This window comes from Actinomycetospora sp. ABD4_176 (genome assembly GCF_056311855.1).
Genome location: NZ_CM149974.1, coordinates 170919 through 225788, shown reverse-complemented (window position 1 = coordinate 225788; position 54870 = coordinate 170919). Strand labels below are relative to the sequence as shown.

The 54870-nt window shown below is 75.1% G+C and carries 62 protein-coding genes and 1 tRNA gene (2 of these 63 running past the window's edge); 26 read left to right on the top strand and 37 right to left on the bottom strand.

The genetic code is table 11. The features are described 5' to 3' along the window. Positions 1–1285, top strand: partial view of an AAA family ATPase gene (locus ACYX4T_RS01050; RefSeq protein WP_476012731.1) — the 3' end only. 1550 nt of this gene lie to the left of the window's left edge; 1285 of the gene's 2835 nt are visible here — the last part of the coding sequence; its start codon lies off the left edge, out of view; its stop codon occupies positions 1283–1285. Between the two features lie 158 nt (positions 1286–1443). Here ACYX4T_RS01050 and ACYX4T_RS01045 read toward each other — a convergent pair whose 3' ends face one another. Genes ACYX4T_RS01045 through ACYX4T_RS01035 form a run of 3 tightly spaced genes read right to left on the bottom strand, consistent with a single transcriptional unit; the run spans position 1444 to position 3545 of the window. Further along, a complete protein-coding gene (locus tag ACYX4T_RS01045; RefSeq protein WP_476012730.1) occupies positions 1444–1944 on the bottom strand; it encodes a DnaJ family domain-containing protein in 501 nt (166 codons plus the stop codon). A gap of 12 nt (positions 1945–1956) precedes the next feature. Continuing rightward, entirely contained in the window at positions 1957–2637 is a 681-nt protein-coding gene (locus ACYX4T_RS01040; RefSeq protein ID WP_476012729.1) for a 4'-phosphopantetheinyl transferase family protein, read from the bottom strand. After that, positions 2634–3545, bottom strand: a complete 912-nt coding sequence (locus ACYX4T_RS01035) for a metallophosphoesterase family protein (protein WP_476012728.1) — start codon at positions 3543–3545, stop codon at positions 2634–2636. The genes ACYX4T_RS01040 and ACYX4T_RS01035 overlap by 4 nt, the downstream gene beginning before the upstream one ends. Positions 3546–3683: 138 nt before the next feature. Between ACYX4T_RS01035 and ACYX4T_RS01030 the strand changes: the two genes are divergently transcribed. The 3 genes from ACYX4T_RS01030 (at position 3684) to ACYX4T_RS01020 (ending at position 5995) form a co-directional block, all read left to right on the top strand. Beyond that, positions 3684–4913, top strand: a complete 1230-nt coding sequence (locus tag ACYX4T_RS01030; RefSeq protein ID WP_476012727.1) for an adenylate/guanylate cyclase domain-containing protein — start codon at positions 3684–3686, stop codon at positions 4911–4913. Between the two features lie 92 nt (positions 4914–5005). Next, a complete protein-coding gene (locus ACYX4T_RS01025; RefSeq protein ID WP_476012726.1) occupies positions 5006–5464 on the top strand; it encodes a hypothetical protein in 459 nt (152 codons plus the stop codon). Continuing rightward, complete coding sequence (locus ACYX4T_RS01020) at positions 5465–5995, top strand: hypothetical protein (RefSeq protein ID WP_476012725.1); 531 nt, start codon at positions 5465–5467, stop codon at positions 5993–5995. On the opposite strand, the gene ACYX4T_RS01015 is transcribed toward ACYX4T_RS01020, so the two are convergent. Further along, entirely contained in the window at positions 5982–6530 is a 549-nt protein-coding gene (locus ACYX4T_RS01015) for a hypothetical protein (RefSeq protein ID WP_476012724.1), read from the bottom strand. The genes ACYX4T_RS01020 and ACYX4T_RS01015 overlap by 14 nt on opposite strands. A gap of 372 nt (positions 6531–6902) precedes the next feature. Here ACYX4T_RS01015 and ACYX4T_RS01010 point away from each other — a divergent pair, with 372 nt between their 5' ends. Beyond that, on the top strand, positions 6903–7652 hold the full coding sequence (locus ACYX4T_RS01010; protein ID WP_476012723.1) for a GAF and ANTAR domain-containing protein: 750 nt from the start codon (positions 6903–6905) through the stop codon (positions 7650–7652). A 48-nt stretch (positions 7653–7700) separates the two neighbouring features. Here the strand turns inward: ACYX4T_RS01010 and ACYX4T_RS01005 are convergent. Next, positions 7701–7773 (bottom strand) — tRNA-Asn (locus tag ACYX4T_RS01005). A gap of 120 nt (positions 7774–7893) precedes the next feature. Between ACYX4T_RS01005 and ACYX4T_RS01000 the strand changes: the two genes are divergently transcribed. Further along, positions 7894–8178 (top strand): hypothetical protein, encoded by a 285-nt coding sequence (locus tag ACYX4T_RS01000; protein WP_476012722.1) that lies wholly within the window; start codon positions 7894–7896, stop codon positions 8176–8178. A 1-nt stretch (position 8179) separates the two neighbouring features. Here ACYX4T_RS01000 and ACYX4T_RS00995 read toward each other — a convergent pair whose 3' ends face one another. Genes ACYX4T_RS00995 through dnaG form a run of 3 tightly spaced genes read right to left on the bottom strand, consistent with a single transcriptional unit; the run spans position 8180 to position 11393 of the window. Then, a complete protein-coding gene (locus ACYX4T_RS00995; RefSeq protein ID WP_476012721.1) occupies positions 8180–8950 on the bottom strand; it encodes a trans-aconitate 2-methyltransferase in 771 nt (256 codons plus the stop codon). Further along, a complete protein-coding gene (locus ACYX4T_RS00990) occupies positions 8947–9507 on the bottom strand; it encodes a hypothetical protein (RefSeq protein ID WP_476012720.1) in 561 nt (186 codons plus the stop codon). Before ACYX4T_RS00990 ends, ACYX4T_RS00995 begins: the two co-directional genes overlap by 4 nt. Then, positions 9504–11393, bottom strand: a complete 1890-nt coding sequence (dnaG, locus tag ACYX4T_RS00985; RefSeq protein WP_476012719.1) for a DNA primase — start codon at positions 11391–11393, stop codon at positions 9504–9506. The genes ACYX4T_RS00990 and dnaG overlap by 4 nt, the downstream gene beginning before the upstream one ends. A 219-nt stretch (positions 11394–11612) precedes the next feature. Here dnaG and ACYX4T_RS00980 point away from each other — a divergent pair, with 219 nt between their 5' ends. Continuing rightward, on the top strand, positions 11613–12404 hold the full coding sequence (locus ACYX4T_RS00980) for an SDR family NAD(P)-dependent oxidoreductase (protein WP_476012718.1): 792 nt from the start codon (positions 11613–11615) through the stop codon (positions 12402–12404). A gap of 8 nt (positions 12405–12412) precedes the next feature. Here the strand turns inward: ACYX4T_RS00980 and ACYX4T_RS00975 are convergent, their stop codons facing one another. The 7 genes from ACYX4T_RS00975 to ACYX4T_RS00945 all read right to left on the bottom strand — a co-directional run bounded on the left by ACYX4T_RS00975 (position 12413) and on the right by ACYX4T_RS00945 (position 18538). Then, entirely contained in the window at positions 12413–12748 is a 336-nt protein-coding gene (locus ACYX4T_RS00975; RefSeq protein ID WP_476012717.1) for a thioesterase family protein, read from the bottom strand. 123 nt (positions 12749–12871) lie between these two features. After that, positions 12872–13432 carry a gamma carbonic anhydrase family protein gene (locus ACYX4T_RS00970; protein ID WP_476012716.1) on the bottom strand — a complete coding sequence of 187 codons (561 nt, stop codon included), beginning with the start codon at positions 13430–13432 and terminating at the stop codon, positions 12872–12874. A 39-nt stretch (positions 13433–13471) separates the two neighbouring features. After that, positions 13472–14731: a deoxyguanosinetriphosphate triphosphohydrolase gene (locus tag ACYX4T_RS00965; protein ID WP_476012715.1), complete on the bottom strand. Its 1260-nt coding sequence runs from the start codon at positions 14729–14731 to the stop codon at positions 13472–13474. A gap of 14 nt (positions 14732–14745) precedes the next feature. Next, the gene (locus tag ACYX4T_RS00960) at positions 14746–15435 is read right to left on the bottom strand and encodes a YdcF family protein (protein WP_476012714.1); all 690 of its coding nucleotides are present in this window, start codon (positions 15433–15435) and stop codon (positions 14746–14748) included. Beyond that, positions 15432–16430, bottom strand: a complete 999-nt coding sequence (locus ACYX4T_RS00955) for an XdhC family protein (protein ID WP_476012713.1) — start codon at positions 16428–16430, stop codon at positions 15432–15434. The genes ACYX4T_RS00960 and ACYX4T_RS00955 overlap by 4 nt, the downstream gene beginning before the upstream one ends. 197 nt (positions 16431–16627) lie before the next feature. Continuing rightward, entirely contained in the window at positions 16628–18055 is a 1428-nt protein-coding gene (locus ACYX4T_RS00950) for a glycine--tRNA ligase (protein ID WP_476012712.1), read from the bottom strand. Positions 18056–18205: 150 nt separating this feature from the next. After that, positions 18206–18538, bottom strand: a complete 333-nt coding sequence (locus ACYX4T_RS00945; RefSeq protein ID WP_476012711.1) for an antibiotic biosynthesis monooxygenase — start codon at positions 18536–18538, stop codon at positions 18206–18208. A 98-nt stretch (positions 18539–18636) separates the two neighbouring features. On the opposite strand from ACYX4T_RS00945, the gene ACYX4T_RS00940 reads away from it, so the two are divergent. The 3 genes from ACYX4T_RS00940 to ACYX4T_RS00930 are packed head-to-tail and all read left to right on the top strand — an operon-like array spanning position 18637 to position 19735. Continuing rightward, on the top strand, positions 18637–18942 hold the full coding sequence (locus ACYX4T_RS00940) for a hypothetical protein (RefSeq protein WP_476012710.1): 306 nt from the start codon (positions 18637–18639) through the stop codon (positions 18940–18942). A 53-nt stretch (positions 18943–18995) separates the two neighbouring features. Continuing rightward, positions 18996–19316: an ArsR/SmtB family transcription factor gene (locus ACYX4T_RS00935; RefSeq protein ID WP_476015155.1), complete on the top strand. Its 321-nt coding sequence runs from the start codon at positions 18996–18998 to the stop codon at positions 19314–19316. Next, positions 19313–19735 (top strand): Fur family transcriptional regulator, encoded by a 423-nt coding sequence (locus tag ACYX4T_RS00930; RefSeq protein ID WP_476012709.1) that lies wholly within the window; start codon positions 19313–19315, stop codon positions 19733–19735. Before ACYX4T_RS00935 ends, ACYX4T_RS00930 begins: the two co-directional genes overlap by 4 nt. Positions 19736–19844: 109 nt before the next feature. On the opposite strand, the gene ACYX4T_RS00925 is transcribed toward ACYX4T_RS00930, so the two are convergent. From ACYX4T_RS00925 to hrcA, 15 genes are all read right to left on the bottom strand, one after another. Next, complete coding sequence (locus ACYX4T_RS00925; protein ID WP_476012708.1) at positions 19845–21674, bottom strand: BCCT family transporter; 1830 nt, start codon at positions 21672–21674, stop codon at positions 19845–19847. 238 nt (positions 21675–21912) lie between these two features. Next, positions 21913–22743, bottom strand: a complete 831-nt coding sequence (locus tag ACYX4T_RS00920; RefSeq protein WP_476012707.1) for a TIGR03943 family putative permease subunit — start codon at positions 22741–22743, stop codon at positions 21913–21915. Continuing rightward, entirely contained in the window at positions 22740–23747 is a 1008-nt protein-coding gene (locus ACYX4T_RS00915) for a permease (protein WP_476012706.1), read from the bottom strand. The genes ACYX4T_RS00920 and ACYX4T_RS00915 overlap by 4 nt, the downstream gene beginning before the upstream one ends. Before the next feature lie 144 nt (positions 23748–23891). Continuing rightward, entirely contained in the window at positions 23892–24302 is a 411-nt protein-coding gene (locus ACYX4T_RS00910) for a hypothetical protein (protein ID WP_476012705.1), read from the bottom strand. Further along, entirely contained in the window at positions 24299–25078 is a 780-nt protein-coding gene (locus tag ACYX4T_RS00905) for an isoprenyl transferase (protein WP_476015154.1), read from the bottom strand. The genes ACYX4T_RS00910 and ACYX4T_RS00905 overlap by 4 nt, the downstream gene beginning before the upstream one ends. A gap of 68 nt (positions 25079–25146) precedes the next feature. Then, the gene (recO, locus tag ACYX4T_RS00900; protein WP_476012704.1) at positions 25147–26067 is read right to left on the bottom strand and encodes a DNA repair protein RecO; all 921 of its coding nucleotides are present in this window, start codon (positions 26065–26067) and stop codon (positions 25147–25149) included. Positions 26068–26166: 99 nt separating this feature from the next. After that, entirely contained in the window at positions 26167–27069 is a 903-nt protein-coding gene (gene era, locus ACYX4T_RS00895; protein ID WP_476015153.1) for a GTPase Era, read from the bottom strand. Between the two features lies 1 nt (position 27070). Beyond that, positions 27071–28339, bottom strand: a complete 1269-nt coding sequence (lhgO, locus tag ACYX4T_RS00890; protein ID WP_476012703.1) for an L-2-hydroxyglutarate oxidase — start codon at positions 28337–28339, stop codon at positions 27071–27073. A gap of 1 nt (position 28340) precedes the next feature. Continuing rightward, positions 28341–29810, bottom strand: coding sequence for a hemolysin family protein (locus ACYX4T_RS00885; protein ID WP_476012702.1), 1470 nt, complete (start codon positions 29808–29810; stop codon positions 28341–28343). Continuing rightward, a complete protein-coding gene (ybeY, locus tag ACYX4T_RS00880; protein WP_476012701.1) occupies positions 29807–30385 on the bottom strand; it encodes an rRNA maturation RNase YbeY in 579 nt (192 codons plus the stop codon). The genes ACYX4T_RS00885 and ybeY overlap by 4 nt, the downstream gene beginning before the upstream one ends. Before the next feature lie 23 nt (positions 30386–30408). Next, entirely contained in the window at positions 30409–31467 is a 1059-nt protein-coding gene (locus tag ACYX4T_RS00875; protein WP_476012700.1) for a PhoH family protein, read from the bottom strand. A gap of 78 nt (positions 31468–31545) precedes the next feature. Beyond that, positions 31546–32439, bottom strand: coding sequence for an alpha/beta hydrolase (locus ACYX4T_RS00870; RefSeq protein ID WP_476012699.1), 894 nt, complete (start codon positions 32437–32439; stop codon positions 31546–31548). A gap of 16 nt (positions 32440–32455) precedes the next feature. Then, complete coding sequence (locus ACYX4T_RS00865) at positions 32456–33211, bottom strand: 16S rRNA (uracil(1498)-N(3))-methyltransferase (RefSeq protein ID WP_476012698.1); 756 nt, start codon at positions 33209–33211, stop codon at positions 32456–32458. Further along, on the bottom strand, positions 33208–34368 hold the full coding sequence (gene dnaJ / locus ACYX4T_RS00860; protein WP_476012697.1) for a molecular chaperone DnaJ: 1161 nt from the start codon (positions 34366–34368) through the stop codon (positions 33208–33210). The genes ACYX4T_RS00865 and dnaJ overlap by 4 nt, the downstream gene beginning before the upstream one ends. 53 nt (positions 34369–34421) lie before the next feature. Beyond that, a complete protein-coding gene (gene hrcA / locus ACYX4T_RS00855) occupies positions 34422–35441 on the bottom strand; it encodes a heat-inducible transcriptional repressor HrcA (protein WP_476012696.1) in 1020 nt (339 codons plus the stop codon). A gap of 289 nt (positions 35442–35730) precedes the next feature. Between hrcA and ACYX4T_RS00850 the strand changes: the two genes are divergently transcribed. Genes ACYX4T_RS00850 through ACYX4T_RS00830 form a run of 5 tightly spaced genes read left to right on the top strand, consistent with a single transcriptional unit; the run spans position 35731 to position 37961 of the window. Continuing rightward, on the top strand, positions 35731–36072 hold the full coding sequence (locus tag ACYX4T_RS00850; RefSeq protein WP_476012695.1) for a type VII secretion target: 342 nt from the start codon (positions 35731–35733) through the stop codon (positions 36070–36072). Continuing rightward, positions 36072–37115, top strand: coding sequence for a WXG100 family type VII secretion target (locus tag ACYX4T_RS00845; RefSeq protein WP_476012694.1), 1044 nt, complete (start codon positions 36072–36074; stop codon positions 37113–37115). The genes ACYX4T_RS00850 and ACYX4T_RS00845 overlap by 1 nt, the downstream gene beginning before the upstream one ends. 11 nt (positions 37116–37126) lie before the next feature. Then, positions 37127–37462: a hypothetical protein gene (locus ACYX4T_RS00840; protein WP_476012693.1), complete on the top strand. Its 336-nt coding sequence runs from the start codon at positions 37127–37129 to the stop codon at positions 37460–37462. Beyond that, entirely contained in the window at positions 37459–37785 is a 327-nt protein-coding gene (locus tag ACYX4T_RS00835; protein WP_476012692.1) for a hypothetical protein, read from the top strand. The genes ACYX4T_RS00840 and ACYX4T_RS00835 overlap by 4 nt, the downstream gene beginning before the upstream one ends. After that, positions 37782–37961 (top strand): hypothetical protein, encoded by a 180-nt coding sequence (locus ACYX4T_RS00830; RefSeq protein WP_476012691.1) that lies wholly within the window; start codon positions 37782–37784, stop codon positions 37959–37961. The genes ACYX4T_RS00835 and ACYX4T_RS00830 overlap by 4 nt, the downstream gene beginning before the upstream one ends. A gap of 170 nt (positions 37962–38131) precedes the next feature. Here ACYX4T_RS00830 and hemW read toward each other — a convergent pair whose 3' ends face one another. Further along, complete coding sequence (gene hemW, locus ACYX4T_RS00825) at positions 38132–39367, bottom strand: radical SAM family heme chaperone HemW (protein WP_476012690.1); 1236 nt, start codon at positions 39365–39367, stop codon at positions 38132–38134. 80 nt (positions 39368–39447) lie between these two features. On the opposite strand from hemW, the gene ACYX4T_RS00820 reads away from it, so the two are divergent. The 9 genes from ACYX4T_RS00820 to ACYX4T_RS00780 all read left to right on the top strand — a co-directional run bounded on the left by ACYX4T_RS00820 (position 39448) and on the right by ACYX4T_RS00780 (position 48618). Continuing rightward, positions 39448–39597, top strand: a complete 150-nt coding sequence (locus ACYX4T_RS00820) for a putative leader peptide (protein ID WP_476012689.1) — start codon at positions 39448–39450, stop codon at positions 39595–39597. A 98-nt stretch (positions 39598–39695) separates the two neighbouring features. Further along, a complete protein-coding gene (locus ACYX4T_RS00815) occupies positions 39696–41477 on the top strand; it encodes a nitrite/sulfite reductase (protein ID WP_476012688.1) in 1782 nt (593 codons plus the stop codon). Continuing rightward, a complete protein-coding gene (locus tag ACYX4T_RS00810; protein ID WP_476012687.1) occupies positions 41474–41620 on the top strand; it encodes an Insertion element protein in 147 nt (48 codons plus the stop codon). The genes ACYX4T_RS00815 and ACYX4T_RS00810 overlap by 4 nt, the downstream gene beginning before the upstream one ends. After that, positions 41617–42360: a phosphoadenylyl-sulfate reductase gene (locus ACYX4T_RS00805; RefSeq protein ID WP_476012686.1), complete on the top strand. Its 744-nt coding sequence runs from the start codon at positions 41617–41619 to the stop codon at positions 42358–42360. The genes ACYX4T_RS00810 and ACYX4T_RS00805 overlap by 4 nt, the downstream gene beginning before the upstream one ends. Further along, positions 42357–43262, top strand: coding sequence for a sulfate adenylyltransferase subunit CysD (cysD, locus tag ACYX4T_RS00800; RefSeq protein ID WP_476012685.1), 906 nt, complete (start codon positions 42357–42359; stop codon positions 43260–43262). Before ACYX4T_RS00805 ends, cysD begins: the two co-directional genes overlap by 4 nt. Then, complete coding sequence (locus ACYX4T_RS00795; RefSeq protein ID WP_476012684.1) at positions 43262–44536, top strand: sulfate adenylyltransferase subunit 1; 1275 nt, start codon at positions 43262–43264, stop codon at positions 44534–44536. Before cysD ends, ACYX4T_RS00795 begins: the two co-directional genes overlap by 1 nt. Before the next feature lie 197 nt (positions 44537–44733). Further along, positions 44734–46032, top strand: coding sequence for an MFS transporter (locus ACYX4T_RS00790; RefSeq protein WP_476012683.1), 1299 nt, complete (start codon positions 44734–44736; stop codon positions 46030–46032). A gap of 10 nt (positions 46033–46042) precedes the next feature. Next, the gene (locus ACYX4T_RS00785; RefSeq protein WP_476012682.1) at positions 46043–47425 is read left to right on the top strand and encodes an LLM class flavin-dependent oxidoreductase; all 1383 of its coding nucleotides are present in this window, start codon (positions 46043–46045) and stop codon (positions 47423–47425) included. After that, positions 47422–48618, top strand: a complete 1197-nt coding sequence (locus tag ACYX4T_RS00780) for an acyl-CoA dehydrogenase family protein (RefSeq protein ID WP_476012681.1) — start codon at positions 47422–47424, stop codon at positions 48616–48618. The genes ACYX4T_RS00785 and ACYX4T_RS00780 overlap by 4 nt, the downstream gene beginning before the upstream one ends. Here the strand turns inward: ACYX4T_RS00780 and ACYX4T_RS00775 are convergent. From ACYX4T_RS00775 to ACYX4T_RS00760, 4 genes are all read right to left on the bottom strand, one after another. Continuing rightward, positions 48609–48962 carry a cupin domain-containing protein gene (locus ACYX4T_RS00775; protein WP_476012680.1) on the bottom strand — a complete coding sequence of 118 codons (354 nt, stop codon included), beginning with the start codon at positions 48960–48962 and terminating at the stop codon, positions 48609–48611. The genes ACYX4T_RS00780 and ACYX4T_RS00775 overlap by 10 nt on opposite strands. Before the next feature lie 81 nt (positions 48963–49043). Beyond that, positions 49044–50006: a fumarylacetoacetate hydrolase family protein gene (locus ACYX4T_RS00770; protein ID WP_476012679.1), complete on the bottom strand. Its 963-nt coding sequence runs from the start codon at positions 50004–50006 to the stop codon at positions 49044–49046. Then, positions 50003–50950, bottom strand: a complete 948-nt coding sequence (locus ACYX4T_RS00765) for an MBL fold metallo-hydrolase (RefSeq protein ID WP_476012678.1) — start codon at positions 50948–50950, stop codon at positions 50003–50005. Before ACYX4T_RS00765 ends, ACYX4T_RS00770 begins: the two co-directional genes overlap by 4 nt. Continuing rightward, on the bottom strand, positions 50947–52149 hold the full coding sequence (locus ACYX4T_RS00760; protein WP_476012677.1) for a cytochrome P450: 1203 nt from the start codon (positions 52147–52149) through the stop codon (positions 50947–50949). Before ACYX4T_RS00760 ends, ACYX4T_RS00765 begins: the two co-directional genes overlap by 4 nt. Before the next feature lie 103 nt (positions 52150–52252). On the opposite strand from ACYX4T_RS00760, the gene ACYX4T_RS00755 reads away from it, so the two are divergent. Beyond that, a complete protein-coding gene (locus tag ACYX4T_RS00755; protein WP_476012676.1) occupies positions 52253–52849 on the top strand; it encodes a TetR/AcrR family transcriptional regulator in 597 nt (198 codons plus the stop codon). Between the two features lie 18 nt (positions 52850–52867). Here ACYX4T_RS00755 and ACYX4T_RS00750 read toward each other — a convergent pair whose 3' ends face one another. Then, on the bottom strand, positions 52868–53884 hold the full coding sequence (locus tag ACYX4T_RS00750) for a hypothetical protein (RefSeq protein WP_476012675.1): 1017 nt from the start codon (positions 53882–53884) through the stop codon (positions 52868–52870). A gap of 50 nt (positions 53885–53934) precedes the next feature. Then, a complete protein-coding gene (locus ACYX4T_RS00745) occupies positions 53935–54588 on the bottom strand; it encodes a nitroreductase family protein (RefSeq protein ID WP_476012674.1) in 654 nt (217 codons plus the stop codon). 125 nt (positions 54589–54713) lie between these two features. On the opposite strand from ACYX4T_RS00745, the gene ACYX4T_RS00740 reads away from it, so the two are divergent. Then, positions 54714–54870, top strand: partial view of a GNAT family N-acetyltransferase gene (locus tag ACYX4T_RS00740; RefSeq protein ID WP_476012673.1) — the 5' end (the start) only. The gene runs 557 nt beyond the window's last position; 157 of the gene's 714 nt are visible here — the first part of the coding sequence; the start codon lies at positions 54714–54716; its stop codon lies beyond the right edge, outside the window.

Sequence of the window (54870 nt, the reverse complement as noted above, 5' to 3'; positions counted from 1 at the left end):
CGAGCACCGCGCGGCGCGCGACCGCGAGCTCGCCGGCCACGGCAGCACCGCCGCCCTGCGCCGGGCCCACGACGCGGTGCGCGGGCGGCTGGACGACGGACACGGGGGCGACCACGGGGACGACCTGTTCTCGGTCGCCGAGGCCGCGCCCGAGCCCGTCGACGCCGCCGACCTCGCGGCGCTGCGGCAGGCGTCCGACGCGGCGCGCGCGGCCGCCGACGACGCCGCGCGCCGGGCCGACGAGGCCGGGGCGGCGTGCCGGGCGGCCGAGGACGCGGTGCGCGGGGCCGAGACCCGCGGGGCGGTGCTCGCCGAGCGGGTGGCCGACGCGCAGCACGCCCACGCGCGCCGGGCCGAGGAGCTGCGGGCCGCCCGCGCCGCGGAGCCGGACGCCGACCTCGCGGCCGCCGAGGAGGACCGCCGGGCCCGGGCGCGGGAGGCCGAGCGGGAGCACGAGTCGCTGGCCGCGGCGCTCGCCGACGACGACCCCGACACGGTCGAGGCGCGGGTGGTCAACGCGCGGGCGGTCGACGAGCGCCTCGCCGCCGAGGCCGCCCGCCTCGAGCGCGAGCACGCCGAGACCACCGGGCGCCTGCAGGCCGCGGGCCTCGAGGGCTGGCACGACCAGCTCGCCGCCGCCGCGACCGAGCTCGAGGCCGCGGTCCGCGACCACGACGCCGTCGCCCGCCGGGCCGCCGCCGCGCGCCGCCTGCACGAGACCCTGGCGCGCCACCGCGACCGGGTCCGGCGCTCCTACGTCGCCCCGTTCCGCACCCAGGTCGAGCGGCTCGCGCGGATCGTGTTCGGGTCGTCGCTGTCGCTGGAGATCGACGAGGACCTCCGCATCACCCACCGCACGCTCCACGGCACCACGGTCGCGTTCGGCGCGCTCTCCAGCGGCGCGCAGGAGCAGCTCGGGCTGTGCGCCCGCCTGGCCTGTGCCGCGCTGGTGGACCCGGCCGACGGGGTGCCGGTGGTCATCGACGACGCCCTCGGCCACACCGACCCCGAGCGCCTCGCCCGCCTCGGCGCCGTGTTCACGGCGGCCACCGCGGCCGAGGGCGCGGCCCAGGTCGTGGTCCTCACCTGTACCCCGGAGCGCTACCACGGCGTCGGCGCCGCCACGGTCGTCCCGCTCGCCCCGTCCCGCCGCCCCGACGACGACCACCGGGACGGGCGGCACGACCACCCCGAGGAGCAGGACGCGGCGCCCGCCGCCGACGACTCCCCCGCCCGCTCGCCGGGCACGGTCGTCGACCTGCCGCGCGCCCCGCGCGCGGGCTGACCTGCCGGGCCGACGTCGGCGTCTGGTCGACCTCCCCGCACGCCGGGCCGACAGGTCTCGGGCCGCTCCCGGCCCGTCCGTCGGCGCGACCAGCCCGCGCGAACGGGGAGTTCGCGCGCCTAGAAGCAGCGAACAGCGCGTTCGCTGCAACCCCCCGCTCAGCCGCGGCCCAGCAGCCCCCGCCACCACGTCCGCCGCGCCACGGTCACCGCCGGCCCCTGCTCCGGCGCGGGTTCCCCCGCCGGCACCGCCCGCCGCCGCGCCCGCTCCTCCCGCCAGCGCGCCACGACCTCGTCCGAGCGCGGCATCGGCACCGCGACCTGCGGGCCGTCGGGGAAGCGCAACCAGGCGGCGACGCGCGCGGCGAGGGCGGCGACGGTGTCGCGGACCTCGCGCTCGGTCTCCATGTCCCGCACGGTCTCGGGCAGGCGGTCGATCTCGCGGCGTAGGCGCAGCGGGGTGGGCAGCAGGACGTCGTTGGGGATGCCCTCGCGCTCGAGGTACGAGCGCAGCCACCAGTTCTCCTCGTAGGGGCGGTTGCGCCCGGGCAGGGGGCGGCCCGCGCCGCGCAGCCCGTCGAACTTGCCCTCGTCCTGGGCGTCGCGGATGCGCTGCTCGACGACGGACTCGTAACGCTCCCAGTACCCCTCGTCCCGCATCGCCACCCGAGGTTACGGAGCACCGGCCGGCAGGGCGATCGCGGTGATCACCAGCCCGTCGCGCACCACCCAGCGCCCGGCGAACCCCGTCACCTCGCGCCCGTCCACCACCGGCCCGGGGACGCGCAGCGCCGCACGGAACGTGCCGTCGGCCGCCGGGACGAGATCGGCCTCCTCGAATCCCAGCCAGCGCCCGGTCAGCGGGAACCACGCCTTGTAGACGCTCTCCTTGGCGCTGAACAGGAGCTTGTCCCACCGCACCCCGGGCACCTCGCGCGCCAGCGCGGCGAGCACCGCCCGTTCGCGCTCGTCGGACACCGCCTCGAGCACGCCCTCGGGCAGCGCGACGTGCGGCTCGGCGTCGAGGCCCACGCTGCGGACCTCGGTCCGCCACGCCACGGCCGCGCCCCGGAACCCGGCGCAGTGGGTGATCGCGCCGACCACGCCCTCGGGCCAGATGGGGGCGCGCTTCTCCCCCACCGGGATCGCGGCGGCCGGGGCGCCGAGCCGGCTCAGGGCGTCGCGCGCGCAGGTCCGGGCCGTCGTGAACTCCGCGCGCCGGGTGGCGACCGCGCGCTCCACGGCGGCCTCCTCCTCCGGCGCGAGCACGGCCGACGGGTCGTCGTCGGCCCGGGCCACCGCGACCACCGAGCCGGGCAGGAGGTCGCCGAGCGCGTCGGTCGGGGCCGTCACGACCGGGCCCAGGTCGCGCGCTGCTCCGCCGCCCAGGCGGTGAACGGGTCGGGCTCGGCGAGCTCCCGGCCCGGCAGGATCTCCCGCAGCGCGCCGCGCACCAGGCCGTGGCGCTGCCACTCGCGCGGGTAGCCGACCGAGACCTCCTCGCAGCGCACGCCGTCCTCCCACGTCGTACGCGGGACGTGGAGGTGGCCGTAGACGACGGCCACCGCGTCGTGGCGCACGTGCCAGTCGGCCGTGGCCGTGGTGCCGCACCACAGCGCGAACTCGGGGTGGCGCAGGATGCGGGTGGGGTGCGGGGTCAGCGGCCAGTGGTTGACCAGCACCGTCGGCATCCCCGCCGGCCGCTGCGCGAGGCGCGCCTCGGTGCGGGCGAGCCGGTCGGCGCACCACGCGGCGGGATCTCCGAAGGGGTCGCTGGACATGAGGATCTCGTCGGTGCACACGACCCCGGCCTCGCGGGCGACCTCGAGCGCCTCCGCGTTCGACGCGGAGGCCGGGATCGACGGCGGGCGCACCGAGTAGTCGTAGAGCAGGAACATCGGGCACACCAACGCCGGGCCGCCCTCCCCGTCCCACACCGGCCACGGGTCCTCCGGCGTGAGCACGCCCAGCCCGCGCGCGGCCTCGACGAGGTGGTCGTAGCGCGCCGGGCCCACGAGGTCGACCTCGTCACCCGGCGGCGTCCAGAGCTCGTGGTTGCCCGGCACCCAGACCACGCGCGCGAAGCGCTCGGCCAGGAGGCCCAGGGCCCAGGTCACGGTGTCGACGCGGTCACCGACGTCCCCGGCGACGATCAGCCAGTCGTCGGGGTGGGTGGGGTGCAGCTCGCGGACCAGGTCCTCGTTCTCCGAGCGGTTGACGTGCAGGTCGCTCGTGGCCAGCAGGCGCGGGCCGCTGCTCATGGGTCCTCCCGATCTCCCCGACCCGTCCACGGTACGGATCCCGCGAGGAGCCGGCCGTGTCGTCGTGAGCGGTCTCCCAGCGGGAACCCAGGTGAGCACGAGATGTCGGGTCCGGGTCGCGCTGGCACCATGAGTCGGGTGCCGCCGCGCCACCGCCCGTCACTGCCGCTGCCGGCGCGGGTCCGTTCGGTCATGGCCGAGGGCGACTACGAGCGGGCCGGGCTCCTCGAGGGCCTGACCGGCGACGAGCGGCGCACGCGCATCTCGGTGCTGGAGTCGCTCGCGGCCGACGGGGTCGCGTTCGACACCATGCGGGACGCCATCGCGCGCGACCGCCTCGGGCTGCTGCTGCTCGAGCGCACGCTGCGCCCCGAGGACGGGCACTCGCTCACCGACGTCTGCCGCCTCGCCGAGGTGGACGCCGATGTCGCTCGGCGCTGGTTCCAGGCCCTGGGCCGCCCGCTCGCGCCCGACCCCGACGACCCCATCTACACCGACGAGGACGTCGAGATCGCCGGACGCATCCACCGCTATCGCGGCCTGGGCTTCAGCGACGAGGAGATGATGCCGGTCGTCCGGGCGATCGGACGGGGCGTGCTCAACATCGCCGACGCCCTCGGCGGGCTGCTCGGCGAGGCCCTGCTGGCCCCCGGCGAGCCCGAGCCGGAGACGGCGCTGCGCTACGCCGCCGAGGCGCGGCGCATCGTCGAGGACGACTCGCTGCACCTCGTCCATCTCGTCGCCGCCGCCCTCGCCGACCGCATCCGCTCGCACGCGCTGGCCGTCGAGGAGTCGAGCGCGGGCCGGCTGCAGGGCGCGCAGGACGTGACGGTCTGCTTCGCCGACCTCGTCGGCTTCACCGACCTCGGCGAGAGCGTCTCCGCTATCGAGCTCAGCGAGGTCGCCGAGATGCTCTCGGCCTGCGCGACGGAGGTGGTCGCCTCGCCGGTGCGGCTGGCGAAGGTCATCGGCGACGCGGTCATGCTCGTCTCCCCCGACCCGACCGCGCTGGTCCACGCCGCCGTCGCGCTCGTCGAGGCGTGGTCGGCCCCCGACGACGGGCGCCCGGCGCTGCGGGTGGGCGTCGCCCGGGGCGTGGGGGTGCCGCGCGCCGGCGACTGGTTCGGGCCGCCGGTCAACCTCGCCAGCCGCGTCACCGAGACCGCACGGCCCGGCGAGGTGACGGTCACGGCGGCCGTCCACGACGCGGTGCTCGCCGCGACACCGGACGGGGTCGAGCCCCTCCGCTTCCGCACGGCCGCGCCGCGCAAGTTCAAGGGTGTACGCGGAGCGCAACGGCTGTACAGGGTGCAACGTCGCCCGAACGGCGCGGGTCGGCACGGCACGCGCACCGATCCGGTGAAATAGGCCGATCCTCGGATTGGAGGCTGCGCCGTTCGGAGTAATTCCGGGTCCGGAACGTCGGGAACGTCCGACGTCCGGCACAAGGAGCGATCGACGTGGAAACGAAGACCAAGAGGCGTCTCGGCGCCGTCGTCGGAGGGATCGCGCTCGCCTGCGTCGCGGGCGTCGCGCTCGCCGCCTGGCTGTCCTCCGGGGCCGGCACCGCCGAGGGCAGCTCGACCCAGGCCGTCAGCTCGACGATCACACCCCAGGACCGCGCCGCGGGCCTCTACCCCGGGGCGACGACGACGGCGACCGTCACGGTCGACAACCCGAATCCGTATCCCGTGATCGTCACCGCGATCTCGCCCGGGAGCTCGAACGCCACCGGCGACAACTGCCCCGCCGGCACCGTCACCACCGGCGGGCTGACCAACCCGACCGGCACCATCCCGCCCGCCGGCACGGGGACGTACACGCTGACGGCGAGGATGATCGCCGACCCGGCGAACTCCTGCCAGAACCAGACGTTCGTCCTGCCGCTCACCGCGAGCCTGGCCTCCGCGGCGCAGTAGGTGTCCCCCCTCGGACGCGCCCGCTGGTCGTCCGGGCGACGGATCTCGTGGCGGTGGTGGGCCCGACGCCTGCCGACCGTCGGCGTCGTCGGTGTCGTCGTCGCCGTTCTGCTGGGGGCCGGGCTCGCCTCGGCCGCCTGGCTGTCGAGCGGCGGCGGCACCGCGTCGTCGCGGGCCGGCCAGGCCCTGCCGCCGACGACGACCGTGGTGCCCGGCACGGCGTTCACCACGAACCTGCTCTACCCGAGCACCAGCGGCGACGTGAAGATCACCGTCAACAACCCGAACGCCTACCCCGTCAGGGTCACCTCGGTCGCCCCCAACGGCGCCCCCACGGCGGCCGGCGGGGTGGGCACGTGCGCGACCACCGGCGTCAGCCTCACCGCGGTCGCGCCGGGGACCGCGATCCCCGCCGGCGGGTCGGCGACCCTGACGCTCGCCGGCGCGGCGTCGATGACCAGCGCCTCGGAGACCGGATGCCAGAACGCGACCTTCACCATCCCCGTGACCGTCGCGATCACGAGCACATGAGCCGCCGCACGGACCGCGGCGTCCCCGCCGTCCTGGTCGTCACGCTGCTGCTCGCGGGCGGCGGCGTGGCGACCGCGGCCTGGCAGACCACGAACACCGGGACCGCGACGGCGCGGGCCGGGCAGATCGAGGCCCCGACCGGCGTCGCGATCGGCGCGGCCACGTGCACCACGAGCGGCCTCGTCACGACGGCGACCATCCCCGTGAGCTGGAACGCGGTCGGCGGCGCGGGCCAGTACACGGTGGCGTCGAGCCGCCCGCTCGGCCTCGGGGTGCCCCCACCGAGGACCGTGACCGACACGTCCACGACGCTGACCACCACGGTGACGCTGACGTCCATCACCGTGCGCGTCACCGCGAGCGCCGGCAGCTGGACCAGCGCGCCGAGCGCGCCGGTGCAGCGGACGGTGACCTGCTCCGGCGCCACCGCGAGCACGACCACGACTCCGCCGACGACGACGCCGACGACACCGACGCCCACCGGCCCGGCCCCGACGCCGGCCCCGACGGCACCGACCACGACGACACCGACCACGGCCACCCCGCGGCGCTGAGCAGCGGCGGTGATGGTGGGCCGGAGGGCCCGCTCCCCAGCTGCCTGGTCCGGCCCACCATCACGCCGTCGGTGCCCCCCGGGGCACCGGATCGCCGGGAGGTCCTCACCGGCTCGGAGCAGAGCGTGGCCGACCCGCGGGGGTCGGCACCAGGGCAGCGCGCCCAGCTTCACTCGACACGGGCACGGGTTCACTCGACCCGGTGAACGCCGGCCGACCGACGGCGGACGCGCGCGGGATGGACAGTCAACGCACGGGATGTACGGTCGGGCCAGGGGCCGGATCCCAGCCCGCCCGGCGTCCACCCGGCCGAGAGCCGTGGTCGCCGCCGTCGAGGTGAGGACATCCGCACCGTGTACGACCCGGATCACGAACAGCTCGTCAAGGCGCTACGGCGGGCCGCCGAGCAGCTCACCGAGAACCGCAGCATCCGTGATCTCGAGACGACGGTCTCGAAGCTCGTCAACGCAGCGGTCGCGAGCATCCCAGGGGCCTCCGGCGGCGGCATCTCCCGCACCGAGCGGGGCACGGTGCGTTCGAGCCACGCGACCGAGGACCGCGTCTACGAGCTCGACCAGCTCCAGTCCGACCTCGGACAGGGTCCGTGCATCACCGCCGCCGACGACCCGCCCGAGGCCGGGGTCGTGGTGGCCGCCGACCTCGCCGGGGAGGACGCCGGGCGCTGGCCGGAGTTCGCCCCACGGTGCGTCGAGGCCGGGTACCGCTCGCTGATGTCGGTGCAGCTGTCCCTGCACGGCGAGCGCCGCTCGGCGCTCAACATCTACAGCCACGACGCGCACGTGTTCGACGCCTCGGCGCAGCTCACCGCGGGGCTGTTCGGCCTCCAGGCGGCGATGCTGCTGCACGGCGCGGACCACGCCGCCCACCTCGGCCACGCGCTGGAGAGCCGCGACACGATCGGGCAGGCCAAGGGCATCCTCATGGAGCGCTTCACCGTCGACGACGACGAGGCGTTCCAGATGCTCGTCGGCTCCTCGCAGGAGACCAACATCCGGCTGGTCGACGTGGCGCGCTGGCTCACCGAGGAGGCGCTGGCGCGCCGCGCCGACAGCCAGCGCCACACGCCCCGCGACCGCCGCTGAGGACGGGATCGCGCACCAGGCCATCGTCGCTGTGACCTGGGGAAAGGGCTCCTCCGACTGGACTCGAACCAGTAACCCTTCGGTTAACAGCCGAATGCTCTGCCGATTGAGCTACGGAGGACTGCCGACGTCCGGCACTCGCGGCCGGACGGGGTACACGCTACCGCACGGGGCTCACCGCCTTTCCCCGCGGGGTGGGGCAGGATGGGCCCGCACGAGACGTCGCGGAGGAGAACGCCTGATGATGATCCCGTTCCTGCTGGGTGCCGGTGTCGGCTACGTGCTCGGCACGCGGGCCGGGCGCGAGCGCTACGAGCAGCTCTCGCGCGCCTACCGTCGCGTCGCGGACCACCCGAGCGTCCAGGGGGCGGCCGGTGTGGCCCGCGCGAAGGCCGGCGAGGCCGTGCAGACCGGCGTGGCGATGGCCCGCGAGCGGGTGGCGCCCGCGGGCGGCGCGCCGGACAGCTCCGCCGGCGGCGGGCCCTCGGCGCCCGGCCGGTCGACCACCAACGGCACCGCCCGGTAGGTCAGGCGCCGAGCACCGCGAAGACGCGTCGGAACCCGAACCACGTGACGCCGGCGTCGTCGGGCGGGTAGGCGTCGCGTAGCCGGGGCGCGAGCTCCGCGCGCAGCCGATCCCACCCGGGGTCGTCGAGCGCGTCGCGCACCGGGCGCAGGGTGGTGCCGGCGATCCAGTCGCCGACCGGGTCCTCCCCGGTGAGCGGGTGCAGGTACGTCGTCTCCCAGCAGTCGACGGCGCCGCCGGGGCGCGCGCTCGACAGGAGCCGCGCGTACTCCGCGGGCTCGCCGACGCCGTAGCCGGGCAGGCCGTCCGGGACGAGGTCCGCCCACGCCGGACTCGCCAGCAGCTCGCGCGGGATCCGGTGCGACGGCGAGCGCTCATTGCCCGGCACCTGCACCGCGAGCCAGCCGCCCGCGGGCAGCGCCGCCGCCCAGCGGGCCAGGAGCTCGCGGTGCTCGGGCACCCAGTGCAGCACCGCGTTGCTGACGACGACGTCGGTGTCCGGGCCCGGCGCGAAGTCGCGGACGTCGGCGAGCTCCGCGTCCACCCCGTGCGCGCGGGCCGCGGCGACCATGTCCGGCGACGCGTCCGACGCCCGCACCCGCGCCTGCGGCCAGCGCCGCGCGAGCACGTCGGTCAGGTGCCCGGGGCCGCAGCCGAGGTCGACGACCTCGCGGGGCGCGCTCGCGCCGATCCGGGCGACGAGGTCGAGGAAGGGCCGGGCCCGGTGGTCGTCGTGGCGGCGGTAGAGCGCCGGGTCCCAGGTGAGGGTCACTCCGGGTCGGCCCGACCGGCGTCCCGCAGCTTCTCCCCCACCCCCGCGGCGACGGTGCGCACGACCTCCGGGTCGGTGCCCGGGTCGGGGCGCACGTGCAGGACGACCCCGGCACCGGGCACGCGGCGCTGGACGAACCACGCGCCGCCGTCACCGAGGTCGTGGTGCTGGCTGTCCTTGACCGCCGCGGTGACGCGGCGGTGCACGGTCTCGGGGAGCCTGCCCGGGGTGGTCAGCGGGACGCGGCGCGGCGCGCGGTCGGCGAGCACGACCACCCCGCCCGCGAGCTCCTCGACCTCGTCGGCCTCGATCACCTCGAGCGCGCCGGACGCCCACGTCGCCTTCGTGACGAGGTGCCAGTCGACGCGGTGCGCGCCCTCGCCCGAGGCCGCGGGCGGCAGCCAGAGCCCGAGGTCGGTCGCGAGCACGATCGAGCCGCGCGGGCCGCGGCCGTCGGCGATGACCCGCTCACCGCCGTCGAGCGTGCCGGTGAAGCCCTCCGGCACCGGCTCGCGGCCCGTGAGCAGGGCGGCGAGCCGGTCGCGCACGCCGCTCACAGCGAGACCGCCCCGGTGGCCTGGTCGCGCAGGGCCTTCTTGTACTGCTCGAGCGCGACGAGGTCGCCGTAGAGCTCGTGGTACTCGTCGGCGTCGTTGAGCGGCGAGAGCCGCTGCAGCCGCGACTTGATCTCCGAGACCTGGCGCTCGACGAGGGTGCCCTGCAGCGCGCTCATCATCGAGGTGATGTAGCGGTGCTCGTCGGGCTCACGGGTCTGGAGCGGCTCCACGGCGAGCTCGTGGACCAGCGACCGGTAGGCGCTCGGGACCTCGGCGCCGACGGCGGAGATCCACGCCGAGCCCGACCACCCCGCCGACGTGCCCCCGGCCGCGAGCACCGCCCGGTGCACCGCCAGGTAGGCCTCGTTCGAGAACGCGTCCTCGGGCAGCGAGTCGTAGAGCGGGCCGGCGAGCGCGGGCGCCTGCAGCGCGGCCTTGAGCACCTCGCGCTGCACGCGCAGGCGCGGGTCGTCGCGGGCGGGCAGCGCGGGCCCGTCGGTGCCCCGGCCCTGCGGCTTGCGCGGCGCCCGGCGGGCGGAGGCGTCGACGGGCGCGCCGGCCGTCTCGCGCACCCGGCGCACCACCTGCGCCTCGTCGGTCCACCCGACCCAGCCCGCGAGCCGGCGCGCATAGCCGTCGCGGAGGTCTTCGCGGCGGATGCGCGCGACCTCGGGGACGGCGCGCTGCAGCGCCGCGACCTGGCCCTCGACGGTGCCGAGGTCGTGCTCGTCGAGGATCGCCCGGATGATGAAGCTGAACAGCGGCGCGCGCTGGGCCACCAGGTCGCGCAGCGCGACCTCGCCACGGCGTTGCCGCAGGTCGCAGGGGTCCATGTCGTCGGGGGCGACGGCGATGTAGGTCTGGGTGGCGAACTGCTGGTCGCCCTCGAACGCCTTGCGCGCCGCGGCCTGCCCGGCGGCGTCGCCGTCGAAGACGTAGATGACCTCGCCGCGGTCGAACGAGTCGTCCATGAGCAGGCGGCGCAGCACCGCGACGTGCTCGTCACCGAAGGCCGTCCCGCAGCTCGCGACGGCCGTCCGCACGCCGGCGAGGTGCATGGCCATGACGTCGGTGTAGCCCTCGACGATCACCGCCTGGCGGGTCTTCGCGATCTCCCGCTTCGCCTTGTCGAGCCCGAAAAGCACCTTCGACTTGTGGTAGACGGGCGTCTCGGGGGTGTTGAGGTACTTGGCCTCGATGCGGTCGTCGTCGAACAGCCGCCGCGCGCCGAAGCCCACGACGTCGCCGCCGAGGTCGCGGATCGGCCAGAGCAGCCGCCGGTGGAACCGGTCCATGTACCCGCGCTGGCCCGGGCGCGAGAGCCCCGCCTTCTCGAGCTCCTCGAGCGTGAAGCCCTGGGCGAGCAGGTGCTTGGTGAGCCTGTCCCACCCCGACGGCGCGAACCCGCAGCCGAAGTCCTCGGCGGCGGCCTGGTCGAAGCCGCGCTCGGCGAGGAACTCGCGGGCCTTCTGTGCCTCCCCCGGCGCGCGCAGCTGCTCGGCGTAGAACTCGGCGGCGAGCTTGTTGGCCGCGAGCAGGCGGCTGCGCGTGCCGCGGTCCTTCTGGACGCTCGACCCGCCGCCCTCGTAGGTCAGGCGGTAGCCGACCCGGTCCGCGAGCTTCTCCACGGCCTCGACGAAGCCCAGCTGCTCGATCTTCATGATGAAGTCGATGACGCTGCCGCCCTCGCCGCAGCCGAAGCAGTGGAACGTGCCGTGGGTGGGGCGGACGTTGAACGACGGCGTCTTCTCGTCGTGGAACGGGCAGAGGCCCTTCACCGACCCCGCGCTCGCGCGGCGCAGCGCGACGTACTCGCCGACGACCTCGTCCACCCGGTTGCGGTCGCGCACCTCCGCGATGTCCGCGTCCCGGATGCGCCCCGCCATGGCCCCAGTCTAGGACGCCGCCGACCGGCTCCGGCCCGGACGGCCGATGTCACGCCGGCGAGCCCGGCGCCGGGGTGGCCGCGGGGTGTGGCAGCGAGGGACTCCTTCGCTGCGTCCCGGGCACCCGGGGTGTCCCTCGCTCCACCGGGGCGGGGAAGTTCGGCGCGCCGCGGCCGGTTGCTCCCCCCAGCACGTCAGCGACGCCGAGGAGGCACCAGCATGCAGCTCGACCTGTCCGGACGGACCGCGCTGGTCACGGGCTCGACCGGCGGGATCGGGCGGGCGATCGCCGTCGACCTCGCCCGTGCCGGTGCGCGGGTGGTCGTCAACGGCCGCGGGCAGGAGCGGGTGGACGAGGCCGTCGCCGCGGTCCGCGAGGAGACCGGCGGCGAGGTCGTCGGGGTCGCCGCCGACGTCACCACCGCCGAGGGCGCCGCGGCGCTCGCGGCCGCCGAGCCCGACGTCGACGTGCTGGTCAACAACCTCGGCATCTTCGGCGCCCAGCCGGCACTGGAGATCAACGACGACGACTGGCGCCGCTACTTCGAGGTCAACGTGCTGGCCGCGACGCGCCTCATCCGCACCTACCTGCCCGGCATGATCGCCCGCGGCTGGGGCCGCGTGCTCGACATCGCCAGCGACTCCGCCGTCGTCATCCCCGCGGAGATGATCCACTACGGGATGTCGAAGACGGCCCTGCTCGCGGTGTCGCGCGGGTTCGCCAAGGAGGCTGCCGGCACCGGCGTCACCGTCAACTCCGTGATCGCCGGACCCACGCACACCGGCGGCGTCGAGGGGTTCGTCCGCGAGCTGGTCGGCGACGACCTGCCGTGGGACGAGGCGCAGCGCGAGTTCATGGTCACCTACCGCCCGCAGTCGCTGCTGCAGCGCCTCATCGAGCCCGAGGAGATCGCGCACCTCGTCACGTACCTGGCCTCGCCGCTGGCGTCGGCCACGACGGGCGCCGCGGTGCGCGTCGACGGCGGGTACGTCGACTCGATCGTGCCCTGAGCGACGGGTCAGTGGAACGCGGCCCGGTCCACGACGACCCGGTCGATCTCGCCGTCGGCGACGTAGTGCCCGTCGCCGTCGATGGCGCTGACGTCGAAGGTGAGCCGGTCACCCTCGGTGGTCAGGGTGGCGTAGACGTCGACGGCGCCGCCGACCGGCGTCGGGCGCCGGTGCCGCACGCGGATCGCCGCGCCCACGGTGGTCTGCCCCGGTCGCAGGCGCGGGGCGGCCTCGGCCACGGTCTCCGCCTCGAGCCACGCGATCAGCCGCGGCGTCCCGAGCACGGGTACCTCACCGCTGCCCAGGGCGATGGCGGTGTCGTCCTCGCTGACCGTGTACCTCATCGCGGCGATGGTAGGTCCGGGTGCGCCTCCGACGCACGCGAGCACCCGTGGCCGTGGAGCGCACGAGTCCGCGCGGTGGGCGGGACGGGGACGCGGAGGGCGTGAGCTCCGCCCGCGGGGGCGTCAGGTGGTGGCGTCGCGATGCAGGCCCAGCAGGTGGCGGTAGGCCGCGGCGCTCATCGCGATCATCGATCGCTCGTCGTCGGTGGACTCGCGGCGCACCTTGCCCGGCACGCCGGCGACCAGCGAGTTCGGCGGGATCACCACGCCCTGCGACACCACCGCGCCGGCGGCGACGATCGAGCCGCGCCCGATGGTCGCCCCGTTGAGGATGACCGCGCCCATCCCGACCAGGCAGTCGTCCTCGACCGTGCACCCGTGCACGACAGCGCGGTGCCCGACGGTGACGTTGCTGCCGATCGACGCCGGGAAGCCGGGGTCGGCGTGGATCACGGTGCCGTCCTGCACCGAGGTGCCCACCCCCACCGTGACCGCCTCGGTGTCGGCGCGGACCACCGCCGTGTACCAGACGCCGGTGTCCTTCCCGATCGTCACGCGGCCCGCGAGGACCGCGCCCGGCGCGACCCACGCCGCCGCGTCGACCGACGGGGTGTGACCGTCCACGGTGATCAGCTGCACGGCGTTTCTCCTTCGAGTGGCAGCGAACGGGTATCTCGTGCGCATAGAAGCAGCGAACAGCCCGTTCGCTGCCCAGCAGCGGCCTCAGCCCACCGAGCGCGCCTCGCGCAGGCGCGTACACCACCGCGGGACGGCGGCGTCGGTGAGCACGGCGACCTGGTCGACGACGACCCGCAGGCGCGCCGCGTCGTCCCCGGCCGCCTCCCACGCCGGCACGAACGCCGGGTCGAGCGCGCGGGGAGCACCGGCCGCGAGGCGCTCGACGAGCTCGGTGACCAGCGCGCGCTGCTGCGTCTGCACCGCGAGCCGGGCCGGGTCGCGCATCACCCAGCGCAGCGCCGCCGCCTTGAGCACCGCCACCTCGGCGCCGACGGCCGCAGGCACCACGAGGTCCGCGCCGTGCCCGCCCGGCACGACGTCGTCGCCGACCGCGTCGCGGGTCGCCTCGACGGTGCGGGTGACGAAGCGCCCGACGAGCTCGCTGGTCAGGCGTTTGAGCGCGGCGGCGGCGGCCAGCGATCCGTCGTGCGCGCCGTGCGCCGCGGCCGCGCGCACCACCGGCAGCTCGGCGAGCACCCCCGCGGCGTGCTCGAGGTCGGCGGGCGGGGCGGCGGAGAACGCCTCGGCGGCCAGCGCCGCGAGCTCGGCGCGCTCGGTGGGACGACCCAGCCAGGCGAGCACGATGCGCCCGGCGAGGATGCCGTCCTCGAGGTCGTGGACCGAGTAGGCGACGTCGTCGGCCCAGTCCATGATCTGCGCCTCGACGCAGCGCCGGTCGCCGACGACGCCCTCGCGGATCCAGGTGAAGACGCCGACGTCGTCGGGGTAGACACCGAACTTGCGCACCCCGGGGCGGCGCTCCCACGGGTACTTGAGGCACGCGTCGAGCACGGCGCGCGTGAGGTTGAGCCCGCGGCAGCGGTCGTCGTCGAGCACCTTGGGCTCGAGCCGCGTGAGGATCCGCAGCGTCTGGGCGTTGCCCTCGAACCCGCCGCAGTCCCCCGCGAGCGCGTGCAGGGCCCGCTCGCCGTTGTGCCCGTAGGGCGGGTGGCCGATGTCGTGGGCGAGGCCCGCGGTGTCGACGACGTCGGGGTCGGCGCCGAGGTCCTCGGCCATCCCGCGCCCGATCTGCGCCACCTCGAGCGAGTGCGTCAGGCGGGTGCGGGGCACGCCGGTGACCGCGACGTCCTCGTCGGGCCCGACGACCTGCGTCTTGCCGGCGAGGCGGCGCAGCGCGGCGGAGTGCAGCACCCGGGCCCGGTCGCGGGCGAACGGCGAGCGGCGGTCGCGGCCAGGCTTGGGCGCCTCGTCGAACAGGCGCGCCGCGCGGCGCCCCGCGTCCACGGCTAGCTCCACGGCTAGCCCAGCCCGGGGTCGGAGAAGTCCGGCGACCCGTGCGTGAGGTGGTAGTACAGCAACGCCCCGGTCTCGCGGACGATGTAGCGGAACTGGGTCTCGCGCGTCTGCACCACCGGTCCGCGCTTGGTCGGCGACGTCGTCGCCTCGAGCCCGACGTCGTCGGCCATGGTGCGCGAGCGCAGCGAGTGCCACGGGTCGCTGACCAGCACCGCCGAGCGCCACCCGCGCGCCTCCGCGACCGCGGCGACGGCCTCGAAGCTCTCGTAGGTGTCGCGGCCCTCGTCGACCGGCAGCAGCGCCTGCCCCGGCACGCCGTTCTCGACGAGCCACTGCTCGCCGGCCTGCGCCTCGGTGAACGCGTCGCCCGCCGCGGCCCCGCCGACCGTGACGATCCGTGGCGCGACACCCTCCTCGTAGAGCTCGAGGGCGTGCTGCAGGCGAGCGCGGAACACCGGCGACGGGCGCCCGTCGTACTGCGCCGCGCCGAGCACGACGATCATGTCGACCGGCTGGCGCTCGTCGACCCGGCCCAGCTGCCAGACGCGCACCGCGGTACCGCCGACGAGCAGCAGGGCGACCACGACCGCGCCGACCACCACCCGCGGCGCCCAGGCCAGCGCGGCACGGGCCGTGCCGCCGGTGTCGTCGGTGGTGGCGTGTGGACCGGCGTTCGGACCGGGGCGGTTCATGCGCCGATCGGTCCGGCCGCCCGGCCCAGGGCCGACGGATCGCGGCCGCTGCGCACCGCGAGCACCTCGCCGACGATCGAGACCGCCGTCTCGGCCGGGGTGCGGGCGCCGAGGTCGAGCCCGACGGGGCCGTGGATGCGCGCCAGCTGCTCCGCGGTGACCCCGACGGCGAGCAGGCGCTCGCGCCGCGCCGCCTGGGTGCGCCGCGAGCCCAGGGCGCCGAGGAAGCCGCGCCCGGAGATGCCGGTGCGCAGGACGGCGTCGAACGCGGGGTCGTGGTCGAGCAGGACGAGCACGTCGGCGTCTGTGAACGCGGCGACGGCGGCGTCGGCCTCGGCGACGGTGTCGGCGCGCCGCGCGGTCCACCCGAGCAGCGCGCTCTGGGCGGCCAGGGCGTCGGCGATCGCCCCGCCACCGACCACGACCACCGTCGGCACCGGCACCCACAGGTCGACGAGCACGTCCGCGCCGTCCTCGAGCACCACCCGCTCGGTGGCCGTGGCCCCCCGGCGCAGCAGGCCCCGCACGTGGGCGGCTGCGGCCGCGTCCACCGCGGCGAAGCCCAGCGAGCCCTCGACCACGTCGAGCTCACCGCCGGTGATCGCCAGCGACGCCGACCCGTCCGCACGCGTCACGAGCGCCGCCGGCACCCCGGCCACGAACGCCTCGGCGAGCGCGCGGGCCGGCGCGGCGTCGAGGGGGTGGCCCAGCAGCGTCGCCCCGCCCGCGCAGGCGAGCCCGGCGGCGACCGCGGCGTCCTCGGCCACGTGGGCCTCGACGACCTCCGGCCGGGCGCGCGCCTCCGTCGCCAGCGCGGTGGCGCGGTCGTCCAGGGCGCCGCGCAGCAGCTCCCCGCCGAGCGCGCCGTCGGCGCCCGCGACGAGCAGCTGGCCGGGCTCGACGGTGCCGAACCCGTGCCGGTCGAGCACGCGGACCACCGCCCGCGCCTCGTCGCCCCGCGCCAGGACCGCGGCCACCTCGCTCAGGTCGCTCACCCGTCCCAGCGTAGGCGAGGCCCCCGACCATGCCTGGCCGCCGGGCCGGGGTGGTTGCAGCGAACGCGCCGTTCGCTGCTTCTACGCGCGTGAGGTCCCCGTTCGCGAACGGAGGAGGCGTGCATCGCGATCGCGAACGGGGAGTTCGGACGCCTAGAAGCGGTGAGATACCCGTTCGCTGCGGAAGACCCGGCGGCTCAGCAGCCGATCAGCCGGGCCGCGAGGTAGGACTCGAGCTGGTCGAGGGACACGCGCTCCTGGGTCATCGCGTCGCGGTGCCGGACCGTCGCGGCCCGGTCGTTCAGCGAGTCGAAGTCGACCGTCACGCAGAACGGCGTGCCGATCTCGTCCTGGCGGCGGTAGCGGCGGCCGATGGCGCCGGCGTCGTCGAACTCGACGTTCCAGTGCTTGCGCAGGGTGGTCGCGACGTCGCGCGCCACCGGCGAGAGGTCGGCGTTGCGGGAGAGCGGCAGCACCGCGGCCTTGACCGGCGCGAGGCGCGGGTCGAGGCGCAGCACCGTGCGCTTGTCGACGCCGCCCTTGGCGTTGGGCGCCTCGTCCTCGGTGTAGGCCTCGAGCAGGAACGCCATCATCGGGCGGCCGACGCCCGCGGCCGGCTCGATGACGTAGGGCCGGTAGCGGGAGTCGGTCGCCTGGTCGTAGTAGCTCAGGTCGACGCCGCTGTGGTTGGTGTGGGTGGTGAGGTCGAAGTCGGTGCGGTTCGCGATGCCCTCGAGCTCGCCCCACTCCTGGCCGGCGTTGAACTGGAACCGGTACTCCACGTCGACGGTGCGCTTGGAGTAGTGGGAGAGCTTCTCCTTGGGGTGCTCGTAGTGCCGCAGGTTGTCCGCGGCGATCCCCAGGTCGGTGTACCACCGGGTGCGTTCGTCGATCCAGTACTGGTGCCACTGCTCGTCCGAGCCCGGCTCGACGAAGAACTCCATCTCCATCTGCTCGAACTCGCGGGTGCGGAAGATGAAGTTGCCCGGCGTGATCTCGTTGCGGAAGCTCTTGCCGATCTGGCCGATGCCGAACGGCGGCTTCTTGCGCGCGGCGGACATGACGTTGGCGAAGTTGACGAAGATGCCCTGCGCGGTCTCGGGCCGCAGGTAGTGCAGGCCCTCCTCGGACTCCACCGGGCCGAGATAGGTCTTGAGCATCATGTTGAACTCGCGCGGCGCGGTGTACTCCCCGCGCACGCCGCAGTTCGGGCACGGCACCGTCGACAGGTCGTAGCCGACCTTGCCCTCGGCGTCGACGGTCTCCAGCGACGGGCCGCCGGTGCGCTCGCTGAAGTCCTCCGCGAGCTGGTCGGCGCGGAAGCGCCGGTGGCAGTTGGTGCACTCGACCAGCGGGTCGGTGAACACGTCGACGTGGCCCGAGGCCACCCACACCTGGCGCGGCAGGATCACGCTCGAGTCGAGGCCGACGACGTCCTCGCGGCCGGTGACCATCGACTTCCACCACTGGCGCTTGATGTTGTCCTTGAGCTCCACGCCCAGCGGGCCGTAGTCCCAGGCCGACCGGGTCCCGCCGTAGATCTCCCCGGACGGGAAGACGAAGCCGCGGCGCTTGCAGAGGTTGACCACGGTCTCGATGCGGGCGCTGCCGGTGGGGGTGGGCACGGTGGTACTCCGGGGATCGTGAGGTGTCGCTGGGTGGCGTTGTCGTGGCGGACGTCGTCGTGCTGGGCGCCGTCGTGATGGCACTGTCGTGCGGGTGCACCCAGCGTAGCGAGCGCACCAGCGGCGGCCGTCGGGCGGCGGCGCCCCCGGCTACCGGTCGCTGAGCAGGCTCGGGTGCTCGGTGACGCCGTCGGGACCCGCGACGAGCGCCCGCTCGTGCGCGGCGGGCTCGTCGGTGAGCGCCTCGGAGAGCAGCGGCACCACGTGCTCGCGCACGTCGAAGGGCTGCAGGGCGCGCCGGTACGCGGTGACGGTGGCGAAGCGGGCGGCGAGGACCCAACGGCCCGGTTCCTCGATCGCCCGGCCGAGGTCGACGCCCTCGCAGCCGGGCTGGGCGGCGAGCAGGGCGACGGCGCGCCGGGCGCGCTCCAGGAACGCCGGGGCTTCCCCCGCGGCCGGCGCGAACCGGCAGACCAGCAGCATCCGGAGTCCTCCCCCGAAGGTCGACAACGGATGCCATTATCGGAGGGACAACGTCGGGGTGCAGGCCCCGTCGGCGGAGGCGATGCCGGGAGGAAGCGGTGAGCGCTCGCGGACCGGGACGGACGCGCACGCCCTTCACCGGGCGGCGCGGCCGGATGCTGCCCGGCGAGGGGCCGCTGGCGCGCGTGCCCGCGGTCGCGGTGTTCGCCGCCGTGGTCGTCGTGTTCGCCGTCGGTGTGATCGTCGGCGGGGTGCCCGGCGCGATCCTCCTGGGGCTCCTCGCCGCGGGCGTCGCGGTGCTGCTGGCGGCGACCTGGGCGCGGCTGCGTCCGAGCGAGCGGCTGGTGCGCGTGCTCGTCCTCGCCGTGCTCGTCGCCATCGCGCTCGGGCTGGTGCTGCGGTGACGGCGCCGTCGCGGTCCACGGTGGGTGTGTCCGACGCCCTGCACGAGGCGCCCCTGACCGGGTCGGGGCCGCCCGGCCCCGAGACGCCAGGCTCGACGGCGCTCGTGGCCGCCGGCGACCTGCTGCGCGCCCTCGCCGCGCCGGTCCGGATCGCGATCGTCCTGCAGCTGCGCAGCTCGCCGCGCTGCGTCCACGAGCTGGTCGACGCCCTCGAGGTGACCCAGCCGCTGATCAGCCAGCACCTGCGGGTGCTCAAGGCCGCGGGCGTGGTGCGCGGCGACCGGCGGGGGCGCGAGGTCGTCTACCGCCTCGTCGACGACCACCTGGCGCACATCGTCGTCGACGCCGTCGCGCACGTGGAGGAGGAGTCGTGACGACCTCCGGTTCCCGCACGCCGTCGGTGCCGGGCCTGCGCGCCACGCGGCAGCGCGCGGCGATCGCCGGCCTGCTCGACGAGCTGCGCGACTTCCGGTCCGCCCAGGAGATCCACGAGGAGCTCCGCCGCCGCGGCGAGGGCATCGGCCTGACCACGGTGTACCGCACCCTGCAGGCGCTCGCCGACGCCGACGAGATCGACGTCCTGCGCACCGGCACCGGCGAGGCGTCCTACCGCCGCTGCTCCGAGCACCACCACCACCACCTCGTCTGCCGCGTGTGCGGCAGGACCGTCGAGGTCGAGGGCCCGGCCGTCGAGCACTGGGCCGACCGCGTCGCCGCCGAGCACGGCTTCGCCGAGATCTCCCACACCGTCGAGATCCTCGGCGTCTGCGCCTCCTGCCGCGCCGCGGGCTGAGCGCACCCGTCGTGGCGGGGGGTGGCCGCGCGCGCACGCCCCCGGCACGCCGAGAGCCGGGCCCCGCGCGGGGGCCCGGCTCTCGTCGGTGGTGCTGATGACGCGCTGACTACTCGCGGTCGGCCGAGGGACGCCCGGCCGCCTCGGGGCGAGGACCGGGACCGGTGTCGACGACCTCGGTGCCCGACGGGTCGTCGTCCTTCGGCGTCGTCCGGTGCCGCGCTGCCTGCGCGCGGGCCTCGTCCGGGTCCGCGGGCACGGCCGGGGTCTCCCCCGTCGAGAACGGGTCCCGGACGCCGTAGATGTCGGCGTAGGTCGGGCCGCTGGAATCACTCGAGCGCTGGCGGGACTTCGGCGTCGGGAAGGCCTGCACGTGCAGGTAGAAGTCCTCGCCGTGCTTGTCGGTGCCGTGGTCGACGGCCTGCTCCATGACCTCGAGGCCCTTGCGCTCGCGCAGGATCACGGGGTCGTGGTTGAGGTCGCGCATGAAGGCGACGCAGAGGAACACCATGATCACGACGAACGGCGCCGCGACCAGAATGGTGAGGCTCTGCAGGCCGGACAGCGCGTCCTCGCCGCCGACGAGCAGCATGATGATCGCCACCGCGCCCATCACGCAGCCCCAGAAGATGACGACCCAGCGGGAGGGCTCGTCGGTGCCGCGCTGCGAGAGTGTCCCGGTGACGATGGACGCCGCGTCGGCGCCGGACACGAAGAAGATCGCCACCAGCACCATCACGAGCAGGCCGGTGAACGTCGCCCACGGGTAGGCGCCGAGCACGGCGAACAGCTGGTCCTGCGTGTCGGCCGCGGCCGGGTTGAGTCCCGCCTGCTGCTGGCTGATCGCGGTGCCGCCGAAGATCGCGAACCAGACCAGGCTCACGAGGCTGGGCACGAGGATCACGCCGCCGACGAACTGGCGGATGGTGCGCCCGCGGCTGATCTTCGCCAGGAACATGCCGACGAAGGGCGTCCAGGAGATCCACCACGCCCAGTAGAAGACCGTCCAGGAGCTCAGCCACTCGAGCATCGCCTCGCCGCCGGTGGCCTCGGTGCGCCCGACCATCTCGGCCCAGTCGCCGATGTAGGCGCCGATCGCGGTCGGGATGAGGTCGAGGATGATCACCGTCGGGCCGACGACGAACAGGAACAGCGCCAGGACACCGGCGAGCACCATGTTGATGTTCGAGAGCCACTGGATGCCCTTGGCGACGCCGGACACCGCCGAGAGCACGAACGCCGCGGTGAGCACGACGATCAGTGGGACGAGCACCTCGTTACCTGCCCCGGGCAGGAACCCGGTGACGTCGAGGCCACCGCCGATCTGCAGGGCGCCGAGGCCGAGCGACGCGGCGGAACCGAAGATCGTCGCGAAGATCGCGATGATGTCGATGACGCGACCGACCGCGCCGTTGGCCGCCTTCTCGCCGATGAGCGGGATGAAGGCGGAGCTGATCAGCTGGCGACGGCCCTTGCGGAACGTCGAGTAGGCGATGGCGAGACCGACCACCGCGTAGATCGCCCACGGGTGCAGCGTCCAGTGGAACAGCGAGGTGGCCATCGCCGTGCGCAGGGCGCCCACCTGGTCGCCGGGTACGACCGAGCCGGGCGGCGGCTCGGTGAAGAACGACAGCGGCTCGGCGACGCCGTAGAACATCAGGCCGATGCCCATGCCGGCGCTGAACATCATCGCGATCCACGAGACCGTGCGGTACTCGGGCTGCTCGTCGTCATGACCGAGGCGGATGCGCCCGAAGCGGCTGAACGCCAGCCAGAGCGCGAAGGCCACGAAACCGGTGGCGGCGAGGATGAAGCCCCAGCCGCCGCCTCGGATGACGCCGCTGAGCATCGTGCTGGAGACGGTGCTGAGGCTCTCGGTGCCGAGGACGCCCCAGCCGACGAAGACGACGGCCAGCGCCGCGCCGACCCCGAAGACCACCCAGTCGGTGCCGTGCTTGCGGTCCGCCGCGCTTTCGGCCGGGACGTCCGGTTCGCCGCCCGGCGGACCGGCGGAACCCGGTGGTGACGAGAAGATCCTGTGTCATCGCGAGTCGCGCCTCCCCGGCCTCGAGAGACGCCTCTCCTCTCCGCATGGTGGACCGACGCGGGAGTCTACGGGTGGTTCCGACGGATCATCCCGCTTTCCGACGATCGAGGTCGCGACGCCGCGTTCCGGGTCAGTATTCGTACACCGGTTCGGGTGTGGCAACCAGCGACGACGATGTCACCGTGAGTGTCGGGACGTGGCCGTCCGAGGCGGTGCCCGTCCCGGGGACGACGCGACCGCGCACGGCGACCCACCGATCACCTCCCGCACCTCCCTCGCCACCTCCCTCGCCACCTCCCTCGCCACCTCCCACGTCACCGCCCTCGCCCGAACCGCCCGGTCCGACCCCGTCGAGCAGGCCTCGGGGGTCGGCGAGGTGGACCCGCACGGCCGAGGCGTCGGCGGCGCAGCAGGTGATCACGAGGCGCGCCAGGTCGACCGGCGCGGTGCCTCCGGGCCGCGGCGTGGTGGCCGGCACGAGGAAGCCCGTCACCGTGACGTCACGGGTGGTGATCACCCCGTGCGGGTCGGCGGCGGCGCGCGAGACCACCTCCAGCAGTCCCAGCGCCGGCGCATCGCCCGGCGGCAGCGGATCGTCGGGCACCGCGGCCACCGGCGCGGCGCGTGCCCCCGGCCCGCCGACCGCCGCCGAGCCGAGTGCCGGCGGCACCACGAGCAGCAGCGCGAGCACCGGCAGCACGAGCATCCACGCGGCCGACCCGGCGCGCTCGCCGTGCCCGTGACCCCCGTGGCCGCCCTGGCCTTCGCCGTCCCCGACCGGCAGCCCCCGCAGGTCGCGCACGAGCCCCACCACCGCCACCGCGACGAGCACCACGCCGGCGAGCAGCACCGGCGTCGCCGACCACGGTCGCACGTAGCGCAGGTACGACCCGTCGAGCACGATCTTGACCAGCACCCCGCCCACGAGCACCAGCAGCACGTGCTGCGTGTCGCGGCTCATCGCGGGCCGCCGAGGACCAGCAGGCCCGCGCCCAGGGCGCACGTCACCGCGACCACGAACGTCAGCGGCGCGAACCGGGCCGCGAACGCGCGCCCGAACGCCCCGGCCTGCAGGGCGACGAGCTTCACGTCCACCGCCGGCCCGACGACGAGGAACACCAGGCGCGGCAGCAGCGGCAGCGCCGCGAGCGACGCCGCGACGAACGCGTCGGCCTCGCTGCACAGGGCGAGCAGCACCGCCAGCACCGCCATGACGGCGACGGCGAGCACGAGGTGCCCGGCGAGCCCGTCGAGCCAGCTCTGCGGGAGGACCACCGTCATCACCGCCGCCGCGAGCCCGCCGAGCACGAGGAAGCCGCCGGCGTCGACGACGTCGTGGCGCGCGGTCTCGGCGAACACCGCCCACCGCGGCGTCCCGTCGTCGGGCGGCGGGCGGCGCACGCGGGCGGCCATCCACTCCGCGCGCCCGAACCGGCTCCACAGCCAGCCCACGCCGACCGCGGTGGCGGCCGACCCGAGCAGGCGCGCGAGGACCATCTCGGGGTGGTCGGGGAACGCGACGGCCGTCGCGACCAGCACGACCGGGTTGATGGCCGGCGCGGCGAGGAGGAACGCCAGCGCCGCGGCCTCGGGCACGCCCTGGGCGACCAGCCGGCGGGCCACGGGCACGGACGCGCACTCGCACCCCGGCAGCACCAGTCCCGCCGCACCCGCCACGGGCACGGCGAGGGCCGGGCGCGCGGGCAGCACCCGGCGCAGCACCGCGGGCGACACCCACGCCGCGATCGCCCCCGACAGCAGCGTCCCGAGCACCAGGAACGGCAGCGCCTGCACGCACACCGCGACGAAGACCGTCGCGGCCGTCCGCACCACCCCGACGTCGAGCAGCCCCACGAGCGGGCCCTGCAGCGCCGTGGCCGCGAGGAGCGTCCCGCAGAGCACCACGAGCGAGCCGGAGCCGCGCCACGTCGCGCGGGGCGCGTCGGTCGGTCGCGAGGAGCTCACGAGCCGTGATGCTCCCAGCCGATCACCGCGCCCTCACAGGCCCGGCTCCGGTCCAGGGGACAGGTGGGCGGGGTGGGGACGGACGCGGGCGACGCCACGCCGGGCACTGTGCCGGACGTCGTAGCGGCGGGGGCCGACCGGCGCTCACTCGCCGGGGACGAGGTCCTCCCGGACCTGCTCGGCGGTCGACACCACGAGTCGCAGCAGCGTCCCGAGCGGCCCCACGGCGAGCCCCTCGGCCGGGAAGGCGTAGCGCAGGGTCACGTCCCAGCCCCGGTCGGTCGCAACCGCGCCGAGCGTGCCGAACAGCCCCTGACCCGCGCGTTCGGCGACCAGCCGCGGGGTCTGCGCGTCGGTGAGGTCCCAGGCGACGACGCAGGTCAGGCTCAGCACGGCGAGCCCCTCGACCAGCTCGACCCCCTGGATCGCGCACGGCACGGCGCCGCTGCGGAACGACAGCGCGCCGTCGTCGTCCACGTGCACGTCGACGAACTGCTCCATCGCCTCGCGGGCGGTGATGAGCAGGCTCGCGGTGGTGGCGGCCTCACGGCTCACGAGGTACCGGTCCCTTCGGCTCGGTCCATGGCGCCGCCGTAGCGACGGTCGCGCCGGGCGTAGATCTCGCACGCCTCCCAGAGGTGGCGCCGGTCGAAGTCGGGGAAGAGGGTGTCGAGGAAGACCATCTCGGCGTAGGCCGACTGCCAGAGCAGGAAGTTCGACGTCCGCTGCTCCCCCGAGCTGCGCAGGAACAGGTCGACGTCGGGCATGTCGGGCTCGTCGAGGTGGCGGGCGAGGGCCTTCTCGTCGATGCGCTCGGGGTCGAGCTCGCCGCGCGCCGCCCGCCGCGCGAGCTCCCTCGCGGCACCGACGATCTCCGCGCGCCCGCCGTAGTTGACGCACATGGTGAGGGTGACGACGTCGTTGTCGCGGGTCATCTCCTCGGCGGTCTCGAGCTCCTTGATCACGCTGCGCCAGAGCCGGGGTCGCTGCCCCGACCAGCGCACGCGCACACCCATCGCGTGCATCTCGTCGCGACGACGGCGGATGACGTCGCGGTTGAAGCCGAGCAGGAAGCGCACCTCGTCGGGGCTGCGGCGCCAATTCTCGGTGGAGAAGGCGTAGGCCGAGATCCACTTGACGCCGATATCGATGCAGCCGCGCACGACGTCGAGCAGCTGGCCCTCGCCCTGCCGGTGGCCCTCGATGCGCGGCAGCCCGCGCTGGTTGGCCCAGCGTCCGTTGCCGTCCATCACCAGCGCGACGTGGTTCGGCACCAGCTCGCGCGGGATGGCGGGCGGGGTGGCGCCGCTGGGGTGCGGGGTCGGCGCCATCACCGTCGGGTCGTCGCGGCCGCGCAGCGGACGGTGCGAGCGGCCGCGGTCGGGGCGCATGCGGGGGCTCACCGGGCGACCTCGGGGGTCGGAGGTGCCGGTTGCGACCGAAGGGGCCCTTCGCTCGACACCTCGCCGACCTCGTCCCGGCGAAGGGAACCCACGGCCGGCTCTTCCGCGCGAGGGGGCCCTTCGCTCGGCTCGTCGAGCTCCAGCCCCGACCCCGCCGCGAGGTCCACGCGCGGCACGCCGCCGCGGCGGTCGACCAGGGGCAGCGAGCGCAGGGTGCGCTCGAGGTGCCACTGGAGGTGGGCGGCGACGAGGCCCGCGGTGTCGCGGCGGGCGGCGCCGTCGGTGCCCTCGGCCGTGGCCCAGTCGCCGTCGCGCAGGGCCTCGAGGAGCCGCCAGGTCGGCTCCGACGGCACCACGGCGCCCGACGGCCGGCAGGGCTCGCACACCGCGCCGCCCGCGGGCACCGAGAAGCGGCGGTGGTACGGCACGCCCTCGGTGCCGCAGCGGGCGCACTCGGTGATCGCCGGTGCCCAGCCCGCGATGACCATGGCCCGCAGCAGGAACGCGTCGAGCACGAGGTAGGGGTCGCGGGTGCCGCCGGCGAGCCCGCGGAGCGCGCCGACGAGCAGCAGGAACAGCTCGCGGGCGGGTTCGCCCTCCTCGGAGGTGAGCCGGTCGGCGGTCTCGAGCAGGGCGCAGCCGGCGGTGTAGCGGGGGTAGTCGCCGGTGAGCCCCCCGCCGAAGGCGTCGAGGGTCTGCACCTGGGTGACGATGTCGAGGCTGCGCCCGGTGTGCAGCTGCAGGTCCACGTGGCCGAACGGCTCCAGCCGCGCCCCGAACCGCGAGCTCGTACGCCGCACGCCCTTGGCGACGGCGCGCACCTTGCCGTGCCGGTGGGTCAGGAGCGTGACGATGCGGTCGGCCTCGCCGAGCTTCTGCAGCCGCAGCACCACCCCGGTGTCGCGATAGAAGCCCACGCCCTCATCGTCGCACCCCGCCCCGACCCCGGCAGCCACGGCGTGTCGCGCCGCGAGGATGTGGCGATCCTGGCGTTGAACGCCAGCGATGCCGCATCGCTAGAACCCCAGGCGGCGGAGCTGGCGGGGGTCGCGCTGCCAGTCCTTGGCGACCTTGACGAACAGGTCGAGGTGGACCTTCTCCCCCAGCAGCGCCTCGATCTGGCGGCGGGCCTCGGTGCCGACGTGCTTGAGCCGCGAGCCGCCCTTGCCGATCACGATCGACTTCTGGCTGTCGCGCTCGACGAAGATCTCGGCGCGCACGGTGAGGACCTTGCCCGGCGTCATCTCCTCGACGACCACCGCCAGCGAGTGCGGCAGCTCGTCGCGCACGCCCTCGAGCGCGGCCTCGCGGACGAACTCGGCGATCAGGGTGGTCTCGGGCTCGTCGGAGAGCTCGCCGGAGGGGTAGAGCGGCGGACCGGGAGGCATGCGCGCGAGCAGGAGGTCCGCCAGCAACGAGACCTGGTGGCCCGACGACGCGGACACCGGGACGATCTCGGCGAACTCGTGCCCGAGCGTCTCGCCCAGGCCCTGCAGCGTCAGCAGCCGCTCGGCGATCACCTCGGGGCGCACGAGGTCGGTCTTGGTGAGGATGCCGATCACCGGGGTCTTCGCGGTGACCTTCGCCAGCTCGGTGGCGATGAACCGGTCGCCCGGCCCGACCTCCTGGTCGGCGGGCACGCAGAAGCCGATGACGTCGACCTCGGCCCACGTCGTGTGCACCACGTCGTTGAGCCGCTCCCCCAGCAGCGTGCGCGGGCGGTGCAGGCCGGGGGTGTCGACGAGCACCAGCTGCCCGTCCTCGCGGTGCACGACGCCCCGGATCGCGTGCCGCGTCGTCTGCGGGCGCGACGACGTGATCGCGACCTTCGACCCGACCAGCGCGTTCGTCAGCGTCGACTTCCCGACGTTCGGCCGGCCGACGAAGCAGGCGAACCCCGAGCGGAAGCCGTCGGCGATCTCAGGCGTCGACACTCTTGCCCTCCAGCCGCGCCACGATCTCGCGGCCGATCGGCAGCGCCGCCGTCGCCGCGGGCGAGGGCGCGTTGAGCACGTGCAGCACGCTCGGCCCGCCTCCGGAACCCGACTCGGCGTCCCCGTCCTGCACGAACAGGAAGTCGTCCACGAGCGACCCGTCCGGCCGGACCGCCTGCGCCCGCACCCCGGCGCGCCGGGCGACGTCGTGCGGCGGCCGCAGGTCGCCGGCGGTCACGCCGGGCAGCATCCGCGCCACGGCCGCGGCCATCGCGCGTCGCGACAGCGACCGGTACATCTCCCCCAGCCCGTAGCGCCACTGCTTCCCCGCGAGCGCCAGGAAGCCGGGGGCGGTGAGCGTGCCCGCGAGCTCGCGCAGCCGCAGCGTGCGCCAGTCGTAGCCCTCGCGCGCCAGGGCGAGCACGGCGTTCGGGCCGACGTGCACCGACCCGTCGACGCCGCGGGTCGCGTGCACGCCGAGGAACGGGAACGCGGGGTCGGGCACGGGGTAGACGAGCCCGCGCACGGCCTCGCCGATCGGCCCGACCAGATCGGAGTACTCGCCGCGGAACGGCACGATGCGCACGCCCGGGTCGAAGCCCGAGGCGCGGGCGATCTCGTCGGAGCGCAGGCCCGCGCACACGACGACCTGGCCGGCGACCAGGTCGCCCCGGTCGGTGTGCACGACGGTGTCGTGGCGGCGCCGCTGCACCGACCGCACGGCCCGTCCGGTGTGCAGGACCGCGCCCCGCTCGACGGCGAGGTCGGCGAGCCTGCGGGTGATCGCCCCGTAGTCGCAGATCCCCGTCGACGGCACCCAGAGCCCGGCGATCGCGGCCACTGCGGGCTCGCGCTCGCGGACGCCGGCCTCGTCGATCTCGTGCACCTCGACGCCGTTGGCGCGGCCACGCCGGACCAGCTCGGCCATCCGCGGCAGCTCGGCGGCGTCGGTGGCGACGACGACCTTCCCGCACTCCTGGTACGGCAGCGCGTGCTCGGCGCAGAACTCCTTGGTCTCCGCGCACCCGGCGACGGCCAGCCGTGCCTTCAGCGAGCCCGGCGCGTAGTACAGCCCGGAGTGGATGACGTTGGAGTTCCGGCCGGTCTGGTGGGTGGCGGGGGTGTGCTCGCGCTCGACGAGGGCCACCGACGTGTGTCCCGCGGCGAGCAGCTCGTGCAGCACCGCGAACCCGACGATGCCCCCGCCCACCACGACGACGTCGTGGCGCGGGCTGGGCGCCACGGGCAGGCTCACGTCAGCCACGGTCGTCCTCTCCGTCGCGGGCGCCGGGGCGGGCTCCGGCGGGGGCGAAGTCGCCCTCGGCCCGGTCGGCCGGGTCGGCGGGGTCGGCACGGTCGGTGTCCCCCGCATCCTCTCCCGCATCGTCGCCCGTCGACGCCGCGGGTCCGGCGGCCGGGGCCTGGTCACCGGCGGGCTCCGCCTCCTCGCCCGGCGCGCGCCACACCAGCAGGCTCCGGATGCGCATGCGGCCCCGGGCGTCCTCGCCGCCCTCCGCGCGCAGGCGCAGCCCGGCGATCTCGGCTTCGGCGCCGGGCAGCGGCACGCGCCCGAGCCGCTGGGCGAGCAGCCCGCCCACGGTGTCGACGTCCTCGACGTCGAACTCGGTGCCGGTGGCCTCCTCGAGGTCCTCCACCGGCAGCCGGGCGGCCACCCGCCAGGTGTGGTCGTCGACGTGGTCGAGGGGGCGGTGCTCGGCGGCGTCGTACTCGTCGGTGATCTCCCCGACGATCTCCTCGAGCAGGTCCTCGATGGTCACCAGGCCCGCGGTGCCGCCGTACTCGTCGACGACGAGGGCCATGTGGTTGCGGTCGCGCTGCATGTCGCGCAGCAGGGCGTCGGCGCGCTTGGAGTCGGGCACGAAGTTGGCGGGCCGCATGACCTCGCCCACCGCGCCCGGCGCGTCGGCCGGCGCGTCGTTGTCGACGGTGCGCCGCACCAGGTCCTTGAGGTACACGACGCCGACGGTGTCGTCGACGTTCTCGCCGATCACGGGGATGCGCGAGTAGCCGCTGCGCAGCGCGAGGGCCAGGGCCTGGCGCACGGTCTTCTCGCGCTCGATCCAGACGACCTCGGTGCGCGGCACCATGACCTCGCGGACCCGGGTGTCCCCGAGGTCGAACACCGACTGGATCATCGCGCGCTCGTCGTCGTCGACCAGGCCCCCGCGCTCGGCCATGTCGACCATCTCGCGCAGCTCGACCTCGGACGAGAACGGTCCCTCGCGGAAGCCGACGCCGGGGGTCAACGCGTTGCCGACGACGATGAGCAGCGACGCCAGCGGGCCCAGCAGGCGCGCGAGCAGACGCACCGGGCCGGCCACGCCCAGCGCCATGCCGTAGGGGTGCTGGCGGCCGAGCGTGCGCGGCCCGACCCCGATGAGCACGTACGACACGAGCACCACGACCAGCCCCGCGACCAGCAGCGCGAGCCAGTCCGGCCCGATGAGCTGCAGGGCCACGAACGCACCGAGCACGGTCGCGGCCGCCTCGCAGGTCAGCCGCAGCAGCATCAGCAGGTTGAGGTGGCGGGGGCGGTCGGCGACGATCGCGGCCAGCGAGCGGGCCCCGGTCGCGCCCTCGCGCACGAGCCCGTCGACCCGGGCCCGCGACACGGTCGAGATCGCCGCGTCGGCGGCCGCGAACACCCCGGCGAGCGGGACGAGGAGGACCGCGGCGACGAGCTGACCGATCAGCTCGGGGGTCACGACGAGGCGCCCGGCTCGTCCAGGCCGACGGTGCCGAGCAGGCGGTCGTCCTTCGCGCGCTCCCGCGCGGTGCGGGCCGCGGCGGCCGCGCGCTCCCGCGCGGCGCGCTCGGCCTCGGCGCGGGCGGCGCGCCAGTCGGCGAGCAGCTCGGCCTGCAGGCCGAACATCTGGCGCTCCTCGTCGGGCTCGGCGTGGTCGTAGCCGAGCAGGTGCAGCACGCCGTGGACGGTCAGCAGGTGCAGTTCGTCCTCCAGACCGTGCCCGGCGGCCGCGGCCTGGTCGGCGGCGAACGCGGGGCAGAGCACGATGTCGCCGAGCAGCGCCGGGCCCGACGACGGCGCGTCGGGGCGGCGCGCCGAGTCGTACTCGTCCATGGGGAACGACATGACGTCGGTGGGTCCGGGCTCGTCGAGCCAACGCTCGTGCAGCTCGGCCATGGGCTCCAGCTCGATGAGCATGATCGAGAGCTCGGCGAGCGGGCTCACCCCCATGCGGTCGAGGGCGTAGCGCGCGACCTCGACGATCGGGCCCTCCGCCACCTCGACGCCGGACTCGTTGGCGATCTCGATGCTCATGGGGGCCTCGTCGGTGGGGTGGGTCATCGTCCTCGGCGCTCGCGGTTGCGCGGTCCGACCGGCGGCCCGGTGCGCGGGGCGTTGGACACGGCCTGGGGACGCCGCTGCTGCTGGGCCGCGTCGTAGCGGCCGTAGGCGTCGATGATGTCGGCGACGAGCCGGTGGCGCACGACGTCCTGGCTGGTCAGTTCGGCGAACTCGACGTCGTCGACACCGTCGAGGATGTCGCGGACCACCCGGAGCCCGGACGTCGATCCACCCGGCAGGTCGACCTGGGTGACGTCACCGGTGACGACCATCTTCGAGTTGAAGCCCAGTCGGGTGAGGAACATCTTCATCTGTTCCGGCGTCGTGTTCTGGGCCTCGTCGAGGATGATGAAGGCGTCGTTCAACGACCGACCCCTCATGTAGGCCAGAGGGGCGATCTCAATAGTTCCTGCGGCCATGAGCTTTGGTACGGATTCCGCGTCGAGCATGTCGTGCAGCGCGTCGTACAGCGGCCGCAGGTACGGGTCGATCTTCTCCGAGAGCGTGCCGGGCAGGAACCCCAGCCGCTCCCCGGCCTCGACCGCGGGGCGGGTCAGGATGATCCGGTTGACCTGCTTGGCCTGCAGCGCCTGCACGGCCTTGGCCATCGCCAGGTAGGTCTTGCCGGTGCCCGCCGGGCCGATCCCGAAGACGATCGTGTTGACGTCGATGGCGTCGACGTAGCGCTTCTGGTTGAGCGTCTTGGGCCGGACGGTGCGCCCGCGGCGGGAGACGATGTCGAGGCTGAGCACCTCGGCGGGCGACGGCGGGCCGTCACCCTCGCCGTCCTCGTCGCGCAGCATGCGCACCGAGCGCCGCACCGCGTCGGGGTCGATCTGCTGGCCGCGGCTGGCCAGGACGACCAGCTCGGCGAACACCCGCTCCGCGAACGCCACGTCGGCGGGCTCGCCCGAGAGGGTCAGCTCGTTGCCGCGGACGTGGACGTCGGCGGCCAGCAGCCTCTCGGCCTCGCGCAGGTTCTCGTCGCGCTTGCCCAGGAGCGCCAGGAGCGCCGCCTCCGGCACCACGATCCGGGAGGTTCCGTCACCGGTCACGTGCTGAACAGTCCTGCTTCCTCGCCGTCGGTCCTTGACACGATCCTAGCGCCACCGCGGGGGTGACCGGGGTGCCGCTCACAGCAGCCCCTCGACCTCCTCGCGCACCACCGCCCACGCGGGCCGGTCGGGGTCGATCACCGCGAAGTGGTCGACGCCGGGCAGCACGCGCAGGCGGGCGTCCCCACGGGCCGCGGTCGCGGCCGTGACGTAGCGCTGCGACTGGTCCACCGGCACCACCGTGTCCGCGTCCCCGTGGACGCACACCACGGGTGCCGGCGCGGGCACGAGGGCCGCCGGCGAGGCGAGGGCGTAGCGGTCGGCGACGGTGTCGGGGCGCCCGCCGAGCAGGTCGACCACGGCGCCGCCGCCGAGGTTCGCCGCGGCCCCGGCGACGAGGTCGAGCACCCCCGCCTGACTCACCGTGCCGACGGGGCGCACCCGCGGGTCCGCGCCCGGGCGGCCGGTGTCGAGCCGCTCCCGGCTCGCGGCCCAGGTGACGAGCTGCCCGCCCGCCGAGTGCCCGAGCAGCACGACGCGGTCGAGGTCGAGGCGCCCGCCCGCGGCCTGCTGGACCGGGCCGGCGAGCAGGTCGACGGCGTCGGCGACGTCGGTGAACGTCGCGGGCCAGCCCCCGCCCGCCCCGACCCGTCGGTACTCGACGTTCCACGCCGCGATCCCGCGGTTGGTGAGGTCGACCGCGAGCGGCGTGCCCAGCTCGAGGCCGTACGCCGCGCGCCAGTAGCCGCCGTGCACGACGACCACCACGGGCACCGGCCCCGAACCGGGCGGCAGGTGCAGCACGCCGAACTGCGCGGGGTCCTTGCCGTAGACCAGCGTCCGCGGTGCCGGGGTGCCGGGCTGGGTGGGCGGGATGACGACGTCCCCGGCCGGGGTGCCCACGCGGCTGCAGGCGGCGAGGGCGGCCACGCCCGTCAGCCCCAGCGCGCCCAGGAGCGACCGGCGCGCCATCCTGACCCCCAACCCGTCACCTCCATCGCCCGGTCCGCGCGCCCAGCGCCCCGAGCGCCACGGCCGCGGCGCTCGAGGTCCGCAGCACGCCCGGGCCCATCCGCACCTCGCGCGCTCCGGCGCCGGCGAGCAGCGCGCGCTCGTCGTCGGTCACCCCGCCCTCGGGCCCGACGACGAGCACCAGCTCCCCGCGGTCGGGCAGGGCGACCTCGGCGAGCGTCTCGGCCGCCGTCGCCTCGAGGACCAGCACGGCGTCGGCGTCGCGCTTCGCCAGGTCGCCGGTGGTGGCGGGCGGGGCGACATCGGGGACCCGGGCCCGGCGGGCCTGCTTGGCGGCCTCGCGGGCGGCGGAGCGCCAGCGGGCGAGCGCCTTCTCACCGCGGGTGCCGTCGTCCCAGCGCGCGACGCAACGCTCGGCGCGCCAGGGCAGGATCGCGTCGACGCCCGCCTCGGTCGCGAGCTCGACGGCGAGCTCGGCGCGGTCGCCCTTGACCAGGGCCTGGGCCAGCGTGACGCGCAGCGCCGGCTCGTCCTCCGCCCGCCGCTCGAGCACCGACGTCGCCACCCGGCCCTTGGCCACCTCGGTCACCGTCGCCCGCGCCCGCGTGCCGGCCCCGTCGCCGAGCAGCACGACCTCGCCGGGGCGCACCCGGCGCACGTCGGCGGCGTGGCGGCCCTCGGCGCCGGAGAGCACGACCTCGCCGTCCGCGGGCACCGCGTCGACCCAGAAGAGGGCCGGGCGGGTCCAGGCCTCGGAGACCGCGTGCGTCACCGCGCGCGGCCGCCCTGACGCCGGCGTCCGAACAGGCCGTTGCGGTGCGCCGCGAGCTCGGGGCGCTCCTCGCCGCGCAGCTCGGCGAGCTCGCGCATCAGCTCGGTCTGGCGGGTGTCGAGCCGGTCGGGGACCTGGACGTCGAGGTGGACGAGCAGGTCACCCCGCCCGTCGGTGCGTCCCGTGGAGCGCAGGCGGGGCATGCCGCGCCCGCGCAGGGTCAGCGTGGTGTTGGGCTGGGTGCCCGGCTCGATGGTCAGCTCCTCCTCGCCCTCGAGGGTGCGCTGCGGCAGCGTCGTGCCGAGCGCCGCCGCGGTCATCGGCAGGCTGACGTGGCAGTGCAGGTCGACGCCGTCGCGGGTGAAGTACTCGTGGCGCTCCTCGGAGACCTCGATGTAGAGGTCGCCGGCCGGGCCGCCGCCGGGGCCGACCTCGCCCTGGTTGGCCATCCGGATGCGCATGCCGTCGCCGACGCCCGCGGGCACCTGGACGGTGACGGTCCGCCGGGACCGCACGCGGCCGTCGCCGCCGCACTGCGAGCAGGGGCTGGGGATGATCTCGCCGGTGCCGCGGCAGACCGGGCAGGCGCGCGCCGTGACGACCTGGCCGATGAACGAGCGCTGCACGTTCTGGATCTCGCCGCGGCCGTCGCAGGTGTCGCAGGTCTCGGTGCGGGTGCCGGGCTCGGCGCCGCCGCCGTGGCACTTCTCGCAGAGCACCGCGGTGTCGACGGTGAGGTCGCGGGCGACGCCGGTCGCGCACTCCTCGAGCGTGAGGTCGATGCGGATCAGCGCGTCCTCGCCCGGCTGGACGCGGCTGCGCGGGCCGCGCCCGCCGGTCGCCCCGGCGGCGCCGAAGAAGGCGTCCATGATGTCGCCGAGGCCGCCGAACCCGGCCGCGGAGAACCCGCCGGCGCCGCCCCCGCCGCCGCCCCGGCTGGTGTCCAGCGGGTCGCCACCGAGGTCGACGATGCGGCGCTTCTGCGGGTCGGTGAGGACCTCGTAGGCGTTCTTGACGTCCTGGAACCGCGCCTGGGTCTCGGCGTCGGGGTTGACGTCGGGGTGCAGTTCGCGGGCGAGCTTGCGGTACGCCCGCTTGATCTCGCCGTCGTCCGCCTCCCGGGACACGCCCAGGATTCCGTAGTAGTCCTTCGCCACGCTGGTCCTCGTCCGTCCTGTTGCTCTCGAGCCGCCGCCCGCGTCGCGGGCGCTCAGCGTCCCCCGACGATCTCACCGACGTAGCGCGCCACCGCACGCACCGCCGCGATCGCGCTGGGGTAGTCCATGCGGGTCGGACCCACGACACCCATCCCGCCCAGGGCGGTGGTGCCCCCTCCGTAGCCGATCGACACCGTGGAGGCGCTCCACAGGTCCTCGGACTCGTTCTCCTCACCGATGCGCACCGTGACCGTGCCCGCGTCGCTCGCGGAGGTCAGCAGCCGCAGCACGACCACCTGCTCCTCGAGCGCCTCCAGCATGCCGTGCAGCGCCGCGGCGTCGGTGCCCGCCCGGGTGAGGTTCGCGGTGCCGCCCAGCACCAGGCGCTCCTCGGGCCGCTCGAGCAGCGCCTCGATGAGCACCGCGGCCACGCTGAGCAGCGGTGAGCGCAGGCCGTCGGGGGCGTCGTCGGGCAGCTCGGACATCCGCGCCGACGCCGTCGCCAGCGGCTGCCCGACCAGCGCGTTGTTCAGCAGCGCCCGCAGCCGCGACACGTCCTCCTCGTCGAGGACGTCGCCGAGGTCGACGACGCGCTGGTCGACGCGGCCGGTGTCGGTGATCAGCACCAGCATCAGCCGTGCCGGGGTCAACCGCACCACCTCGAGGTGGCGCACCGTCGAGCGGGTCAGCGTCGGGTACTGGACGACGGCGACCTGGCGCGTGAGCTGCGCGAGCAGGCGCACGCTGCGCCGCAGGACGTCGTCGAGGTCGACCGCGCCCTCGAGGAACGTGGTGATCGCCCGGCGCTCGGCGGCCGAGAGCGGCTTGACCTGGTGCAGGCGGTCGACGAAGAGCCGGTAGCCCTTGTCTGTGGGGATCCGCCCGGCGCTGGTGTGCGGCTGGGCGATGTAGCCCTCCTCCTCCAGCGTCGCCATGTCGTTGCGCACGGTCGCGCTGGAGACGCCGAGGTTGTGCCGCTCGACGAGGGCCTTCGAGCCGACCGGCTCGTTGGTGGCCACGAAGTCCGCGACGATCGCGCGCAGGACGGCGACGCGGCGCTCCTCGGCGTTCACCGCGTCCACCTCCCCGCCTCCGGCGTGGCTGTCGTGCTCCCGTCCGCGACCCCGTCGGGTCCGACCCACCATGGTAGGCGAGGCGCGCGGTGGCGTCCGGGGAGCGCGGGAGGTCCACCGAGCGCGACCGGGGAGGCGGAGCCGCCACCACGTGCGGCGGAGCGGCGCACGGTCGTCGTCGATGCTTCGAGAAGGGACCCGGCCCGCCCCCGAGGAGGTCACGCGGCGCTCGGGCGGTCGTTGCGCGAAACGGCCCTCACGCCCGTCGGCGCGGTGTGAGCATGGCCGCGTGCCGGAGGGGATGGACGTCCGACCCGAGGACCTGCGTCGGGGCGCGGCGCTGCTGCGTGACGACGCGGGCCGGGTCGGCGCCGCGCTCGGTCCGGCCGGGGAGGGGGCCGCGTCGACGGCCACGGCCGCCGACGACGGGCCGCTCGCCGAGGCGGCCGACGCCCTCGCCGTCCGGCTCGACGCCCTGCTCCGCGCCGTCACCGGCAGCATCACCGAGTGCGCGGACGCCCTCGACGCCGCGAGCACCGCGTACCTCGGGACCGACCAGGGCGCGGCCGCCGGTCTCGGCGAGCCCGGCGCTCCGCCCGTCGTCCTGCCCGGCTTCGAGCCGCCCCGCTGATGCCGCTCGCCGGGGACGCCGACGCCCTGCTCGTGGCCGCCGAGCAGCTGGCCACGGCCGCCGGGACGCTCGGCACCCTCCGCGACGACCTGGCCGGTCACGCCCGCTCGATCACCGCGGACTGGTCGGGCCTCGCGGCGCCGATGGCCCTCGCGCGGATCGACGGGAACGCCCAGGAGCTGGGCCGCGCCGCCGACGCCCTCGCCGGCATCGTCGGACCGCTGCGGACGTACGCCGAGGAGCTGCGGGCGGCGCAGCGCGACGTCGCGCTCGGCGAGCAGCAGGCCGCCCCGGCGCCCGTCGACGCGGCGTCGATGGCGGCGGCGTTCGAGCGCGCCCTCGCCGCGAACGAGGCGGCGGCGCGCGCGGTCGACGCGGCGGCGGATGCCCTGCCCGGGGCGCCGCCGGCCACGACACCCCGGTCCGGGGAGGCGGGGTCCGGCGCCGCGCCGGCCGGGGTCGGCAACATCGCCGCGTCCCTCGGCAACGCGGCGCTCCAGCATCCCGCGTCGGGCCTCGCCGTCGTCGGCGGCGCCGCCCTCGCGGGCGTGAGCGCGGTCGGCGTGGTCGGTGGGACGGCCGCGACCGCGACCGGGGTCGGCGCGCCGGTGGGCGTCCCCCTCGCCGGCCTCTCGGCGGTGGGCGTCGCGGCCGGGGTCGGGCTCGCCGGCGCGGGCGCCGTCGACCTCACCCACCACGCCCTGGGCGACGACCGCGTGGCGCCGTTCCAGGTCGACGAGGAGACCGGGGCGCGCGGCTGGCCGGTCGGGTCGGTGCCCGAGAGGATCGTCACCGCCGGCAGGCCGGGCCACTCACGGCGCATCCGCGAGGTGGACAGCGACGAGGAGGTGGGCGCGCTGTACGACGAGCTCAGCGAAGGCGGTGAACCGATCGTTCGAGCCGGCTACGACGGGCCCGTTGTTCGCCTCGCTGACGGAACCGAAGTCGGACTTCGACCGGACTCCTTGTCCGGCGGCCGTACCGTCGACGCCACCTTGCCGAACGGAGAGATATGGAAGGTTCACCTGCCGAAGCAGCGCTAGACCGCGCATCGGTGCGCGACATCCTGAGTTGGGGCTGCGAGGACTGGGTCGATCTCGCCTTCGCCCGCCAGTACGTGAGCGACGAGATCGGCCGCGTACCACCTGCTGAACTGCGCCGCCAGACGATCGAGGTCGTGGGGCAGCTGCTCGACGCCGACTTGTTCGTCGCGGGCGATCTCTCCGCCTCCGGGTTCACGCCGTGGCCGCTGGACGCCAGGGGCTCCATCGAGCGAATCCGCCAGGAATGGGACGACGGCACCGTCACGATGCACACGGGCGACGTCTGTTGGTTGCAGATTACCGACAAGGGCAGAGCGCTCGCGCAATCCCTGATCGATTCCGAATGAGCTGCCTCGACCGGCTCAACCCCACGGTTGCCAGCACCATCAAGACGGTCCTCGGCCAGCGCGCTCCGCGGCTCCTCGACGCGCTCGAGGAGAGCGAGCCTCCCGCGACGGCCGTGCGGGAACAGGTGCTCGACGTCCTCAGCGACGAGTTCGTGCGCGAGGGGCTCCAGCCCGACCACGAGCCGAATCCCTACGGCGTCGAGGTCGATGACGCGCTGGGCTGGTTCCTCAAGGCCTATCCGATCACCGAGCCGACGCGCGGCACCGACAGCTGGCCGCCCGACCCCGATCTTCGCGGACCGGAGCGAGCGGAGCACCCGTGACCGATGTCCTCGAGCGCGAGTCGGCCCGCCACATCCTGATCCGGGGCCTGAGCGACTGGGTCGACCTCGGCGTCGCGCGCCAGGACGTGAGCGACGGGGTCGGCGACGTCGGTCCGGCCGAGCTCCGCGAGCAGACCCTCGGCGTCCTCGCCGCCCTGCTCGACGAGCAGCCCTGAGCCGGTCGTCAGCGCGGTGATCGCTCCCGGTGCTCCCCCGGGCCTCTCTCACGACCCGCGAGGAGCACCCACAGCGATCACGCGACGAACCCGCGTGCGACGGGCACGTTCCGCAGGCCCCGGAGCCTCTCGATCATGCGCACCGTGCCCCTCGCCGCCCCGCGAACCCCTCACGACCCCGCCAGCGAGATCGCGACGCCGTCGGCGAGCAGCCGCCCGCGCCGGGTCAGCACCGCCCGCCCGCGGGCCCAGTCCGACGGCGCCAGCAGGCCCTCGCGCGCGGCCCGGTCGGCGGCGGCGCGCCCGGCCCCGTCCAGCACCGACGCCGCGAGCCCGTCCACCGTGCGCAGCTCGAGCAGCACCTGCTCGAGGTGGGCCTCGCCCGGCGTCACCAGCTCGCGGGCCTCGGCCGGCGAGCGTCCCGCCGCCAACACCGCCGAGTACCGCGCGGGGTGCCGCACGTTCCACCAGCGGGTGCCGCCGACGTGGGAGTGCGCGCCCGGCCCGGCGCCCCACCAGTCACCGCCGCCCCAGTACCCGAGGTTGTGCCGGCACCGCGCCTCGACCGAGCGCGCCCAGTTGGACACCTCGTACCAGCCCAGGCCCGCCGCGGTGAGGACGTCGTCGACGATCTCGTAGCGGTCGGCGAGCACGTCGTCGTCGGGCATCGGCAGTTCGCCGCGCGCCACCCGCCGGGCCAGGGTCGTGCCCTGCTCGACGATCAGCGAGTACGCCGAGACGTGGTCGGCGCCCGAGGCGAGGACGGCGTCGAGAGAGCGGCGCAGGTCGTCGTCGGTCTCGGTCGGCGTGCCGTAGATGAGGTCGAGGTTGACGTGGCGCAGCCCCGCGTCGAGCGCCGCCCGGGCCACCGAGACCGCCGCGCCCGGCGTGTGCCGCCGGTCGAGCACCGCGAGCACGTGGTCGACGTCCGACTGCATCCCGAGCGACAGCCGCGTGTAGCCGGCGTCGGCGATCGCGCCCAGCAGCTCCGGCGTCGTCGACTCCGGGTTCGCCTCCGTCGTCACCTCGGCGCCGGGCCGCAGCCCGAACGAGGACCGCACGGCGTCGAGCACCGCGACCAGCCCCTCGGCCCCCAGCAGGGACGGGGTCCCGCCGCCGAGGAACACGGTGTCGGCCGGTGGAGCCGTGCCGAGCACGGAGACCGCCAGGTCGAGCTCGCGCCGCAGCCCCTCGAGCCAGGACGCCGGCGAGGCGGGGTCGTCGGACGAGGTCAGCCCGAGGTCGGTGGCCGTGTAGGTGTTGAAGTCGCAGTAACCGCAGCGCGTCGCGCAGAACGGGACGTGCACGTACACCCCGAACGGCCGCGTGCCGAGCCCGGCCAGCGACGCGGGCGGCAGCGCGCCGTCCGCGGGCGCGGGCTCGCCGGTGGGGGGGACGGAGGGCACGCCTCCATTCTGCGCTCGCCGAGGGGACCACCCGGGTAGGCCCGCACCCCGCCGGCGCGGTCGACGCCACGCCCGCCGCGGTGCCGTTCGCCGAGCAGCCGCGAGCGTCACGTGGAAAAGCGCCCCGTGCTCGTGGCAGTCTGGCGATCGTGCGTGCGACGGGCCTGCTCCTGGTGAGCCGACGCCATGTCGACCTCGTGCGCCTCGCGAGCGCTCTCTGCCGACGCTGATCGCGTCCCGCCACCACATCCGAGCGGGCACGCGCGCGTCCGGCGAGCCCTGCTCCGCGGTCGTGCGTGCCCGTGCGCCACCCGGAGGAACCGCCCGCATGCCCGCTAGTCCTGGCGCCCCCTCGTCCGAGAACGCCCGCACCTCGGAGGAGTCGTACGCGGAGACCACCCCGCTGCGGCACCCCGGAGCCACCGAGGACGCGCCACCGAAGCCGAGGCCGGCGCGCGCCCGGAAGGGCAAGGCCGAGGGGCAGTGGGCCCTGGGCTACCGGGAGCCGCTCAACAAGAACGAGCAGTCGAAGAAGGACGACCACCCGCTCAACGTGCGGGCGCGCATCGAGAACATCTACGCCCACCGCGGCTTCGACTCGATCGACCCCGCCGACCTGCGCGGCCGTTTCCGCTGGATGGGGCTCTACACCCAGCGCGCCGAAGGCTTCCCGGGCACCGACACCGGGCACGTCGACGAGGAGCTGCTGGACGCGCCGCACTTCATGATGCGCGTGCGCGTCGACGGCGGCGGGCTGACCACCGAGCAGCTGCGGGTGATCGGCGAGATCTCCCAGACCTTCGCCCGCGACACCGCCGACGTCACCGACCGCGAGAACGTGCAGCTGCACTGGGTCCGCGTCGAGGACGTCCCGGAGATCTGGCGCCGCCTCGAGGCCGTCGGGCTCTCCACCACCGAGGCCTGCGGCGACTGCCCGCGCGTCGTGCTCGGCTCGCCCGTGGCCGGCATCAGCGCCGACGAGATCCTCGACGGCACCCCGGCCATCGAGGAGATCGTCGAGCGCTTCATCGGCGACCGGTCGCTCGCGAACCTGCCCCGCAAGTTCAAGACGGCGATCTCCGGGCAGCAGGACGTCGCGCACGAGGTCAACGACGTCAGCTTCGTCGGCGTCGTCCACCCCGAGCACGGACCCGGCTTCGACCTGCAGGTCGGCGGCGGCCTGTCGACCAACCCGAAGCTCGCGGTGCGCCTGGGTGCGTGGGTGCCGCTCGCCGAGGTCGCCGACGTCTGGCAGGGCGTCGTGCAGGTGTTCCGCGACTACGGCTACCGCCGGCTGCGCACCCGCGCGCGCATCAAGTTCCTCATCGCCGACTGGGGACCGGAGAAGTTCCGCCAGGTCCTCGAGGACGAGTACCTCGGCCGGTCGCTCGTCGACGGCCCCGCGCCCGAGGAGATCGCCGGGATCATCGACCACGTCGGCGTCCACCAGCAGGTCGACGGCAACCACTACGTCGGCGTCGCCCCGCCCGCCGGGCGCACCAGCGGCTCGACGCTCGTCGGCGTCGCGAAGGCCGCCGAGGAGGCCGGCTCGACGCGGGTGCGCCTCACGCCCTACCAGAAGATCCTGGTCCTGGACGTGCCGCCGGCGAAGCTCGACGGGCTGACCACCGCGCTCGACCACCTCGGCCTGCCCGCGCGTCCCACGCCGTGGCGGCGGGCGACGATGGCCTGCACGGGCCTGGAGTTCTGCAAGCTCGCGTTCGTCGACACCAAGAACCGGGCCGGCGAGCTCGTCGAGGAGCTGGACCGGCGCCTCGCCGACGTCCAGGACACCCTCGAGCAGCCCATCTCGATCAACCTCAACGGCTGCCCGAACTCCTGCGCGCGGGTGCAGGTCGCCGACATCGGGCTCAAGGGCCAGATCATCAACGACGCCGACGGCAACCCGGCCGCGGGCTTCCAGGTGCACCTCGGCGGCGGCCTCGGCCTCGACGCCGGCTTCGGGCGCAAGCTGCGCGGCCACAAGGTGCTCTCGACCGAGCTCGGCGACTACGTCGAGCGGGTCGTCCGCCGCTTCGCCGAGCACCGCGAGCCCGGCGAGCGCTTCGCCCAGTGGGTCGTGCGCGCGGACGAGGCGCAGCTGTCATGAGGTTGGCGGTGCAGTACTGCCCGTACTGCGGGGAGCAGGACCTGCGTCCCCGCGAGGAGCCCCGGGGCGCGTGGGAGTGCGCGGACTGCCGCAGCACCTTCGTCGTCACCGGAGCCACGCAGCCGGCGGAAGGACGAGCATGACCACCACACCGACCGAGACGTCCCACGAGGCCCGCGAGGACCGGCGCACCGCCGCCCTCGCCGCCGGCGAGCACTTCGCCGCCCGCGAGGGGGTCGTGGGCCACGAGGAGCTCACCCGCGAGATCCTCGCCTGGGCCGCCGAGACGTTCGGCGCGGACCTCGTCGTCGCCTCGAACATGCAGGACGCCGTGCTGGTCGAGCTCGGCGCCGCCGCCCGTCCCGGCGTGGACGTGCTGTTCCTCGAGACCGGCTACCACTTCGCCGAGACCCTCGGCACCCGCGACGCGGTCGCGCAGGTCTACGGCGTGCGCATCGTGCAGGCCGAGCCCGAGCTCACCGTCGCCGAGCAGGACGCGGCGTACGGCAAGGACCTCTTCGCCACCGACCCCGGCGCGTGCTGCGGGATGCGCAAGGTCGAGCCGCTGAAGACGACCCTGGCGCGGTACGACGCCTGGGTCACCGGCGTCCGCCGCGTCGAGGCCCCGACGCGGGCGACGACGCCGCTGGTCACGTGGGACGAGCGCCACGGGCTGGTCAAGATCAACCCGATCGCGCACTGGAGCGACGAGCAGATGGACGCCTACATCCGCGAGCACGCGATCCTGGTCAACCCGCTGGTGGACGCGGGCTACCCGTCCATCGGCTGCGCGCCGTGCACCGCCAAGCCGGCCCCCGGCGCGGACCCGCGCAGCGGGCGCTGGGCGGGCTTCTCCAAGACCGAGTGCGGGCTGCACGGATGAGCGCGCCGGCCCTGTCCGACCAGCTGGACGCCCTCGAGTCCGAGGCCGTCCACGTCATGCGCGAGGTCGCGGGCGAGTTCGACCGCCCCGTGATCCTCTTCTCCGGCGGCAAGGACTCGATGCTGCTGGTGCACCTCGCCGCGAAGGCGTTCTGGCCCGCGCCGATCCCGTTCCCGGTGCTCCACGTCGACACCGGGCACAATTTCGAGGAGGTCATCGACTTCCGCGACCGCGTCGTCGAGCGCTACGGCCTGACCCTCGAGGTCGCCCGCGTGCAGGACTACATCGACGACGGGCGCCTCGCCGAGCGCACCGACGGCACCCGCAACCCGCTGCAGACCACGCCGCTGCTCGACGCCATCGCCGAGCACCGCCACGACGCGGTGTTCGGCGGCGGACGCCGCGACGAGGAGCGCGCGCGGGCCAAGGAGCGCATCTTCTCCCTCCGCAACGCCTTCGGCGCCTGGGAGCCGAGCCGCCAGCGCCCCGAGCTGTGGAACCTCTACAACGGCCGCCACAAGCCCGGCGAGCACGTGCGCGTGTTCCCGCTGTCGAACTTCACCGAGCTCGACGTGTGGCGCTACATCGCCCGCGAGGGCGTCGAGCTGCCGTCGATCTACTACGCGCACACCCGTGACGTCTTCTCCCGCGACGGGATGTGGCTGACCAGCGGGCCGTGGGGCGGGCCCCGCGACGGGGAGGAGGTCGTCACGAAGTCGGTGCGCTACCGCACCGTCGGCGACGGCTCCTGCACCGGCGCGGTGGAGTCGACGGCGTCGACGCTCGACGAGGTGCTGGCCGAGGTCCGCGAGAGCCGCCTCACCGAGCGCGGGGCGACGCGCGCCGACGACCACCTGTCGGAGGCCGCCATGGAGGACCGCAAGCGAGAGGGCTACTTCTGATGGCTGACCTGCTCAAGCTCGCGACCGCGGGGTCGGTCGACGACGGCAAGTCGACCCTCGTCGGGCGGCTGCTCTACGACACGAAGTCGGTGCTCGCCGACCAGATGGAGGCCGTCGAGCGGGCGACGGTGGGCGGCGGGGACCCGGACCTCTCGCTGCTCGTCGACGGCCTGCGCTCCGAGCGCGAGCAGGGCATCACGATCGACGTGGCCTACCGCTACTTCGCGACGCCGCGGCGCTCGTTCGTCCTCGCCGACACCCCGGGCCACGTGCAGTACACCCGCAACACGGTGACCGGCGCGTCGACCGCGCAGCTGGCGGTCCTGCTGGTCGACGCCCGCCACGGCGTCGTCGAGCAGACGCGGCGCCACGTCGCGGTGATGGGCCTGCTGCGGGTGCCGCGCCTGGTGCTCGCGGTCAACAAGATGGACCTCGTCGACTTCGACGAGAACACCTACTGGCGCATCGCCAAGGAGTTCCTCGGGCTCAGCGAGGCGCTGGGCTACGCCGAGGACGCCGTCGTCGCGATCCCGCTGTCGGCGAGGAAGGGCGACAACGTCGTCGTGCCCTCGACGCGGACGCCCTGGTACGAGGGCCCGACGCTGCTCGACCACCTCGAGTCGGTGTCGGTCGAGGGCGCCGACCACACTGCGCCGTTCCGGTTCCCGGTGCAGTACGTCGTGCGGCCGCGGACCGAGTCGCACCCCGACTACCGCGGCTACGCCGGGCGGGTCGCCGCCGGCACCGTGCGCGTGGGCGACGAGGTCGAGGTCCTGCCCGACGGGCACCGCACCCGGGTCGAGGGCATCGACACCGCCGACGGCGAGCAGGACGCCGCGCACGACGGGCAGAGCGTCGTCCTGCGCCTGGCCGACGACCTCGGCATCGCCCGCGGCGCGCTCCTCGCGGCCCCCGGCGCGCCCGAGCCGGTCACCGAGTTCGACGCGACGCTCGCGTGGCTGCACGAGAAGCCGCTGCGCCCGGGCGCGCGCCTGCTGCTCAAGCACGGCACGCGCACGGTGCAGGCGATCGTCGGCGCGGTGACCCACCGGCTCGACACCGAGGACCTCACGGTCGTCCCGGACCCGGGCGAGCTGGCCATCAACGACATGGGCCAGGCCTCGCTGACGGTGTCCGAACCGCTGCCGCTCGACCCGTACGACGAGGTCGCGGCCACCGGGTCGTTCCTGCTCGTCGACCCGCAGGCCGGCGACACCCTCGCCGCCGGCCTGGTCGGGCGCCCGCTGGTCGCCCGGCCGCTCGACGGGCGCTGAGCCCACTGGGTCGTGGGCGGGCGCATGGCCGGCGCCACACCCCGGTTGTGGCCCGCGCCGCGCTCACCGAGGATCACCGCGTGGACACGGGGAGGGATCTGACGCGGCGCCGCCACGTCGACCTCATGCGCACCGCCCACGGCACCTGTCGCTGACACACGCCTCCGCACCCCGTCCCCCCGCTCCCGGGAGCCCGTGTGTCCGCCGTCTCCTCCCCCGCCGCGCCCGCGCGCACCCCGCGCCGGGTCGCGCTCGCCAGCGCGATCGGCACCACCATCGAGTGGTACGACTTCTACCTCTACGCCACCGCCACCGCGCTGGTGTTCAACCAGCTGTTCTTCCCCTCGATCAGCCCCACCGCCGGCACGCTCGCGGCCTTCGCGACCTACGCCGCGGGCTTCGGCGCGCGGCCGATCGGTGCGGTGATCGCCGGGCACCTCGGTGACCGCCTCGGGCGCCGCACGGTCCTCGTCGGGGCGCTCGTGCTCATGGGCGTCGCGACCACGCTGATCGGGGTCCTGCCGACGTTCGCGACGATCGGCGTCGCGGCCCCGGTGCTGCTCGTGGTGCTGCGGATCCTCCAGGGCCTCGCGGTCGGCGGCGAGTGGGCGGGCGCGGCGATCCTCGCCGTCGAGCACGCCCCGCCGCGGCGGCGCGGGTTCTTCGGCAGCTTCACCCAGCTCGGCTCCCCGGCCGGGATGCTGCTCGCGACCGGGCTGTTCTTCCTGGTCCGCACGGCCGTCGGCGACGCCGCGTTCGTCGAGTTCTGGTGGCGACTGCCGTTCCTGGCCAGCGCCGTGCTCGTGATCATCGGCCTGGTCATCCGCCTGCGCATCTCCGACGCGCCCGCGTTCGCCGAGCTCCGCGCGCAGGGCAAGGTCGCGCGGCTGCCCGTCGTCGAGGTCTTCCGGGCCGCCCCGCGCGAGGTCCTGCTGACCACCGGGCTGCGGCTCTCGCAGATCGCGCTGTTCGTGCTGATCACGACCTACGGCCTGACCTACATCGCGAGCGAGATCGGCCGCGGCTCGAGCGCCGGGCTCCTCGCGGTGGTCGTCTCGGCGGCGCTGGGCCTCGCCACGACGCCCCTGTGGGCGATCCTGTCCGACCGCGTCGGGCGCCGGACGCCCTACCTGTTCGGCGCCGTCGGCGGCACCGTCGCGCTGCTGCTGTTCTTCCTCGCCGTCGGCACCGGGTCGACGGTGCTGGTCGTGCTCGCCGTGGTGCTCGCGGTCAACGCCACCCACGACGCCATGTACGGCCCGCAGGCGGCGTGGTTCGCGGAGCTGTTCACCGTGCGGCTGCGCTACAGCGGCGCGTCGCTGGGCTACGGCATCGGCTCGGTGATCGCCGGCGGCTTCGCCCCGCTGGTGGCGGCGGCGGTCGTCGGTGCCACCGGGTCGTTCTGGCCCGTCGTGGTGATCTTCGCCGGCGTGTCCGTGCTGACCGTCGTGGCCGCGCTGTTCGCCCGCGAGACCGCGTTCGACGACGCGGTCTAGAAAGGACGCCGTGCTCTCTGACAAACGGAGAATCCACCTCAACGCCTTCGCCATGAACTGCGCCGGTCACCAGTCGGCGGGGCTCTGGCGCCACCCCGACGACCGGGGCCACCGCTACACCGACCTCGAGCACTGGACCTCCCTCGCCCGCACGCTCGAGGACGCGGGCTTCGACGCGCTGTTCCTCGCCGACGTGCTCGGGATCTACGACGTGTACGGCGGGTCGCGGGACGCGGCGGTGCGAGCCGGGGCGCAGGTCCCGCTCGGCGACCCGATGCTGCTGGTGCCGGCCATGGCCGCGGCGACGTCGCGGCTCGGGTTCGGGGTGACGGTGTCGGTCAGCTACGAGCACCCCTACGCGCTGGCGCGCCGCCTCACGACGCTCGACCACCTGACGAAGGGCCGCGTCGCCTGGAACGTCGTCACCGGCTACCTGTCGAGCGCGGCGGCGAACCTCGGGCTGGGCGAGCAGCTGCCGCACGACGAGCGCTACGCGATGGCCGAGGAGTACCTCGAGGTCTGCTACAAGCTCTGGGAGACCTCCTGGGACGAGGACGCCGTGGTCCGCGACGTCGAGCGCGGCATCTACACCGACCCGGCGAAGGTCCACGACGTCGCCCACCACGGCACGTGGTTCGACGTCCCCGGGCCCTTCCTGTGCGAACCGTCGCCGCAACGCACGCCGGCGATCTTCCAGGCGGGTGCCTCGTCGCGCGGCAAGGCGTTCGCCGGCAGGCACGCCGAGGCGGTGTTCGTGTCCGGGCCGACGACCGGCGTCGTCGCGAGGTCGGTGGCGGGCATCCGGGAGGCGGTCGCCGAGGCGGGCCGGGACCCCGAGTCGGTGACGATCTTCGTGCAGCTGGCGCCGGTGGTGGCCGAGACGTCGTCCGCAGCACGGGAGCTCTACGAGAGCTACCTCGCCGCGGCCTCCCGCGAAGGTGCGATGGCGCTGTTCGGCGGCTGGACCGGGCTCGACCTCGCCGACGTGCCGCCCGACCAGCCGCTGCGCCACGTCCACACCGAGGCCGGCCAGACCGCCCTCGCGTCGTTCACCACCGACGACCCGGACCGGGAGTGGACGATCGACGAGATCGCCGCGCACCTCGCGGTCGGCGGCCGCGGGCCGGTGGCGGTCGGATCGCCGACCGAGGTCGCCGACGAGATGGAGCGCTGGATCGACGAGACCGGCGCCGACGGCTTCAACCTCGCCTACGCGGTCACGCCGGGCACGTTCGAGCAGGTCGCGACCCTGGTCGTCCCGGAGCTGCGCCGGCGCGGGCGGATGCCGGAGACCCCGCCGGGTGGGACGCTGCGCGAGGTGCTGGGCGGCCGGGGACCGCGCGCCGACGCGAGCCACCCGGCCGGGGCGCTGCGCTCTTCCGGGGCCTCGTGAGCCCGGCGTCGCGGACCGCCGCCGACCCCGAGGTCGCCGCGCTGCTCGCCCGGATCGCCGCGGGCGCCGCGGAGCGGGAGCGGACCGACGCCTCGCCGTTCGAGGAGGTGGCGGCGGTGGCGCGTGCCGGGCTAGGGGCGCTGTCGCTGCCGGTCGACGAGGGCGGGCGGGGCGCGTCGGTGCGCGAGGTGCTGGCGTTCGTCGTCGACCTCGCCGAGGCCGACCCGATCGTCGCCCACGTCCTGCGCACCCACTACAGCCAGGTCATCGGCTTCCTGCGCCACCCCGACCCGGAGGTGCGGCGGCGCTGGGTCGACGAGATCCGCGCCGGCAAGGTGTTCGGGAACGCGATCAGCGAGACCGGCCCGTCCGCGGCGGGCGGGCACGAGTTCGACACCCGGCTCGACGAGGTCGACGGCCGCCTCGTCCTGGGCGGCACCAAGTACTACAGCACCGGAACCCTGTACGCGGACTGGATCGCGGTCGCGGCCCGGGTGCCCGACGACCGCGTCGCCACGGTGATGGTGCCCGCCGACCGCCCCGGCGTGGAGGTCGTCGACGACTGGGACGGCATGGGCCAGAGCCGCACCGGCACCGGGACGACGACGTTCACCGACGTCGCCGTCGAGCCCCGCGACGTCTTGGGCGCGCGGCCCCGCCTCGAGCCGCGCCCGCCCGGCGACGTCGCGTTCCTGCAGCTCTACCTGCACGCGCTGGTCGCCGGCATCCTGCGCTCGGTCGCCACCGACGCGGCCGGGGTGGTCCGCTCGCGCAGCCGCACCTTCGAGCACGCGCCCACCCCGCAGGCCGTCGACGACCCGATCCTGCACGAGACCGTGGGCCGGCTGTCGGCGACGGCGTGGGTGGCGCAGGCGGCGGTGCTGACCGCAGCCGACGCGATCGACGCCGTGATGGCGGCGTGGGAGAAGGGCGAGCCGACCGAGGAGCTGCTGCTCGCGGCGTCGCTGGCGCACACGTCGGTGAAGGTGCACCTCGACCGCGTCGCGCTCGACGCGGCGACCACGCTGTTCGACGTCGGCGGGGCCTCGGCGTCCAGCCGCGCCCGCAACCTCGACCGGCACTGGCGCAACCTCCGCACGATCACGCTGCACAACCCGGCGAGCTACAAGGCCGCGGCCATCGGCCGCCACCTCGTCACCGGCGCCCCGCTCCCGACGAACGGTTACTTCTGACCCGCACGTGAGTTGCCGACCTTCGCGACCGTCAGCAGGACGACCGCGTCCTCGACGGCCTCGAGGCGATGGCGGCCGTCGGACACGACGAGCAGATCGCCCCGGCGCCCGTCCCACGCGTCCTTCTCGGACACGAGGCGCACCCGGCCGTGCAGCACGACCAGCGTCGCCTCGCCGGGGTTCTCGTGCTCGCCGAGCTCGCGGCCGCCGGTCAGCGCGATGACCGTCTGGCGCATGACGTTGCCGTGCCCGCCCACCACCGTGTGGGCGGCGCGCCCGGCCGAGCTGCTGCGCGCGGCCGCGAGCTGCTGGCGGGCGCAGGCGTCGAGGGAGAGCTTGAGCATGGTCGTCCCCGTCCGTGCCGTGGTGGTGGACGACCATGGTCACCGCTCGGGCCCGGTCGCGGACACCGCCGAACGACACGATCAGGCGCTCGTCCACGGACGCGGCCGCCGCGTCTGCCCGACCCGGGCCGTCGGGAGGGCCACCGGCTCCGCGCCCGCCACCACCCGGTTCGACACCGACCCGATGCCCTCGACGACCAGCGTGACGACGTCACCGGGCCGCAGCGGCGGGGGCGCGGCCTCGCCCGCCTGCGCCCAGTACTCGAGCAGGCAGCCCGTGCCGCAGGTCCCCGACGCGAGCACGTCGCCGGTCCGCAGCTCCGCCCCGCGCGAGGCGTAGGCGACGATCTCCTCGAACGACCACGCCATGCTCGCCGAGCTGTCCCCGCCCCCGGGCAGCGGGACGCCGTTGACCTCCGCGTGCATCTCCAGCGCCAGGCGCCCGTCGCGGCGGAACGGCGCCAGCTCGTCGGCGGTGACGATCCAGGGCCCGAGGGTGTTGGCGAAGTCCTTGCCCTTCACCGGGCCGAGGCCCACCGGGACCACCGGCGCCATGAGGTCGCGCGCGGACCAGTCGTTGAACAGCGTGTACCCGGCGATGTGCTCGCCCGCCTGCTCGGGGGTGAGGTCCCGTCCGGGGCGGCCGATCACCGCGGCCAGCTCGAGCTCGAAGTCGAGCCGCTCGCACCCGGGCGGGACCGCGACGGGCTCGTCCGGCCCGATCACGGCGTTGGTGTTGGAGAAGTAGAAGACGGGCTGCTCGTACCACTCCGGGGGCGGCGCCGTGCGCCCGAGCAGCGTGAGGCTGCCCTCGAGGTGCTCCTCGAAGGTGATGTAGTCGCGCAGCGTCGGTGGCGCCACCGGGGCGAGCAGCCGCACGGAGGACAGCGGGCGGGGCGGACCGTCGGCGGTCCGCGCCACCAGGTCGTCGCGCTCGGCCGACGCCAGCAGCTCGTCCGTCCCGACGGTCAGGGGCTGCACCACGTCCCCGTCGACGACGCCCGCCCGGGGCGTCCCGTCGATCGCGAGGCGGGCGATCCTCATGCCTGCTCCCCCAGCTCGAACGCGGCGATCCGGCCGAACTGCTCCAGGCGGGCGGCGCGGGGGCGGGAGGGGTCGAGCTCCTCGTAGACGTTGAGGACGTTCGCAGCGATGCGCCCCTGCTCGGACATCGCGGCGAACCGTCCGAGGTCGATCGACGCGACGGCCTCCTCGACGGTCAGGCCGGCCTCGAACCGCTTGGTCGCCTCCTGTTCCACGAACACGAGGTAGTCGCGGACCCACCGGACGCCGTCCTTGTCCGTGAGCGGCCCGTGGCCCGGCACGATCGCGGTGAGCGGCAGGTCGAGGATCCGCTCGCAGGCGGCGGTGCAGCGCGCGACCGGGCCCGTCCACACGAGCGGGGCGCCGCCGATGAAGAGGATGTCGCCGGTGTAGACGACGCCGGCGTCCGGGACGTGGACCAGGACGTCGCCCGGGGTGTGCGCGGGTCCGACCTGGATGAGCCGCACCTGGCGCCCGCCGACGTCGAGGTCGAGCTCGCCGGTGAAGGTGCGGGTGGGCGGGGTGGCGACGATCCCGGTGAGGTCGAAGTGGCCCGAGATCGAGCGGATGAACGCGCCGACCCGGTCCTGGCGGTCGGAGAGGCCGGCCAGCTCGGCGATCGCGGCCGGGGTCATCAGCGCCGCGGCGGCCGCCGAGGCGACGATCTCCACCTCGGGCCCGGCGACGAGCTGGTTGCCGTGCCAGTGGTCGCCGTCGGAGTGCGTGTTGACCAGGGTCCGGATCGGGTGGTCCGCGGTCAGCGGGGCGTACCCGTCGAGCATCTCGGCGGTGTGCGGCAGGTCGTAGTGCGTGTCGACCAGCAGCGACACCCCGGCGCCGCGCACCAGTCCCGTGTTGCTCTCGCCCCACCGGCCCTCCGGGAGCAGCCAGGCGTGGCAGTCGCCGCCCAGGTCGTGGGGGCCCTTCGCGTAGCTCGCCGTCACGCTGTCACTCCTGCCGGCACGAGGCGGACCGGCAGCGCGTCGAACTTGCGCATCGTGCCGCTGGGGCTGCGCACCGCGTCGCCGGTGCGCTCGAACCGTTGCACCCGGCGGGTCAGCTCGGTGAGCATCGACGTCGCCTCCATCCGCGCCAGCGGGGCACCGAGGCAGAGGTGGATCGACGTGCCGAGCGCGAGGTGCGTGCGGGCGTTCTCCCTCGTCACGTCGAGCCGGTCCGGGTCGGCGAACTGCCGGGGGTCGCGCCCCGTCGACCCCAGGACCGCGCACACCGTCGCGCCGGCGGGGATCGCGACCCCGCCGACCTCGGCCTCGTCGCGGGTGCGGCGGTAGAAGACGCGGAAGGGCGCCTCGAAGCGCAGCAGCTCCTCGACGGCGTTCGGGACGAGGTCGGGGCGGGCGCGCAGCAGCTCCCACTGGTCGGGCTGCTCGACGAACGCGTCGATCGCGTTGCCCAGCAGCGCGCCGGTGGAGTCGACGCCGGCCAGCCAGATGGAGGCGAGGGTCATCAGCCGCTCCGGGCCCTCCGGGTCGAGGCGGCCGGTGCTGCCGCCGTCCATGATCAGGCGCCCGAGGCAGTGAGCGGGCAGGCCGGGGATGCCGTCCGCCCCCAGCCAGGTCAGGGCCTCGAGCAGGAGCTCGGTGTGGCGCGGGTCCGCCGCCGGCTCCTGGGCGCGCACGACGGCGTCGCTCCAGTCGACCAGCGCCTGGCAGCTGGGCGGGGTGAGACCGGTGAGCATCGCCATCGCGCGGTCGGGCATCGGCTGGGCGAGCGCCGGGACGGCGTCGACCTCCCCGTGGGCGAGCGCCTGCTCGACGATCGCCGCGGCCGCGGACTCGATCCCCGGTCGCAGCTGCTCGATCTCGGCCCGCGCGAACGGCGGCTGGACCGCCCGGCGGATGCGGGTGTGCTCGGGCGGGTCGGTCTCGATGAGCGGGTAGCGCTCGGTGCGGCCGAGCGCGCTCTCGTAGGTGGCGCCGTCGCCGGAGACGAAACGGCGGTGGTCGCGCAGCACCGCGGCGGCCTCGACGTGGCCCGGGACGAGCCAGATGTCCCGCTCGGGCTCGTGGGTCACCGGACCGCGAGCGCGCAGCTCGGCGTAGAGGGGGTAGGGGTCGCGCAGGGCCTCGGGCCGGTAGAGGTCGATGGCGTCGCGCCGCGGCGTCGCAGCTACGTTGGACATACTTCTCCCTGGTGAGAGGGTTGCACTCGGGTGCAGGTGGCGGTGCCGAAACAGTTGCACCCGAGTGCAGGACGTGTCAAGCGTCACGACGACGGGAGCGACGGTGAGCGCGGCCGGACAGGGCGCCGGGGGCGGACGCGCGTCCGCGACGAGGGACGCCCTCTACGAGGCGGCGGCCGCGCTGTTCGTGGAGCGCGGCTACGAGGACACGACGATGGCCGACATCGCCGAGCGGGCCGGGACGTCGCGCCGGACGGCGTTCAACCACTTCCCCAGCAAGGGCGACATCCCGATGCTGTGGACCCGCCGGATGGCCGACGACGCCGTCGAGGTGATCACGGGGTCGACCGAGGAGCCGGCGCCGGAGCGCATCCGCGCCTACTTCCGGCTGATCAGCCGGCTCGTCGAGGCGGAGCCGGAGCTGACCCGGCAGATGATGCTGGGCTGGACCGAGGCCACCGGCCCGATCCGCTACGAGTCCCAGCTCCTGGCCGACCTGCGGCCCCTGCTGCGCGAGGGCCAGGAGCGCGGGGAGGTCCGTGCGGACGTCGACGTCGCCGAGGCCGCGCGCACCCTGTCCGACGTGTACATGGGCGTGGTCTTCCGGTGGGTCCGCGACCCGGACGCGCTCGGGTCGTTCCCGGACGTCGCCGACGGCGGGATCGAGCTCGTGCTCTCGGCCGTCCGCGCGCACGGCTGAGCGCCGCTCCCCGCCGCCTCACCGACGGAGGTGCTCGAGCAGGGCCTCGGTCGGGGCCTGGACCGGGAGGAACGCGGCCTCGCGCAGGCGACGCGAGGTGGGGCTGTCGGCGACGTAGCCCGCGCCGCCGACGACGGCCGCCTCGAGCCGCGTCGCCTCGCCCGCGAGCCGCGCGGCCTCGTGGCGCAGGGCCGCCTGGTCGCGGGGCCCGGCGGCCGCGGGGCTCGCGGCGAGGCGCTGGAGCCGGCCCTCGGCCGCCGCCAGCGCCCCGGCGACCTCCTCCGCGCGCGGCGCCAGCGACGCGGCGACGCCGGTCAGGTGCGGGCCCGCTTCGGCCACCGACCGCCGCGCCAGCCCCAGGCAGAACGCCGACTGCACGAGCACGAGCCGCGGCCGGCAGGCGCCGACGAACCCCACCAGGTCCTCGGTGAGCACCCGCTCCGGGGCGACCGCGACGTCGGTCAGCGTCAGCGAGGACGAGGCGGTGGCGTTCATCGCGAGCAGGTGCGGCCGCGGGTGCACGGTGACCCCGGGAGCGTCGACGTCGATCGCCACGACCGCGCGCCCGTCGCCAGCCCGGACCGGGACCACCAGCAGGGTCCCCGGGAACAGGTTCGACGCCCAGCTCACCGGCCCGTCGACCCGCAGGCCCGCCCCGTCCCGGCGCGCCACCAGCGGCACCGGCCCGAACCCCGCGAGCTCGCGCAGCGCCGGCGCCAGACCCGTCGAGCCGAAGCGCTCGGCGCGGGCCAGCGCCCCGAGGTCGTCGGCGCGGGCGTGCGCCAGGTAGTCGACCACCATCCGGTGCGCCCACGTCGAGAACGCGGTGGCCAGGCAGCTCGCCCCGAGCTCCGCGACCAGCGTCACGAGGTCGGGGAGCTCACCCGCGCGCTCCGGGCCGCTCCCGAGCGCGAGCAGGTCCTGCGCGGCGAGCTCGCGCAGCGTCGGGCGTACGTCGGACCCACCGCGGTCGAGTGCCGGTGCGCGCTGCTCGACACGGGCGAGCAGGGCGGCGACGTCCTCGGTGTCGACCACGGTGCTCGCCTTCCCCGCCCGGTCCCCGACCGAACGCCCGCCGGCCTCGCTCAGCCGCGGGACCGGTTCTCGCCCCACCGCTCCCAGTGCACGACCTGCTCGACGGGCTGGCGCCGCGGCGTCGACCAGCGCCCACGCACCGGGTAGCCGAGGGGCACGAGGCCCATCGCCGCAGCGTCCTCGGGCAGCTCGAGCAGCTCGTCGACCTCCCGCTCGCCGGTGATGAGGTGCAGCGACGTCAGCACGCCGCCGATGCCGTGCGCCCGCGCGGCGAGCAGCAGCTGCTGCACCGCGCCGTAGATGGACCCGCCGAGTCGCTTGTCGGTCGAGCCCGAGGCGTTGCGCAGCACCGGCACCACGAACACGGGGGCCTCGGCCAGGTGGTGGGCGAGGTGGTCGGCGGCGCGGAACGACGCGGGGCTCAGGCCGTCCGCGGCGCCGTCGCGGGCCGGGTCGAGCAGCTCCTCGCGGCGCACCCCGTAGATCTTCTCCCAGCCCTGCCGGTAGTGCTCGGCGATACGGGTCTTCACCGTCGGGTCGGTGACGACGACCCAGCCCCAGGCCTGGCGGTTGCCGCCGGACGGGCCACGGACGGCGGTGTCGAGCAGCTCCCACAGCACGTCGTCGGGGATCGGGGTGTCGGCGAGATAGCGCCGCGCCGGGGTCGTGCGCAGGCCCTCGAGCAGGTCGACGTGCTCGGTCACGGGTCTTCCTCCTCTGATCGACAGGGCGGGCCCACCGTAGGCACGTCCCGCGCGGCGACGGGAGGTCCGCGGGCGAGCGAGGCCCGGTGCGGAATGGTGTCGCGACGCGGGCGGTTGTCGTCGGAGTGGCACCCGGACACCCCGGGCCGCTCGACGAGCCGGTCCGCAGCTCCCTGCTCGGCGCCCACGCGCACCTCGCGCAGGGCCTCGGAAACGCGCTGCGCTACGACCCCGAGGTCACGCCGTTCCTCGCCGAGCCCCGCAGCGCCGCCGAGTGGGGCG

Excerpts from the sequence above, each read along its gene's own strand:
- ACYX4T_RS00960 (WP_476012714.1), bottom strand. The coding sequence starts at position 15,435 with ATGAACCGCCCCGGTCCGAACGCCGGTCCACACGCCACCACCGACGAC.
- ACYX4T_RS00775 (WP_476012680.1), bottom strand. The coding sequence starts at position 48,962 with ATGCTCAAGCTCTCCCTCGACGCCTGCGCCCGCCAGCAGCTCGCGGCC.
- ACYX4T_RS01000 (WP_476012722.1), top strand. The coding sequence starts at position 7,894 with ATGATGATCCCGTTCCTGCTGGGTGCCGGTGTCGGCTACGTGCTCGGC.
- ACYX4T_RS00795 (WP_476012684.1), top strand. The coding sequence starts at position 43,262 with ATGGCTGACCTGCTCAAGCTCGCGACCGCGGGGTCGGTCGACGACGGC.
- ACYX4T_RS00815 (WP_476012688.1), top strand. The coding sequence starts at position 39,696 with ATGCCCGCTAGTCCTGGCGCCCCCTCGTCCGAGAACGCCCGCACCTCG.
- ACYX4T_RS00805 (WP_476012686.1), top strand. The coding sequence starts at position 41,617 with ATGACCACCACACCGACCGAGACGTCCCACGAGGCCCGCGAGGACCGG.
- ACYX4T_RS00945 (WP_476012711.1), bottom strand. The coding sequence starts at position 18,538 with ATGCTGCTGGTCTGCCGGTTCGCGCCGGCCGCGGGGGAAGCCCCGGCG.
- ybeY (WP_476012701.1), bottom strand. The coding sequence starts at position 30,385 with ATGAGCATCGAGATCGCCAACGAGTCCGGCGTCGAGGTGGCGGAGGGC.
- ACYX4T_RS01045 (WP_476012730.1), bottom strand. The coding sequence starts at position 1,944 with ATGCGGGACGAGGGGTACTGGGAGCGTTACGAGTCCGTCGTCGAGCAG.
- dnaG (WP_476012719.1), bottom strand. The coding sequence starts at position 11,393 with ATGGCGGGGCGCATCCGGGACGCGGACATCGCGGAGGTGCGCGACCGC.
- ACYX4T_RS00760 (WP_476012677.1), bottom strand. The coding sequence starts at position 52,149 with ATGTCCAACGTAGCTGCGACGCCGCGGCGCGACGCCATCGACCTCTAC.
- ACYX4T_RS00870 (WP_476012699.1), bottom strand. The coding sequence starts at position 32,439 with ATGGCGCGCCGGTCGCTCCTGGGCGCGCTGGGGCTGACGGGCGTGGCC.
- ACYX4T_RS00905 (WP_476015154.1), bottom strand. The coding sequence starts at position 25,078 with ATGGCGCCGACCCCGCACCCCAGCGGCGCCACCCCGCCCGCCATCCCG.
- ACYX4T_RS00810 (WP_476012687.1), top strand. The coding sequence starts at position 41,474 with ATGAGGTTGGCGGTGCAGTACTGCCCGTACTGCGGGGAGCAGGACCTG.
- ACYX4T_RS00980 (WP_476012718.1), top strand. The coding sequence starts at position 11,613 with ATGCAGCTCGACCTGTCCGGACGGACCGCGCTGGTCACGGGCTCGACC.
- ACYX4T_RS00975 (WP_476012717.1), bottom strand. The coding sequence starts at position 12,748 with ATGAGGTACACGGTCAGCGAGGACGACACCGCCATCGCCCTGGGCAGC.
- ACYX4T_RS00970 (WP_476012716.1), bottom strand. The coding sequence starts at position 13,432 with ATGCGCACGAGATACCCGTTCGCTGCCACTCGAAGGAGAAACGCCGTG.
- cysD (WP_476012685.1), top strand. The coding sequence starts at position 42,357 with ATGAGCGCGCCGGCCCTGTCCGACCAGCTGGACGCCCTCGAGTCCGAG.
- ACYX4T_RS00770 (WP_476012679.1), bottom strand. The coding sequence starts at position 50,006 with ATGAGGATCGCCCGCCTCGCGATCGACGGGACGCCCCGGGCGGGCGTC.
- ACYX4T_RS00845 (WP_476012694.1), top strand. The coding sequence starts at position 36,072 with ATGCCGCTCGCCGGGGACGCCGACGCCCTGCTCGTGGCCGCCGAGCAG.
- ACYX4T_RS00835 (WP_476012692.1), top strand. The coding sequence starts at position 37,459 with ATGAGCTGCCTCGACCGGCTCAACCCCACGGTTGCCAGCACCATCAAG.
- ACYX4T_RS00920 (WP_476012707.1), bottom strand. The coding sequence starts at position 22,743 with ATGAGCCGCGACACGCAGCACGTGCTGCTGGTGCTCGTGGGCGGGGTG.
- ACYX4T_RS01035 (WP_476012728.1), bottom strand. The coding sequence starts at position 3,545 with ATGAGCAGCGGCCCGCGCCTGCTGGCCACGAGCGACCTGCACGTCAAC.